General features: G+C 35.6%; 59 protein-coding genes (1 of these 59 running past the window's edge). 44 read left to right on the top strand and 15 right to left on the bottom strand.

The features are described from left to right. Together B5P42_RS20350 and B5P42_RS20355 are read right to left on the bottom strand one after the other, a co-directional pair. Window positions 1-508, bottom strand: a 508-nt coding sequence (locus B5P42_RS20350; RefSeq protein WP_142674055.1) for a collagen-like repeat preface domain-containing protein, incomplete at its 3' end; no start/stop codon positions are given. A gap of 116 nt (window positions 509-624) precedes the next feature. Next, a complete protein-coding gene (locus tag B5P42_RS20355; protein WP_002128613.1) occupies window positions 625-1,587 on the bottom strand; it encodes a tyrosine-type recombinase/integrase in 963 nt (320 codons plus the stop codon). A 113-nt stretch (window positions 1,588-1,700) separates the two neighbouring features. Between B5P42_RS20355 and spoVK the strand changes: the two genes are divergently transcribed. Further along, window positions 1,701-2,657, top strand: a complete 957-nt coding sequence (spoVK, locus tag B5P42_RS20360) for a stage V sporulation protein K (protein ID WP_002014481.1) — start codon at window positions 1,701-1,703, stop codon at window positions 2,655-2,657. A 31-nt stretch (window positions 2,658-2,688) separates the two neighbouring features. On the opposite strand, the gene B5P42_RS32095 is transcribed toward spoVK, so the two are convergent. Further along, window positions 2,689-2,826, bottom strand: a complete 138-nt coding sequence (locus tag B5P42_RS32095; protein WP_181458816.1) for a hypothetical protein — start codon at window positions 2,824-2,826, stop codon at window positions 2,689-2,691. Between the two features lie 99 nt (window positions 2,827-2,925). Continuing rightward, a complete protein-coding gene (locus B5P42_RS20365; RefSeq protein WP_002014478.1) occupies window positions 2,926-3,549 on the bottom strand; it encodes a trimeric intracellular cation channel family protein in 624 nt (207 codons plus the stop codon). A 92-nt stretch (window positions 3,550-3,641) separates the two neighbouring features. On the opposite strand from B5P42_RS20365, the gene hflX reads away from it, so the two are divergent. The 7 genes from hflX to B5P42_RS20400 all read left to right on the top strand — a co-directional run bounded on the left by hflX (window position 3,642) and on the right by B5P42_RS20400 (window position 10,080). Continuing rightward, window positions 3,642-4,913, top strand: a complete 1,272-nt coding sequence (gene hflX / locus B5P42_RS20370; protein ID WP_002069969.1) for a GTPase HflX — start codon at window positions 3,642-3,644, stop codon at window positions 4,911-4,913. Next, window positions 4,906-6,177 carry a methionine gamma-lyase family protein gene (locus B5P42_RS20375; protein WP_113735062.1) on the top strand — a complete coding sequence of 424 codons (1,272 nt, stop codon included), beginning with the start codon at window positions 4,906-4,908 and terminating at the stop codon, window positions 6,175-6,177. Before hflX ends, B5P42_RS20375 begins: the two co-directional genes overlap by 8 nt. 174 nt (window positions 6,178-6,351) lie before the next feature. Further along, window positions 6,352-6,741: a transcriptional repressor GlnR gene (gene glnR / locus B5P42_RS20380; RefSeq protein ID WP_002014475.1), complete on the top strand. Its 390-nt coding sequence runs from the start codon at window positions 6,352-6,354 to the stop codon at window positions 6,739-6,741. A 48-nt stretch (window positions 6,742-6,789) separates the two neighbouring features. After that, window positions 6,790-8,124: a type I glutamate--ammonia ligase gene (glnA, locus tag B5P42_RS20385; protein WP_113735063.1), complete on the top strand. Its 1,335-nt coding sequence runs from the start codon at window positions 6,790-6,792 to the stop codon at window positions 8,122-8,124. Between the two features lie 293 nt (window positions 8,125-8,417). Continuing rightward, window positions 8,418-8,741, top strand: a complete 324-nt coding sequence (locus tag B5P42_RS20390) for a PadR family transcriptional regulator (protein ID WP_002066545.1) — start codon at window positions 8,418-8,420, stop codon at window positions 8,739-8,741. Next, complete coding sequence (locus B5P42_RS20395; RefSeq protein ID WP_002128581.1) at window positions 8,734-9,276, top strand: DUF1700 domain-containing protein; 543 nt, start codon at window positions 8,734-8,736, stop codon at window positions 9,274-9,276. The genes B5P42_RS20390 and B5P42_RS20395 overlap by 8 nt, the downstream gene beginning before the upstream one ends. Beyond that, a complete protein-coding gene (locus B5P42_RS20400; protein WP_002014437.1) occupies window positions 9,277-10,080 on the top strand; it encodes a DUF4097 family beta strand repeat-containing protein in 804 nt (267 codons plus the stop codon). Between the two features lie 103 nt (window positions 10,081-10,183). Here the strand turns inward: B5P42_RS20400 and lexA are convergent, their stop codons facing one another. Beyond that, complete coding sequence (lexA, locus tag B5P42_RS20405) at window positions 10,184-10,798, bottom strand: transcriptional repressor LexA (RefSeq protein WP_002087894.1); 615 nt, start codon at window positions 10,796-10,798, stop codon at window positions 10,184-10,186. A gap of 141 nt (window positions 10,799-10,939) precedes the next feature. Between lexA and B5P42_RS20410 the strand changes: the two genes are divergently transcribed. After that, window positions 10,940-11,596: a YneB family resolvase-like protein gene (locus tag B5P42_RS20410; protein WP_002128580.1), complete on the top strand. Its 657-nt coding sequence runs from the start codon at window positions 10,940-10,942 to the stop codon at window positions 11,594-11,596. Window positions 11,597-11,641: 45 nt separating this feature from the next. Further along, the gene (locus B5P42_RS20415; protein ID WP_002014431.1) at window positions 11,642-11,881 is read left to right on the top strand and encodes a DUF896 domain-containing protein; all 240 of its coding nucleotides are present in this window, start codon (window positions 11,642-11,644) and stop codon (window positions 11,879-11,881) included. 40 nt (window positions 11,882-11,921) lie between these two features. Here B5P42_RS20415 and B5P42_RS20420 read toward each other — a convergent pair whose 3' ends face one another. Then, window positions 11,922-13,505: a bifunctional metallophosphatase/5'-nucleotidase gene (locus tag B5P42_RS20420; protein WP_044443696.1), complete on the bottom strand. Its 1,584-nt coding sequence runs from the start codon at window positions 13,503-13,505 to the stop codon at window positions 11,922-11,924. Window positions 13,506-13,690: 185 nt separating this feature from the next. Here B5P42_RS20420 and B5P42_RS20425 point away from each other — a divergent pair, with 185 nt between their 5' ends. From B5P42_RS20425 to B5P42_RS20495, 15 genes are all read left to right on the top strand, one after another. Continuing rightward, window positions 13,691-14,629 carry a phosphate/phosphite/phosphonate ABC transporter substrate-binding protein gene (locus B5P42_RS20425; RefSeq protein WP_002137777.1) on the top strand — a complete coding sequence of 313 codons (939 nt, stop codon included), beginning with the start codon at window positions 13,691-13,693 and terminating at the stop codon, window positions 14,627-14,629. A gap of 95 nt (window positions 14,630-14,724) precedes the next feature. Continuing rightward, on the top strand, window positions 14,725-15,498 hold the full coding sequence (gene phnC, locus B5P42_RS20430) for a phosphonate ABC transporter ATP-binding protein (RefSeq protein WP_002033479.1): 774 nt from the start codon (window positions 14,725-14,727) through the stop codon (window positions 15,496-15,498). Next, the gene (gene phnE, locus B5P42_RS20435; protein ID WP_113735064.1) at window positions 15,495-16,289 is read left to right on the top strand and encodes a phosphonate ABC transporter, permease protein PhnE; all 795 of its coding nucleotides are present in this window, start codon (window positions 15,495-15,497) and stop codon (window positions 16,287-16,289) included. The genes phnC and phnE (B5P42_RS20435) overlap by 4 nt, the downstream gene beginning before the upstream one ends. Continuing rightward, window positions 16,289-17,092, top strand: coding sequence for a phosphonate ABC transporter, permease protein PhnE (gene phnE / locus B5P42_RS20440; RefSeq protein WP_002014419.1), 804 nt, complete (start codon window positions 16,289-16,291; stop codon window positions 17,090-17,092). The genes phnE (B5P42_RS20435) and phnE (B5P42_RS20440) overlap by 1 nt, the downstream gene beginning before the upstream one ends. Window positions 17,093-17,393: 301 nt before the next feature. Next, window positions 17,394-19,394, top strand: coding sequence for a transketolase (gene tkt, locus B5P42_RS20445; protein ID WP_016092115.1), 2,001 nt, complete (start codon window positions 17,394-17,396; stop codon window positions 19,392-19,394). Between the two features lie 156 nt (window positions 19,395-19,550). After that, entirely contained in the window at window positions 19,551-19,991 is a 441-nt protein-coding gene (gene sirA / locus B5P42_RS20450) for a sporulation inhibitor of replication protein SirA (protein ID WP_002014415.1), read from the top strand. Between the two features lie 78 nt (window positions 19,992-20,069). Beyond that, on the top strand, window positions 20,070-20,291 hold the full coding sequence (locus tag B5P42_RS20455) for a YneF family protein (protein ID WP_001132292.1): 222 nt from the start codon (window positions 20,070-20,072) through the stop codon (window positions 20,289-20,291). A gap of 124 nt (window positions 20,292-20,415) precedes the next feature. After that, window positions 20,416-22,167: an ABC transporter transmembrane domain-containing protein gene (locus B5P42_RS20460; protein ID WP_113735065.1), complete on the top strand. Its 1,752-nt coding sequence runs from the start codon at window positions 20,416-20,418 to the stop codon at window positions 22,165-22,167. Continuing rightward, a complete protein-coding gene (locus B5P42_RS20465; RefSeq protein WP_044443688.1) occupies window positions 22,167-23,930 on the top strand; it encodes an ABC transporter ATP-binding protein in 1,764 nt (587 codons plus the stop codon). Before B5P42_RS20460 ends, B5P42_RS20465 begins: the two co-directional genes overlap by 1 nt. A 139-nt stretch (window positions 23,931-24,069) precedes the next feature. After that, a complete protein-coding gene (locus B5P42_RS20470) occupies window positions 24,070-25,116 on the top strand; it encodes a GH25 family lysozyme (RefSeq protein WP_113735066.1) in 1,047 nt (348 codons plus the stop codon). 139 nt (window positions 25,117-25,255) lie between these two features. After that, window positions 25,256-26,290: a nuclease-related domain-containing protein gene (locus B5P42_RS20475; RefSeq protein WP_113735067.1), complete on the top strand. Its 1,035-nt coding sequence runs from the start codon at window positions 25,256-25,258 to the stop codon at window positions 26,288-26,290. A gap of 53 nt (window positions 26,291-26,343) precedes the next feature. Next, complete coding sequence (locus B5P42_RS20480; protein ID WP_002128566.1) at window positions 26,344-26,913, top strand: hypothetical protein; 570 nt, start codon at window positions 26,344-26,346, stop codon at window positions 26,911-26,913. Window positions 26,914-27,133: 220 nt separating this feature from the next. Next, complete coding sequence (locus B5P42_RS20485) at window positions 27,134-28,861, top strand: S-layer homology domain-containing protein (RefSeq protein ID WP_002128565.1); 1,728 nt, start codon at window positions 27,134-27,136, stop codon at window positions 28,859-28,861. A gap of 166 nt (window positions 28,862-29,027) precedes the next feature. Further along, on the top strand, window positions 29,028-29,174 hold the full coding sequence (locus tag B5P42_RS20490; RefSeq protein WP_002014405.1) for a BC1881 family protein: 147 nt from the start codon (window positions 29,028-29,030) through the stop codon (window positions 29,172-29,174). Between the two features lie 108 nt (window positions 29,175-29,282). Then, complete coding sequence (locus B5P42_RS20495; RefSeq protein ID WP_002128564.1) at window positions 29,283-30,038, top strand: sulfite exporter TauE/SafE family protein; 756 nt, start codon at window positions 29,283-29,285, stop codon at window positions 30,036-30,038. A 320-nt stretch (window positions 30,039-30,358) separates the two neighbouring features. Here the strand turns inward: B5P42_RS20495 and B5P42_RS20500 are convergent, their stop codons facing one another. Beyond that, on the bottom strand, window positions 30,359-30,559 hold the full coding sequence (locus B5P42_RS20500) for a DUF3903 domain-containing protein (protein WP_002128562.1): 201 nt from the start codon (window positions 30,557-30,559) through the stop codon (window positions 30,359-30,361). A 141-nt stretch (window positions 30,560-30,700) separates the two neighbouring features. Between B5P42_RS20500 and B5P42_RS20505 the strand changes: the two genes are divergently transcribed. Then, window positions 30,701-31,114, top strand: coding sequence for an NUDIX hydrolase (locus tag B5P42_RS20505; protein ID WP_002128561.1), 414 nt, complete (start codon window positions 30,701-30,703; stop codon window positions 31,112-31,114). Between the two features lie 12 nt (window positions 31,115-31,126). On the opposite strand, the gene B5P42_RS20510 is transcribed toward B5P42_RS20505, so the two are convergent. Both B5P42_RS20510 and B5P42_RS20515 read right to left on the bottom strand, forming a co-directional pair. Continuing rightward, window positions 31,127-31,804 (bottom strand): LrgB family protein, encoded by a 678-nt coding sequence (locus B5P42_RS20510; RefSeq protein ID WP_002128560.1) that lies wholly within the window; start codon window positions 31,802-31,804, stop codon window positions 31,127-31,129. Continuing rightward, window positions 31,801-32,166: a CidA/LrgA family holin-like protein gene (locus tag B5P42_RS20515; RefSeq protein WP_000872360.1), complete on the bottom strand. Its 366-nt coding sequence runs from the start codon at window positions 32,164-32,166 to the stop codon at window positions 31,801-31,803. The genes B5P42_RS20510 and B5P42_RS20515 overlap by 4 nt, the downstream gene beginning before the upstream one ends. A 151-nt stretch (window positions 32,167-32,317) precedes the next feature. On the opposite strand from B5P42_RS20515, the gene alsR reads away from it, so the two are divergent. The 4 genes from alsR (at window position 32,318) to B5P42_RS20535 (ending at window position 36,002) form a co-directional block, all read left to right on the top strand. Then, window positions 32,318-33,226: an acetoin biosynthesis transcriptional regulator AlsR gene (alsR, locus tag B5P42_RS20520; protein ID WP_002146263.1), complete on the top strand. Its 909-nt coding sequence runs from the start codon at window positions 32,318-32,320 to the stop codon at window positions 33,224-33,226. A gap of 254 nt (window positions 33,227-33,480) precedes the next feature. Then, the gene (locus tag B5P42_RS20525; RefSeq protein ID WP_044443670.1) at window positions 33,481-34,056 is read left to right on the top strand and encodes an FtsX-like permease family protein; all 576 of its coding nucleotides are present in this window, start codon (window positions 33,481-33,483) and stop codon (window positions 34,054-34,056) included. 94 nt (window positions 34,057-34,150) lie between these two features. Continuing rightward, the gene (locus tag B5P42_RS20530) at window positions 34,151-35,062 is read left to right on the top strand and encodes an ABC transporter ATP-binding protein (RefSeq protein ID WP_113735068.1); all 912 of its coding nucleotides are present in this window, start codon (window positions 34,151-34,153) and stop codon (window positions 35,060-35,062) included. Further along, window positions 35,055-36,002 carry an ABC transporter permease gene (locus B5P42_RS20535; RefSeq protein WP_002128553.1) on the top strand — a complete coding sequence of 316 codons (948 nt, stop codon included), beginning with the start codon at window positions 35,055-35,057 and terminating at the stop codon, window positions 36,000-36,002. Before B5P42_RS20530 ends, B5P42_RS20535 begins: the two co-directional genes overlap by 8 nt. Before the next feature lie 21 nt (window positions 36,003-36,023). Here the strand turns inward: B5P42_RS20535 and B5P42_RS20540 are convergent, their stop codons facing one another. Both B5P42_RS20540 and B5P42_RS20545 read right to left on the bottom strand, forming a co-directional pair. Further along, window positions 36,024-37,184 carry a M20 peptidase aminoacylase family protein gene (locus B5P42_RS20540; protein ID WP_044443668.1) on the bottom strand — a complete coding sequence of 387 codons (1,161 nt, stop codon included), beginning with the start codon at window positions 37,182-37,184 and terminating at the stop codon, window positions 36,024-36,026. Between the two features lie 88 nt (window positions 37,185-37,272). Continuing rightward, window positions 37,273-38,181 (bottom strand): EamA family transporter, encoded by a 909-nt coding sequence (locus B5P42_RS20545; RefSeq protein ID WP_002033502.1) that lies wholly within the window; start codon window positions 38,179-38,181, stop codon window positions 37,273-37,275. 487 nt (window positions 38,182-38,668) lie between these two features. Here B5P42_RS20545 and ccdA point away from each other — a divergent pair, with 487 nt between their 5' ends. Together ccdA and B5P42_RS20560 are read left to right on the top strand one after the other, a co-directional pair. Next, window positions 38,669-39,376, top strand: a complete 708-nt coding sequence (gene ccdA / locus B5P42_RS20555) for a cytochrome c-type biogenesis protein CcdA (RefSeq protein ID WP_113735069.1) — start codon at window positions 38,669-38,671, stop codon at window positions 39,374-39,376. A 90-nt stretch (window positions 39,377-39,466) separates the two neighbouring features. After that, window positions 39,467-39,973 (top strand): CcdC family protein, encoded by a 507-nt coding sequence (locus B5P42_RS20560; protein ID WP_002014224.1) that lies wholly within the window; start codon window positions 39,467-39,469, stop codon window positions 39,971-39,973. Between the two features lie 551 nt (window positions 39,974-40,524). Here the strand turns inward: B5P42_RS20560 and B5P42_RS20565 are convergent. Further along, window positions 40,525-40,956 carry a DUF2621 domain-containing protein gene (locus B5P42_RS20565; protein ID WP_002142746.1) on the bottom strand — a complete coding sequence of 144 codons (432 nt, stop codon included), beginning with the start codon at window positions 40,954-40,956 and terminating at the stop codon, window positions 40,525-40,527. Window positions 40,957-41,065: 109 nt separating this feature from the next. Then, the gene (locus B5P42_RS20570; RefSeq protein ID WP_002033506.1) at window positions 41,066-41,362 is read right to left on the bottom strand and encodes a hypothetical protein; all 297 of its coding nucleotides are present in this window, start codon (window positions 41,360-41,362) and stop codon (window positions 41,066-41,068) included. 253 nt (window positions 41,363-41,615) lie between these two features. Here B5P42_RS20570 and B5P42_RS20580 point away from each other — a divergent pair, with 253 nt between their 5' ends. Next, the gene (locus tag B5P42_RS20580) at window positions 41,616-42,194 is read left to right on the top strand and encodes an AAA family ATPase (protein ID WP_002128548.1); all 579 of its coding nucleotides are present in this window, start codon (window positions 41,616-41,618) and stop codon (window positions 42,192-42,194) included. Beyond that, window positions 42,191-42,763, top strand: coding sequence for a DJ-1/PfpI family protein (locus B5P42_RS20585; RefSeq protein ID WP_002167821.1), 573 nt, complete (start codon window positions 42,191-42,193; stop codon window positions 42,761-42,763). The genes B5P42_RS20580 and B5P42_RS20585 overlap by 4 nt, the downstream gene beginning before the upstream one ends. 13 nt (window positions 42,764-42,776) lie before the next feature. Here the strand turns inward: B5P42_RS20585 and B5P42_RS20590 are convergent, their stop codons facing one another. Continuing rightward, complete coding sequence (locus tag B5P42_RS20590) at window positions 42,777-43,745, bottom strand: class I SAM-dependent methyltransferase (RefSeq protein ID WP_181458817.1); 969 nt, start codon at window positions 43,743-43,745, stop codon at window positions 42,777-42,779. A 181-nt stretch (window positions 43,746-43,926) separates the two neighbouring features. Between B5P42_RS20590 and hutP the strand changes: the two genes are divergently transcribed. The 6 genes from hutP to B5P42_RS20620 all read left to right on the top strand — a co-directional run bounded on the left by hutP (window position 43,927) and on the right by B5P42_RS20620 (window position 50,658). After that, window positions 43,927-44,367, top strand: coding sequence for a histidine utilization transcription antiterminator HutP (gene hutP / locus B5P42_RS20595; protein WP_000926519.1), 441 nt, complete (start codon window positions 43,927-43,929; stop codon window positions 44,365-44,367). 102 nt (window positions 44,368-44,469) lie between these two features. After that, window positions 44,470-45,987 (top strand): histidine ammonia-lyase, encoded by a 1,518-nt coding sequence (gene hutH / locus B5P42_RS20600; RefSeq protein WP_002033511.1) that lies wholly within the window; start codon window positions 44,470-44,472, stop codon window positions 45,985-45,987. Window positions 45,988-46,010: 23 nt separating this feature from the next. Further along, window positions 46,011-47,669, top strand: a complete 1,659-nt coding sequence (gene hutU / locus B5P42_RS20605; protein ID WP_002033512.1) for a urocanate hydratase — start codon at window positions 46,011-46,013, stop codon at window positions 47,667-47,669. 12 nt (window positions 47,670-47,681) lie between these two features. Next, window positions 47,682-48,953 (top strand): imidazolonepropionase, encoded by a 1,272-nt coding sequence (gene hutI / locus B5P42_RS20610; RefSeq protein WP_113735071.1) that lies wholly within the window; start codon window positions 47,682-47,684, stop codon window positions 48,951-48,953. Continuing rightward, on the top strand, window positions 48,932-49,903 hold the full coding sequence (gene hutG / locus B5P42_RS20615) for a formimidoylglutamase (protein WP_113735072.1): 972 nt from the start codon (window positions 48,932-48,934) through the stop codon (window positions 49,901-49,903). The genes hutI and hutG overlap by 22 nt, the downstream gene beginning before the upstream one ends. Window positions 49,904-50,196: 293 nt before the next feature. After that, complete coding sequence (locus B5P42_RS20620) at window positions 50,197-50,658, top strand: CarD family transcriptional regulator (protein WP_170935206.1); 462 nt, start codon at window positions 50,197-50,199, stop codon at window positions 50,656-50,658. Between the two features lie 538 nt (window positions 50,659-51,196). Here B5P42_RS20620 and B5P42_RS20625 read toward each other — a convergent pair. Beyond that, window positions 51,197-52,291 carry an NAD(P)-dependent alcohol dehydrogenase gene (locus B5P42_RS20625; protein WP_113735073.1) on the bottom strand — a complete coding sequence of 365 codons (1,095 nt, stop codon included), beginning with the start codon at window positions 52,289-52,291 and terminating at the stop codon, window positions 51,197-51,199. Window positions 52,292-52,723: 432 nt separating this feature from the next. On the opposite strand from B5P42_RS20625, the gene B5P42_RS20630 reads away from it, so the two are divergent. The 4 genes from B5P42_RS20630 to B5P42_RS20645 form a co-directional block, all read left to right on the top strand. Then, window positions 52,724-53,851 (top strand): alkene reductase, encoded by a 1,128-nt coding sequence (locus tag B5P42_RS20630; protein WP_113735074.1) that lies wholly within the window; start codon window positions 52,724-52,726, stop codon window positions 53,849-53,851. Between the two features lie 67 nt (window positions 53,852-53,918). Beyond that, window positions 53,919-55,487 (top strand): FMN-binding glutamate synthase family protein, encoded by a 1,569-nt coding sequence (locus B5P42_RS20635; protein ID WP_107886496.1) that lies wholly within the window; start codon window positions 53,919-53,921, stop codon window positions 55,485-55,487. A gap of 325 nt (window positions 55,488-55,812) precedes the next feature. After that, window positions 55,813-57,291 carry a sodium/proline symporter PutP gene (gene putP, locus B5P42_RS20640; RefSeq protein WP_002142737.1) on the top strand — a complete coding sequence of 493 codons (1,479 nt, stop codon included), beginning with the start codon at window positions 55,813-55,815 and terminating at the stop codon, window positions 57,289-57,291. Window positions 57,292-57,633: 342 nt separating this feature from the next. Beyond that, window positions 57,634-57,671, top strand: the start of a protein-coding gene (locus B5P42_RS20645; protein WP_113735075.1) for a ring-cleaving dioxygenase. 901 nt of this gene lie beyond the right edge of the window; 38 of the gene's 939 nt are visible here — the first part of the coding sequence; it begins with the start codon at window positions 57,634-57,636; the stop codon falls past the right edge of the window.

Below are 57,671 nucleotides of genomic sequence, written 5' to 3' on the forward strand. Positions count from 1 at the left end.
CCGTGTTACCTCTAGGACCAGTAGGTCCAGTAGGTCCTCTGCCGAACGAAGCTGAATTAACTAGAGTAGTTTGTAACTCTGCAATTAATTTAAGGAGTTCTTGGAGTGTACAAGGATCAATTCGGAATAACTTTGTAATGTAAAGTAAATAATTAATTAAAATTTGAAGTTCAACAAATACAGCACTTGCTACGAAGGTTGGATTTTTTAATATAGTTATTAAGTTTTTAATGATGGCTAATCCTTGTGCTTTCAGAGCGGAAGTAGTGTCTAGTGAACAGATGAATTTGCTTAGTAGGTGCAATGTATCTATTAGATCCTCAATGTTTTTGGGAGATGGATTGGCGAAAAGTTTAGGGATTATTTTTATTAAATCGTTAATGATTGCACGGAATGTCCTAATTTGCGCTTTAGTAATTGGAATTGTTGGGGTAGTTGGAATTCGTCCAGCGCTAGTTGGAAAGCAGGGATTGGAGTGTTTATTTTGATTGTCGTTAAAGCGAGACATTAAATCTCTCCTTTCTAATAAGAATGTGAACGAAACTCATCATAGTAGATGCAGGGAATAGCTAAATGGTCATAGTGAAATTGATTGTTTTGAGAAAAAAATAAAAAAACGCCTTATTATAGGGCGTTTTTTTTATTTTCAGCATATTGATAATATCGCTTTAGTGAAATTTTTGATTTGAAGCCAACTAATTTTATGATCTCTGGCTCTGGGGTTTGTTTTTTTATTAGGCGTAAAATAAATGTGTTCCGGAAATGTTGTCCAGAAATGCCTTTACGTAAATTCGCTCTTGCTACTTCAAGTCGGATCATTTTTTGGATAGCGATTTCTGTTAGTGCTTTTGGTGCATCGTTTTCGTATACCCATCTGTATGTTCCGCGGTTAAAATCGAATGCAACAAACAACGGGTCATTACTATGGTATTTAGGACGAACTGGTTCTGGAATACTTTTATAATATGTGTACAGTTGTTTTTTGTCTTCGATTGCTAATGTGATTGTTCTTTCTACTCCTGCGGTTGCTGGAATAGAAAGTGTATTAGTTTCAAAATGAACGTGATGCATAGTTAATGCTGTAAGCTCTTGTAAGGATAGTCCGTAGTCGATTAATATACTTAAAATGGCGATATTACGATCCATTAATAACGGACGAACGGGACGTTGTTTTTCTGAAAGTCCTTCTAATGAAGTGACTATATGCTTTAATCTTTTTTCTTCATCGGATGAAATGAAATCTTCATTACGCAATGCACGGTTTGGTTGAATAGTAATTTCCATATCATTCAATGGATTTGGAATGTTAAGAAAATGATGCATTCTATTTAATACAATAAATACACGATGCATTGTTTTCTCAGAGTAGTGTCGATTCTTTTTTAAGTCTGAAAAGTAATCTTCATAGTCTTTTGTACAAAGTGTTGCCCATATATTACTGGAAGGGAGCTTTTTGTTTTTTTCTAACCAATGTCCAAAATCTTCAATGTCATAAACATAACGTTTAATGGTTGAAGACTTTCGGCCTTTATTCAATAAAAAAATAGAAAAGGCTTGTATTGTATCATGGAATTCCGTTGTTTCCATAGTCCCACCACCTTGATTATTTCTTATATTATAGCAAACTTTTCTGAAAATAGGCATTTGCAAGAGGGACTGGAATAATAATATTTGGTGAGTGGATAAAATGAGGTGATTGTATGGAACAATCGATGCGTAAGAAAAATAACAATCAAATTAATATTGTATTAAACCATCGAAAGAAAATTTCGTTACCGGCATCAGAAAATAAAACGGTAATTTCAAGTGAAACCACTACTAAACATGAGATGTTGCAGAGAATTGAAGAAGAGATGGGAAAGCTTGTTGGGATGGATGAAATAAAAAAGATAATAAAAGAAATTTATGCTTGGATTTATGTAAATAAAAAAAGACAAGAGATGGGGTTGAAATCTGAGAAGCAAGTGCTTCACATGTTATTTAGGGGGAATCCCGGTACTGGGAAGACAACCGTTGCTAGAATGATAGGGAAATTGTTGTTTGAGATGAATATTTTATCGAAGGGGCATTTAGTTGAAGCGGAACGTGCTGATCTTGTGGGGGAGTATATCGGTCATACAGCGCAAAAGACGAGAGATTTAATAAAAAAGGCCATGGGAGGTATTTTGTTTATTGATGAGGCGTATTCTTTAGCGCGGGGGGGAGAGAAGGATTTTGGGAAGGAAGCTATTGATACACTTGTGAAGCATATGGAAGATAAGCAGCACGGTTTTGTATTAATTTTAGCTGGATATTCAAGAGAGATGAATCATTTTCTTTCATTAAATCCAGGGTTACAATCTCGTTTTCCGTTTATTATTGAATTTGCGGATTACTCGGTAAATCAGCTGTTGGAAATTGGAAAGAGAATGTATGAGGAGCGTGAATATCAGTTATCTAAAGAAGCGGAGTGGAAATTTCGAGATCATTTACATGCGGTAAAGTATTCGTCGCAAATTACATCGTTTAGTAATGGGCGATACGTACGGAATATTGTTGAAAAATCGATTCGTACACAAGCTATGCGATTGTTACAAGAGGATACGTATGATAAATATGATTTAATTGGGATATCAAGTATGGATTTAATGCTTGAAGAGGAGACGCACAGTACGTAAACTGTGCGTCTGTTTTTATGCATAAGTTCGTTTACTCTTTTTTTGCTTTTTCTTGGTGAGTTTTATGAAGACTTTCCATTTTAGCGCTCTTTTCGTGCGCTGAATTTGGATCATGTCCAAATTGGTTTACTGAGCTTTTTTGAGCTCCTTTATTAACATGGTTTGTCATTTGCATTCACCTCGCTTTAAAAATTAGTATAAACATTATGTAAAGAAAAACTCGTTAGAAAAGAAAAACCTCTTTACGATATGTAAAGAGGTTAGATTGCTATTTATGCATTGAGCGCTCCTTTGTATCGATGCGTCTATGTGGTAAATGCCATTTGTAATGAATAGAAACCATGCGGAAGCAAACAATTAAAATGAATAAGGTGTATAGAGCCCAATCGCTAACGATGACTTTAGCGCCAATCAAAAAACCGGCTAAAATCGTCCAAAACGCATATACATCAGCTCGAAGGACGAGAGGTTTTCTACGTGCTAAAAGATCACGAATAATACCGCCGCCAATGCCAGTTAAAACAGCAGCTACAATTGTAGCGCTAATTGGTAAATTTAATTTTTGGGCGTATAGAGCTCCTTGTACGGCGAACGCTGATAAGCCGATGGCATCTGTGATGTTTTCCCACTTTTTCCAATGCTTAATTAATTTATTAGGAAAAAGAAAAATGATTGTCATTGATAATAGTGCGATTTGGAATAACATGTCTTGTTGCCAAAACGCGACGATTGGATAACCGATTAATAAATTACGAAGGGCACCTCCCCCAAATGCGGTTGCCATTCCTAAAATATATACCCCGAAAATATCATAATCCTCTTCCATTGCAACAATGGCTCCGCTTAGTGCGAAAGCGATTGTGCCTATGATGCTAAAAATCTCCCATGCCATGAATTTTCTCCCCCGCTAACTAGATGAAATGTGCTTCCTCTGCTATTATATTAGAAGGTTTAAATTTCGAAAAGGATGAGTGAACATATTTGATGGAAGAAAAAGAAAAAATCATATTAGTTGGCTGTCAATTGCCACAAGATGATGATGAAAAATTTATGCATTCCATGAAAGAGCTTGCATCGCTAGCGAAAACTGCGCGAGCGGAAGTGTTAGTATCAACGACGCAAAAGCGCCCGAAGTTTCATCCGGCGACTTATATAGGAAAAGGTAAACTAGAAGAGCTTGCAGCGTTGACGGAAGAATTAGAACCAGCTGTTATTGTTTTTAATAATGAGTTAACACCAAGTCAAATTCGGAATTTATCTTCAGTATTAGATGCGAGAGTGATTGACCGAACGCAGTTAATACTAGATATTTTTGCGCAACGTGCGAAATCGAGAGAGGGTAAGCTTCAAGTAGAATTAGCTCAATTGCAATATACAATGCCGCGCCTTATGGGACAAGGTCTTGCTTTATCACGTCTTGGTGGTGGAATTGGTACAAGGGGACCAGGAGAGACGAAGCTTGAGACAGATCGTCGTCATATTCGATCTCGTATTGATGAAATAAAGAGACAACTTGCGGTTGTTGTGGAGCATCGAAAGAGATATCGTGAGAGAAGAAAAGATAATAAAGTGTTTCAAGTTGCGTTAATTGGGTATACAAATGCAGGAAAATCTACGTTGTTTAATAGATTAACGGAAGCTGATACGTTTGAAGAAAACTTATTGTTTGCAACGCTAGATCCGACGACAAGAAAGATGCCGTTACCTTCTGGTTATACAGTGCTTTTGACTGATACGGTTGGTTTTATACAAGATTTACCTACGTCACTAATTGCTGCTTTTCGATCTACGTTAGAAGAAGCTGGGGAAGCGGATGTTATTTTACATGTTGTTGATTCTGCAGATCCTAATTATGTAGGGCATGAGCAGACAGTAAAACAATTATTGTCGGACCTTGAAATTAATCGTATTCCTATTATTACGTTATATAATAAAAAAGATAAATTGCATCAAAACTTCATTCCATTTCCGAAAAGTGATTTCTTAATGACTAGTGCTTTTGAAGAAAGTGATTTATTGCGTATAAAAGAAGCGCTAGAAACGAAGATGAAGGAAGAAATGGATGATTATCAAGTGGAAATCCCTCCGAGTGAAGGTAGGTTATTAACGCTTTTAAAGACAGAAACAATATTAACTAAAATGGAGTTTCTAGAAGATAAATTTGTATATGATTGTACAGGGTATATATTTGCTCATTCATCGCTTAAGGGGCAATTAAAGAGATTTTTAGTGGAAGAAGGAGAAAATAATGTTTGATCGTTTGAAAAATGGAGAAAAAATTGCTCCAATCGTAAAAGAAGTAGAAAGTCAAATTACAGAAGTACATAAACGTGTGGATGAGGTGATTGAGAGTAACCAATTTCGTGTATTAGAAAGTTTTCGTAAACACAAAATTAGCGATTCGCATTTTATTCCGACGACAGGTTATGGTTATGATGATATTGGTCGTGACACGTTAGAAAAAGTATATGCTGATGTATTTGGGGCAGAAGCGGGTCTTGTTCGTCCGCAAATTATTTCAGGTACTCACGCAATTTCGACAGCTCTATTCGGTATTTTACGTCCAGGAGATGAACTGCTATACATAACAGGAAAACCATATGATACGTTAGAAGAAATCGTTGGTGTACGCGGAAAAGGTGTAGGCTCATTTAAAGAATATAATATTGGTTATAACGCAGTTCCGTTAACTGAAGAGGGATTTGTGGACTTTGAAGCTGTTGCAGCTGCGATCCATAGTAATACGAAGATGATTGGTATTCAGCGTTCAAAAGGATATGCTACTCGTCCATCGTTTACTGTTTCACAAATTAAAGAGATGATTGTGTTTGTGAAAGAGATTAAACCTGATGTTGTTGTATTTGTAGATAACTGCTATGGCGAATTTATTGAAGAAGAAGAGCCATGTCATGTTGGTGCGGACTTAATGGCAGGCTCTCTTATTAAGAATCCTGGCGGTGGAATTGTTAAAACTGGTGGTTACATTGTTGGTAAAGAGCAGTATGTTGAAGCGTGTGCATATCGTCTAACATCTCCAGGAATCGGTGCGGAAGCAGGGGCATCTTTATACAGTTTGCAAGAAATGTATCAAGGTTTCTTCTTAGCGCCGCATGTAGCGGGACAAGCGCTAAAAGGTGCGATTTTTACAGCTGCATTTTTAGAAAAGTTAGGGATGAATACATCACCAGCTTGGAATGCACCAAGAACAGATTTAATTCAGTCTGTTCAATTTGATGATAAAGATCGTATGATTGCGTTCTGTCAAGCGATTCAATATGCATCTCCAATTAATTCTCATTTCACTCCATATGCAAACTATATGCCGGGTTATGAAGATGATGTAATTATGGCTGCGGGGACGTTTATTCAAGGTGCAAGTATTGAGCTGTCGGCTGATGGTCCGATTCGTCCGCCTTATGTTGCTTACGTGCAAGGTGGGTTAACTTATTCGCATGTAAAGATTGCGATTTGTTCTGCGATTGATGCGTTAATTGAAAAAAAACTATTAACAATTTCTTAAAGGAAAGCTGTCGATTTCGGCAGCTTTTTTCGTGTTAAAGTAATGATTTGTACCATTAGAAAAAAAACGAAAAAATTTACAAAAAAATCATGTAAGAAAAGCTAACATCTATTGACACTAAACATAACATGGTATAAAATGAGAAACAGTTAAGGCGAAGGAGGAACTGAAACAATGAAAGAAGATAGACGTTCTGCTCCGCTGTTTCCAATTGGTATTGTAATGGATTTAACACAATTATCTGCACGTCAAATTCGCTACTATGAAGAGCATAATCTTATTTTTCCAACCCGTACAAAAGGGAATCGTAGATTATTTTCATTTAACGATGTAGATAAATTGTTGGAAATTAAAGATTTGTTAGATCAAGGCTTAAATATGGCCGGAATTAAACAAGTATTGCAAATGAAAGAAAATCAAACAGAAGCAGTGAAAGTAAAAGAAGAAACGAAAGAAATTTCAAAATCCGAGCTTCGCAAAATTCTTCGAGATGAACTACAACATACAGGTAGATTTAATCGGACCTCATTGCGACAAGGTGACATTTCAAGGTTTTTTCACTAAAGATAACTGATTCTGAAGGTGTTTAGAGGGACTAAGGAGGAATTTATAATGGCTAGGTACACAAAAGAAGATATTTTCCGTTTGGCGAAAGAAGAGAATGTAAAGTATATCCGTCTGCAATTTACGGACCTTTTAGGGGTAATTAAAAACGTAGAAATTCCAGTGAGCCAATTAACAAAAGCTCTTGATAACAAAATGATGTTTGATGGATCTTCTATTGAAGGTTTCGTACGTATTGAAGAATCTGATATGTATTTATATCCGGATTTAGATACTTGGGTAATTTTCCCTTGGACAGCTGAAAAAGGTAAAGTAGCTCGTTTAATCTGTGATATTTACAATGCTGATGGTACTCCATTTGATGGCGACCCACGTAACAACTTAAAGCGTGTGTTAAAAGAAATGGAAGCATTAGGATTCTCAGATTTCAATCTTGGACCAGAGCCAGAATTCTTCCTATTTAAAGTTGATGAAAAAGGAAATCCAACACTGGAATTGAACGATAACGGTGGATACTTCGACCTTGCGCCGATGGATCTAGGGGAAAACTGTCGTCGTGATATCGTTCTTGAACTTGAAGAAATGGGCTTTGAAATTGAAGCATCTCACCATGAGGTTGCGCCAGGTCAACATGAAATTGACTTTAAATATGCAAATGCAATTCGCTCATGTGATGACATTCAAACATTCAAGCTTGTTGTAAGAACGATTGCTCGTAAACATGGTTTACACGCAACATTTATGCCGAAACCATTATACGGTGTGAACGGTTCAGGTATGCACTGTAACTTATCACTATTTAAAAATGGTGCGAACGTATTCTTCGATCAAAACGGTGATTTACAATTAAGTGATGATGCTCGTCACTTCATCGCAGGTATTTTAAAACATGCGCCAGCATTTACAGCGGTAGCAAACCCAACTGTAAACTCTTACAAGCGTTTAGTACCTGGATATGAAGCTCCATGTTACGTAGCATGGTCTGCACAAAACCGTAGTCCATTAGTGCGTATCCCTGCATCTCGTGGTATTAGCACACGCGTAGAAGTACGTAGTGTTGACCCAGCTGCAAACCCGTATTTAGTAATGGCTACATTATTAGCAGCAGGTCTTGATGGAATTAAAAATAAATTAACTCCACCAGCTGCAGTAGACCGTAACATCTACGTAATGACAAAAGAAGAGCGTGAAGAAGCAGGTATCGTTGACTTACCAGCAACATTAGCGCAAGCGTTAGTTACTTTACAATCTAATGAAATCGTATGTGGCGCATTAGGTGATCATTTACTTGAGCACTTCATTGAAGCAAAAGAAATTGAGTGGGATATTTTCCGCACGCAAGTTCATCAATGGGAACGCGATCAATATATGTCTCTATACTAAGAGAGAAAAAAGCCTTGATACTACGGTATCAGGGCTTTTTTTATTTATGGGCAAATATAAAGGCTTGTGAAATGAATTGGATGGGTGCCCGCAAAAAGTCATGTGGATTATTTAAAATGCGTGCTAGCTATGAATGAAAATGTGGAAGTTGAAATATGGTGTGGATGTATTTAATTCGAAAATTAAGTATTGAAAAATATAGTACCTTGCAATAAACAGTACTGAGTGGTATATTATGGATAAAATAGCTACCGTTTATTGAACAGTACTAAAATGAGAAAGGGGGATTGTCCTTGAACGTTCAGTTTAAAAAAGGAGTGTTAGAACTGTGTGTATTGGCACTTGTAAAACGTAAGGATTGTTATGGATATGAACTTGTTCAGCAAATCTCTAATAAATTTTTAATATCGGAAGGTTCTGTATATCCGTTATTACGTCGTTTAACGAAAGAGGGATATTTTCAAACGTATTTAAAAGAATCCACGGAAGGACCGCCCCGTAAATATTATCAACTAACAGAGCAAGGAGAGATGCAACTTACTTTATTAGTAACAGAGTGGCGTGATTTTGCTAAAGGTGTTCAAGAAATTATTGAAGGGGTGGAATGGGATGAGTAAAGAGCAGTTTCTTAAAGAATTATCAAGTCATCTTAGAAAGTTACCAGAAGAAGAGCGGCAAGATATTTTATTTGATTATGAAGAGCACTTTCAGTTTGGGATGGAAGAGGGGAAAACTGAATCAGAAATAATAAAGGGACTTGGCTCTCCGAAAGTAATTGCGAAAGACTTACTTGCGATGTATCGATTTGATGAAATGAAAAAAGATCCGTCGACTTCAAATGTGACAAGAGCTGTCATGGCAGCGGTTGGACTTAGTTTGTTTAATTTTATTATTGTGTTAGGCCCTTTAGTTGCAATTATAGCTTTTATATTTTCCTTTTGGGTCGGTGGGATTGCTAGTGTAGTGACACCATTTTTCGTTATTGTAAAAGTATTTATGGGCACTTTTATATGGTTGGACCTTTTCGTTAGTATAACGTTTGTCGGAGTAGGTTTGTTGTTATGTATTGTAGCTTATTATAGTACGAAGTGGTTTAAAAGATTATGTGTACGCTATGTAGTCTGGAACTTCAAAATGATAAAAGGGGAGTAGATGATGAAAAAGATATTATTAGTAGCTATCGCTTGTATCATTATTGGAGTAATAGGGATTTCACAAACATATGAAAAAGCAGTACAAACTGCAGAAAAAGGAGATAAAGAGGACGTAATTAAAAACGAAACGCTAAAAAATGTAGAAGTTAAGTTAGATGCAGGAGATATTGTTGTCCAAAAATCTCCTGATTCCTCTTTTTATGTAAAGCAAAAAGGAGACGTAAGTAAACAGGAGATTCGTATTGCTGAAGATGGTGATACATTAAAAATCATAGGGGAAATAGAAAAAGGTGTTTCATTTGATTTTTCATTTTACAATTTCGGATTTCAAACGCCTACATTGACTATATTAGTACCTGAACGTTCTTATCAAGAGATAAAAGTAAATTCATCCGCTGGACAAATAGAAATAAGTAATGTGAAAAGTGACCGCGTAAGTGTTGAAACACTCGCCGGAGAAGTGGATTTGAAACATGTAACAGCAAAGAGTGTGGAGGGGTCTACAAAAGCTGGTGAGGTGAATTTTAAAAAAGTAATAGGGAAAGTAACAGCAAAAACGGCTAGTGGGGATATAGATATTATTGATCATGATTCTAAATATGATTTAGAGGTAAGTTCAACTGCTGGAGATGTAGATATTACTTTATTGGAAAAACCACAAGATGCAGTTATAACTGGGCAAACTGCTGCTGGAGACGTGACAATTTTTAATGAAGACAATAAAAATATAACGATTGGTAATGGTAGTAAAAAGATTAGCGGTAAAACCGCTGCTGGAGATGTTACTATTGAAACGCGTTAATAATTAATGAAACGCATTCTTTTGAATGAACGGAAATCTATCAAAATATAAAAAGAAGATAATTCCCTATATAAATAAGGGAATTATCTTCTTTTTATTATTTTTAATGTAAATCACGATATACGCCAATTACTTTTCCAATAACTGACACTTGTTTTAAAATAATAGGTTCTAGTGAAGAGTTTTCCGGTTGTAGACGGAAATGATCTTTTTCTTTATAGAAACGTTTAACAGTTGCTTCGTTATCTTCTGTTAAAGCAACTACAATTTCACCGTTGTATGCAGACTGTTGTTGGCGAACAACAACTAAATCACCATCAAAGATACCGGCTTCAATCATGCTATCTCCAGAAATGCGTAACATAAACACTTGATCTGCTCCAGCAACGATACTAGCTGGAAGTGGGAAGTGATCTTCTACACTTTCGACTGCTGTAATCGGTAAACCGGCAGTAACTTTTCCGATGATTGGAACTTGAATAACAGATTGTGTTTCCGTTCGGTTGTCACCTAAAATTTCAATTGCGCGTGGTTTTGTTGGATCGCGTCGAATATATCCCTTTTCTTCTAGTCGTGATAAATGTCCGTGCACTGTAGAACTAGAAGCAAGGCCGACTGCTTGACCGATTTCACGTACGGAAGGTGGATATCCTTTTTCTTGTACTTTTAGCTTAATAAAGTCGAGAATGTCTTGCTGGCGTTTCGTTAACTTTTCCATGTTTTCTAACACCTCGTTTTCTTTCATTTTTCTTATTATTAAGTATAACATGCGAAAAAACATTCTACAAACATAAGTTCGAACGAAAGGCAAATTTATGATACACTATAAGGAAAATATAGTGAGAAAGAAGGGTTCAAAATGAATGCAATTATTTATGCACGTGTGAGCACAACAAAAGAAGAACAGGAAACATCATTATTGCGTCAAAAAGATGAATTATTGCATTTAGCTGAGCGCTATCAAATGGATGTTACAAAGGTAATTGAGGAGCAGGCTAGCGGTTATACAATTGAACGTGATGGCATATTAGAAGTGCTAGATACAATTCGAGATGAACAAGTTGATGTACTACTTATACAAGATGAAACGCGTCTTGGTAGAGGAAATGCAAAGATTGCATTAATGCATTGTTTACATAAAGAGGGGATAAAAGTTTATACGCACACGCATAGTGGTGAATTACAGCTTTCAGATTCTGATTCGATGGTGCTAAATATAATTGGGATCGTTGAAGAGTATCAAAGAAAGATCCACAATTTAAAAATTAAACGTGGCATGCAAAGAGCAGTGGAGAAAGGATTTCGTCCAGAAAATAATTTAAAAAATCGTCATTTAAGCGTAGGACGTGAGAAAAAAGAAGTGCCAATTGAGGAAATTGTACGTTTGCGCCGGAATGAATTAACTTTTGAAGAAATTGCAGCAACACTTCGTGGTTTTGGTCATGATGTTTCAAAAGCAACTGTACATCGAAGGTATGTAGAATATACAAAGCAATTGCTTGATAAAGAGGACTAACTATTGTATGATAATAATCAGTTTTGAGTAGAAGGGGGATTCGAGATGCCAAGTCAAGAACTCATTGAACGCATTAACTTCTTAGCGAAAAAAGCAAAAGCTGAAGGCTTAACTGAAGAAGAACAACGTGAGCGCCAATCGCTTCGTGAACAATATTTAAAAGGATTTCGTCAAAATATGTTAAACGAATTAAAAGGAATTAAAGTCGTTAACGAAGAAGGCACGGACGTTACACCGGCGAAATTAAAAGCTTTAAAAAAGCAGGATAATGCAAAATTAAATTAAAAGATGGGCATAGCCCATCTTTTTTTATTTGTTAAAATTGTTATTTAATAACTTTCCAGTTTTCATTTTTTGTTGCTTCTATCCTTTTATGCTTCAATATATAGTTAGCGATAAGTTCAGACATATCTGTTGGTATGTCTTTTACTACTGGTTTATTTTGAAACATAAAGAAGTTCCCGCCACCGCTTGCACGATAATTATTCATAACAACGTCATATTCTTCATTCATATTAAGAGGAGCGCCTTTATACTGCAAAGACTCTACTCTCTCTCCAATTGGTTTTGAAATGTTTAATACATACGAAATCCCTTCCCACATATCGTAATTATAGTGTTGTGGTTTTGGTTCTATATAGGTAGGGTTTACGATGATGGTTCCATCTGCTTTTAATGTGAAATAAGAAGCAGAGAGTTCGAGAGCATCTTTTATATCCGCTCCGGTTATTCTAATTACTTTTAATGTATTTGGATAAATATAATTAGAAACGATGTCACGCATTGTTACATGTTTCGGGAAACCTGGAGATGTATTATGAAACAAACTTGTACAAGAAATTGAAACATTAGCTATATCCATCTGTATTTTATTTATGAATTCAATAAAAGGATGGTCTTGCAAACGTGTTTGCATAGCATCGGAAATTTGCATATCCCCATAAATTATTCCAATAGGTTTATCAAGCCAATTTTGTGTTTTTTCTTCATAATTGGCAACCAAGGAAAGAACATCTTGGTCTGCCACAATTCCTTGTACAGGCAATAACTCTGAATAACTCTCTTTTTTCACCCATTTTTGTTCTGCTTTTTCGAATGTTACTGTTACTTTTCCAACTGAGTGTCCATTGCATCCGGTCTGTAAAATTGTTACACCATTAATCACGGTGTGAGCGATTTCTCGGTGTTGGTGGCCTGTTAGTAAAATATCTATGCCTTCAATTTCATGGCACATTGCATATCCTTGGTTTTCACCTGTTAAAACTTCAGTCGGTACTCCGGTTTGTAAATCACGTTCAAATCCCCCGTGATAGGCTACGACTAGTAAATCTGGTTTTTCATGTTTACGGATGTAAGAAACCCATTTTTTTGTTGTTTCAAATGCATCTTCAAATTGTAAATCTTTAATATGATGTGCTTGTTCCCAATGGGGGATGTAATGCGTTGTCACCCCTAAAATAGCAATTTTTATATTTGATTCAATATGTTTTATTATATATGGTTTCCCGAAATAAGGTTCTTTTCTGTTTTTATCTAAAATGTTTGCTGATAGATAAGGGGAATTTGCAGTAGTCACAGCATTATTTAATATATCCATTCCGTAATTAAATTCATGATTTCCGATAATTGCAATGTCATACTCTAAGTAGTTGGCTAATAAGGACATTGGGTTTTCCATATCTTTTTCGTATGTAGCGTAATGATAAGTAAATGGTGTTCCTTGAATGAAGTCCCCGTTATCAATCAGAAGAACGTTTGCATTTTGAGAACGTTCTTTTTTTATGAGAGTAGAAATTTTAGCTAAACCAATTTCTGCTTTGGAGTTATCTTGGTAGTGAATTGGATACACAGTACCATGTACATCGCTTGTTAATAAAATATTTAAAGTTACAATTTGATTTTGATTCAACGCCATTCACCTTTTCTATTGTTATCTTTCAATTAATCATATCAAATATATGAAAAGAATTTTAATGTGAATGTATAGAATGTATAAAGATTCTGTAAATAAGAAATTATTTGTAAAAATATGTGATATATTTCTTCATGTTTATGGAAGGTTATTTTATAACAACGAAAAATGGAGGCATTAACATGTTGAAAAAAGTTTTTGCAATGAGCACAACAGTTGTACTAGCAGCGGGATTATTAAGTGGATGTGGAACGAAGGAATCAAGTGCAAGTAAAAATGAAGATACGAAAAAAGGTTATGTACCGAAGACGCTAAATGTTCAATTTGTTCCTTCTCAAAATGCAGATACGTTAGAGGCGAAGGCAAAACCATTGGAAAAGCTATTAAGTGATAAATTAAACATTCCGGTAAAAGTTAGTATTTCAACGAATTACAATACAATTGTAGAAGCGATGGCATCTAAGCAAGTAGATGTAGGTTTTTTACCTCCAACAGCGTATGTGTTAGCGCATGAGAAAAAGGCTGCAAACGTAATTTTACAGGCGCAACGTTTTGGGGTAGATGATGAAACTGGAGCTCCCACAAAGGATTTAGTAGATGTTTATAAATCAGAGTTTGTTGTTAAGAAAGATTCTAATATTAATAGTGTAAAAGATTTAAAAGGTAAAAAAATTGGCTATCAAGATGTAACATCATCAGCGGGTTATGTATGGCCTGCGGCTGTATTGTTAAAAGAGGGAATCGATCCGCTAAAGGATGTGAAACCTGTTACATTAAAAGGTCATGATCAGTCACTTATTGCTCTTTTAAATGGTGATGTAGATGCAGCTGTTGTATTCCAAGATGCTCGCAATATTGTAAAAAAAGATTATCCGAATATATTCGATCAAACGAAAATAGTAAAATTTACGGAGAAAATTCCAAACGATACGATTTCTGTACGTTCTGATTTAGATGCAGAGTGGAGCAAGAAATTACAGGATGCTTTCATTGAAATAGGAAAGAATGAGGAAGGGCACAAAATCATTAAAGAAGTATACTCACATGAAGGATACGTTAAATCTGATGATAGTAAATTTGATATCGTTCGTGAATATGGAAAGAAAGTGAAAACGCAATAATACATATGGAAATGGCGACTAACTGGAAAGTGTGTGATTTCAGTTAGTTTGCCGTTTTTCAGTTATTGATAATACATAGAAGGTAGGTAAGATGTGTGATAGAGTTTCGAAATGTTTCCAAAGTGTATCCGAATGGTACAAAAGGATTGAATAATATAAACTTGAAAATTCAAAAAGGTGAGTTTGTTGTAATGGTCGGGCTATCCGGGGCTGGAAAATCTACACTTCTCAGATCGGTAAATCGCCTTCATGAGATCACAGAAGGAGAAATCATTATTGAAGGGGAGTCTATTACTGCTGCAAAAGGAAAAGGATTACGACGCATGCGCCGAGATATTGGTATGATTTTTCAAAGCTTTAACCTTGTGAAGCGATCAACGGTACTGAAGAATGTATTAGCTGGGCGGGTTGGATATCATTCTACATTGCGTACAACGTTAGGTCTGTTTCCGAAAGAGGATGTGGAGCTTGCATTCCAGGCGCTGAATAGAGTGAATATCTCAGAAAAAGCATATGCACGAGCTGATGAATTATCAGGGGGACAACAGCAACGTGTATCAATTGCTAGAGCATTGGCACAAGAAGCGAAAATCATATTGGCAGATGAGCCTGTTGCTTCGTTAGATCCTCTGACAACAAAGCAAGTAATGGATGATTTGAAGAAAATTAATGAAGATTTTGGAATTACGACAATTGTAAACTTACATTCTATTGATTTAGCGAGGCAATATGCTACTCGTATTATTGGATTACATGCTGGTGAAATTGTTTTTGATGGATTAGTAGAAGAGGCAACGGATGAAAAATTCGCTGAAATTTATGGGGACGTAGCTCAGAAAAGCGCATTATTAGAGGTGGCAGCTAAATGAATGAAGTGAAGATATATTCGAAATCGATACCGAAGCCGCCGAGTAAATTGAAACATATGTTAACGGTTATTTTAGTTATTTTACTGTTGTGGGGTAGTAGTGTACAGGTCGACGCATCATTTTCAAAACTAGTAGTTGGTTTTCCGAATATGATGGATTTATTGAAGGAAATGGTGCCACCAGATTGGAGTTATTTTCAAATTATTACAACAGCAATGTTAGATACAATACGTATGGCGATTATTGGAACGACTTTAGGGGCGATTTTAGCCATTCCACTTGCACTATTTGCGGCAAGTAATGTATTTACTAGTGTATTTTTGTACAGTCCAGCTCGATTGATTTTAAATTTTATACGAACAATACCAGATTTATTATTAGCGGCTATTTTTGTAGCGATTTTTGGAATAGGACCACTTCCAGGTATTTTGGCTCTTACTTGTTTCTCCGTTGGACTCGTAGCGAAATTATTGTATGAGTCAATTGAATCAATTGATCCAGGTCCATTAGAAGCAATGACAGCTGTAGGAGCGAATAAGGTGCAATGGATAGTTTATGGGGTCATTCCGCAAGTGAAAGCGCACTTCGTCTCCTATGTACTTTATACATTTGAGGTGAATGTACGTGCAGCAGCTGTTCTAGGTTTAGTAGGAGCAGGTGGGATTGGATTATATTATGATCGTACACTTGGATTTTTACAATATCAACAAACTGCTTCTATTATTATTTATACCCTTGTTGTTGTATTGCTAATTGATTATATAAGTACATTGTTGCGGGAGAAATTATAATGAGTAAAACGATGATAATCATACCAAAACCGAAGAAACTGAGTGTAAATCGCTGGATTATTTTTATAGCACTTACAGTTGTATATGTATGGGCCTTTTCAGGAGTCCCGTTAGAGGGAATAAAGAATACGGCGGGAGAAATTACAAAAGCCATTATGACAGGCGTATTGAACCCAGATTGGTCGTATGTATCTTTGCCAGATGGTGAAGATTTATTACACGGTTTAATTGATACGTTGGCAATTGCGATATTAGGTACATTTATTTCTGCTTTTTTATCTGTTCCATTTGCTTTTTGGGCGGCAACGAATATGAGTAGTGGAAAATTAACTTCAGGAACTGGGAAATTTGTACTTAGTTTTGTTCGTACATTTCCTGAATTAGTTATGGCTCTTTTATTTATAAAAGCTGTTGGTCCAGGCTCTTTTGCCGGAGTTCTAGCTTTAGGGTTACACTCTATCGGAATGTTAGGGAAACTATATTCGGAAGGAATTGAAAATATAGATAAGGGACCGACGGAAGCGTTAATAGCAACGGGTGCAAATCGGTTTCAAATACTTTGGTATGCCGTATTACCACAAGTGTTACCGGATTTTCTATCGTATACGTTATACAGGTTTGAAATTAATGTACGATCCGCTGCGATTTTAGGTGTTATTGGAGCAGGTGGTATTGGTACGCCATTAATTTTTGCACTTAGTTCACGTAATTGGTCTCGTGTGGGAATTATTTTATTAGGTATCATTTTAATGGTAATTATAATTGATTTTATTTCAAGTTCTATTCGTAAGCGGATTATTTAATTTGTTTTAAAAGCATCTAATTCAGATGCTTTTTTGTATTTTTAAAGGTTATCAAAAAAGAGATATATCAGAAATTAGTATATGTGTATAAATATACAGATAATTATCTTTATTTTTAAAATAAAAACAATTAAAAAGTATGTCATATTGAATGCCCATACATTCCCTGAATCACTGTATTTTTTATGAAAAATCAAAAAAACATCAACATATTTGTCGATACATGTTGTATAATCTTGCGTGGGAAGCTATCATATAAATGTATAAAACGTTTACTAACATACGCGAAGGGAAGAATAGCATGTCACATTCAATCGAACAACTTTCTATCAACACGATTCGCACATTATCCATTGATGCGATTGAAAAAGCAAACTCTGGTCACCCAGGAATGCCAATGGGTGCAGCACCAATGGCTTATACATTATGGACTCAATTTATGAAACACAATCCAAATAACCCAACGTGGTTTAACCGCGATCGTTTCGTATTATCTGCAGGTCATGGTTCAATGTTACTATACAGCCTACTTCATCTATCTGGTTATGACTTAACAATGGATGATTTAAAGAACTTCCGTCAATGGGGAAGCAAAACTCCAGGACATCCTGAGTACGGTCACACAGCAGGTGTAGACGCAACAACTGGTCCACTTGGACAAGGTATTGCAACTGCTGTTGGTATGGCGATGGCTGAAAGACATTTAGCGGCTAAATACAACCGTGATGCGTATAATGTAGTAGATCATCATACATACGCTATTTGTGGTGATGGAGATTTAATGGAAGGCGTTTCTGCTGAAGCATCTTCATTAGCTGCTCATTTACAATTAGGTCGTCTTGTAGTACTTTACGATTCAAACGATATTTCATTAGATGGCGATTTAAATCGTTCATTCTCTGAAAGTGTAGAAGATCGTTACAAAGCATACGGGTGGCAAGTAATCCGTGTTGAGGATGGAAACGATATTGAAGCAATCGCAAAAGCAATTGAAGAAGCGAAAGCTGACGAAAAACGCCCAACGCTAATTGAAGTAAGAACGACAATTGGTTTCGGTTCTCCAAACAAATCAGGAAAATCAGCTTCACATGGTTCTCCACTTGGTGTAGACGAAACAAAATTAACGAAAGAAGCATACGCTTGGACTGCTGAACAAGACTTCCATGTAGCAGAAGAAGTATATGACAACTTCCGTAAAACAGTACAAGATGTTGGTGAAACGACGCAAGCTGCGTGGAACACGATGCTCGGTGAATATGCACAAGCATATCCAGAATTAGCAAACGAACTGCAAGCAGCAATGAACGGTCTTCTTCCAGAAGGTTGGGAACAAAGCTTACCAACTTATGAATTAGGATCAAAAGCAGCAACACGTAATTCTTCAGGTGCTGTAATTAATGCAATTGCAGAGTCTGTACCATCATTCTTTGGTGGATCAGCTGACCTTGCTGGTTCTAACAAAACATATATGAATAACGAAAAAGACTTCACAAGAGCTGATTACAGCGGTAAAAACATTTGGTACGGTGTTCGTGAGTTTGCGATGGGTGCAGCAATGAACGGTATTGCACTACATGGCGGTTTAAAAACTTACGGTGGTACGTTCTTCGTATTCTCTGACTACTTACGTCCAGCAATTCGCCTTGCAGCATTAATGCAATTGCCTGTAACGTATGTATTCACACATGATAGTATCGCTGTTGGTGAAGATGGTCCAACACATGAGCCGGTTGAACAATTAGCAGCACTTCGTGCAATGCCAAACGTTTCTGTTATTCGTCCAGCAGACGGTAACGAATCAGTTGCAGCTTGGAGACTAGCTCTAGAATCAACAAAAACACCAACTGCATTAGTGTTAACTCGTCAAGATCTTCCAACATTAGAAGGTGCAAAAGACGATACTTATGAAAAAGTAGCAAAAGGTGCATATGTAGTTTCTGCAAGCAAGAAAGAAACTGCTGATGTAATCTTAATTGCAACTGGATCTGAAGTAAGCTTAGCAATCGAAGCGCAAAAAGCTCTAGCAGCAGACGGCGTTGATGCAGCTGTTGTTAGCATGCCATCTATGGATCGCTTTGAAGCTCAAACTGCTGAGTACAAAGAATCTGTACTACCAAAAGCAGTAACGAAACGTTTCGCAATTGAAATGGGTGCTACAATGGGATGGCACCGTTATGTAGGTCTTGATGGAGATGTACTAGGTATTGACACATTCGGTGCTTCTGCTCCTGGTGAGAAGATTATGGAAGAGTATGGATTTACTGTAGAGAACGTTGTTCGTAAAGTAAAAGAAATGCTTTAATGATTTTAGAAAAATCTCTCCAGCATGGGGAGATTTTTCTATGTAATTGAGTTTTTTCGACAGGAAAAGTTTTTTCTCTCTCCGTAGTCAGACAATCATTGCAAATCTTCTCTTATATAATGTAGGGAAAAGGTTGTCCAGATCGGGAGGGGAAAAATGAAAACGTATGAATTGTATTTAATTCAAGAGGATATTGCGAAAGCTTACTTTGGTCGTGAATATTTGTTTTTTGATTTATTTGCTCGATTTTCAGAATCTGGGTTCCTTTCGGAGAAGAAAGTATTATATAAACAAATGACGTATATTACGATGCCGTTACAAGTAATGAAAATTCATCATAAATTAGAACAAGCTTTGCGTGTTCTTGGTAAATATGAAAGAACAAATCATACTCATACGCTTTATACAGGAGCCGAATACGGAGAAATAATGGTGAAACCACAATATATTCGAATAAATACTTCTGGAAATGTATCCATGGAAACAACTTTCTTTGAGGTGCTTAGAAAGTGTGAGTTAACATTTTTAGCGATGGATTATGAAAATAAAAAGTACGGTTGGTTAAATCCTCTCAAACAAGTACGAACATATGTGTAAAAAATGTCGAATAGTATCTTGTCTTATTGAAAAGGTTTTAGTACACTGTAAGGTAGACAACATGAAGGAGGAAAAGATATGCCAATGTGGTTAGGTATTCTAGTGGGCGTAGTAGCACTAGTAGCAGGCGTGGCGTTAGGATTTTTCATTGCCCGCAAATACATGATGAATTACTTACAAAAAAATCCACCAATTAACGAACAAATGTTAAAAATGATGATGATGCAAATGGGACAAAAACCTTCCCAAAAGAAAATCAATCAAATGATGAGCGCGATGAACAAGCAACAAACGAAATAAGCGCCAAAGGGCACTCTTACCGAGTGCCCTTTTCTTTTGGTTATAAAACATATTTAAAACTTTCAAATATTCTGTATTTTTGTTACACTGAAAACATCGCTCATTTTAAGGGAGGAGGATAAATATGAAAGTGTTTTTTAATTTAGCTTGGTTTTTTAAGCAAGAAAAACGAGCGTACATAATCGGAATTATTATGTTATTTGGTGTCGCACTTCTTGAACTTGTAGCGCCAAGAGTACTAGGGATTGTAGTAGATGAAATTAATAGTGGAACATTAACGTCTGAAAAATTGTTGAACGGGGTTATTCTATTAGTAGTTGTAGGAATTATGATGTATATATTACGTTACTTATGGCGTATTATGATTTTTGGATCTTCTTTAAAACTAGCTCGTCAACTGCGAAAGAATCTATATGAACATTTTACTAAGATGAGCCCATCTTTTTATCAATCACGTCGCACAGGCGATTTGATGGCACATGCGACAAATGATATTCAGGCAATTCAGCAAACTGCGGGGGCAGGTGTTTTAACACTCGTTGATTCATTAGCTGTTGGAGGATGTGTACTCGTAGCGATGGGATTTACAATTAGTTGGAAGTTAACGTTATTAAGTTTAATTCCGATGCCAATTGTAGCTATTTCTACAAATTATTATGGAACTTTATTGCATAGAAGATTTCATAAGGCACAGCAATCGTTTTCTGAAATCAATGATAAAGTACAAGAAAGTATGAGTGGGATGAAGGTAATTCGCTCACTTGGACAAGAGAAAGAGGATTTACAAGCGTTTCGGAAGAAATCTGAAGATGTCGTACATAAAAATATGCTAGTTGCACGTATTGACTCGTTATTCGATCCAACGATTTCCCTAATTGTCGGATTTTCATTTTTGATCGCAATTTGTTACGGATCATTATTAGTTGTACGAGGTGAATTAACTGTAGGGGAATTAGTAACATTTACAACGTACTTAGGGACACTTGTATGGCCAATGTTAGCGTTTGGATGGCTATTTAATATTATGGAGCGTGGACGTGCTTCGTATGATCGTGTGGAGAAAATACTTTCACAAACTTCAGATGTAGTGAATAGGGACAATGCTATAAATACTATAGCAAGTGGTGATGTTTCGTTTGCTGTTGATTCGTTTTCTTATAAAAAGAATGAACTATTAAACTTAAAAGATATTTACTTTAACTTAAGAAAAGGTGAAACATTAGGAGTTGTAGGGCGTACCGGTGCAGGGAAGACGACGTTATTAAAATGTTTAATTCGAGAGTATGATCATTTTAATGGTGAATTAAAAGTTGGGGAGCGGGATATTCGAGATTTAACACTTCACGGTGTGCGTTCTGCAATTTCATATGTACCGCAAGATCACTTTTTATTTTCAGCGAGTATTGGGGAGAACATTGCTTTTGGAAAGGCCGATGCTACATATAAAGAAATTAGCCGAGCTGCTGATATTGCTTGTATTCATAATGATATATTTCAATTTCCAGAAGGGTATGACACTGTAGTAGGTGAAAGGGGCGTTTCACTATCAGGAGGTCAAAAACAGAGAATCTCTATTGCGCGTGCATTATTAACAAATGCTGAAATTTTAATATTAGATGATTGTTTATCAGCCGTAGATGCAAAAACAGAAGAAACTATTTTAACTGCATTGAAACGAGAAAGGGCAGAGAAAACGACGATTATTACTGCCCATCGTTTAAGTGCTATTCAGCATGCAAATCTTATTCTTGTTATTGATGAAGGTAGGGTTATGCAGCGAGGGACACATGAGCAATTAATGAAAGAAAATGGTTGGTATAAAGAAATGTACGAAAGCCAGCAGTTAGAGGCATTAGTAGAGAAAGGAGGCGTATGATGGCTGAGAAAAAACGGAGTGATTTAAGAAGGTTGCTTTCTTATATGAGGCCCTATAAAGGGTTATTGGCGTTAGCATTTTTATTTCTAGTTGGTGCAACTGTAACTGAAATGATGGGTCCTTTTTTAATTAAACAATTTCTTGATGAACACTTAGTGCCAGGTAACTTTGAACAATCAGCACTTGTAACCCTATTTGTAGTGTATATTATTGCTCATTTATTAAAAGTATTATTTACTTATTTAGACTTATTGTACTTTCAAAATATCGCTTTTAAGATTGTCCAAGATATGCGAGTTGAAGTGTATGAACATGTTCAAAAATTGTCATTAAGCTTCTTTGATCGTACGCCGATTGGTACGCTCGTATCTCGCATAACGAATGATACAGAAGCGATTAAGGATTTTTATGTTAGTGTACTATCAACATTCGTGAAAAATGTAGTCTTTTTAGTAGGGATTTTAGTAGCGATGTTTTTATTAGATGTAAAATTAGCGCTATTTTCGCTCATATTAATTCCGGTAATGTTTGCAATTATGGTGTTGTATCAACGGAAAAGTGCAGCTTTTTATTTAGAGGTACGTAATCAGCTGAGTATATTAAATGCAAAGTTAAATGAGTCCATTCAAGGTATGAATATTGTTCAGGTGTTCCGGCAAGAAAAGCGGATGAGAAAAGAATTTGAAGAAGTGAACAATAAACATTTTAGTGCTGGACGTCGTACATTGAAATTAGATGCATTACTTTTACGTCCAGCAACAGATCTTGTTCATATTGTAGCAATTGCGTTAGTACTTGGTTTATTCGGAATCGATGCCTTAAAGAGTCCTGTTGAAGTAGGGGTTTTATATGCTTTCGTTAACTATATTCATCGTTTCTTCCAGCCGGTAAATGAGATGATGATGAAACTATCTTTCTTCCAGCAAGCGCTTGTTTCATCATCGCGTGTATTTCATTTAATGGATGATAAAGATTTAGCTCCTGTTCAAATGGGGAGTGAACAGCCACGAGTAGCTAACGGGGAAATTCAGTTTAAAGATGTTACTTTTTCATATGATGGAAAGCGTGATGTTTTAAAAAATGTATCTTTTCACGTAAAGCCAGGGCAAACGGTTGCTTTCGTAGGGCATACTGGTAGCGGAAAGAGTACGATTATGAATTTATTAATGAGATTTTACAATATTAAATCAGGAAATATTGTAATAGACGGAGTAGATTTAGAGCAGTTTGAAGAACAAGAAATTCGAAAGAAAATTGGTCTTGTGCTGCAAGATGCATTTTTATTTGCTGGAAATGTAAAGCAAAATATTCGTATGTATAATGAAGAGATTACGGATGAAGAGATAGAGGAAGCGGCAAAGTTTGTGCAAGCGAATACGTTTATTGAAAAATTACCAGAGCAGTATGATACAGAAGTTGTCGAAAGAGGAGCTGCATTTTCTAGTGGTCAAAGGCAATTAATTGCTTTTGCTAGAACGATAGCAACCAATCCGAAAGTATTAGTGTTAGATGAAGCGACGGCAAATATTGATACAGAAACAGAGGAGGCTATCCAAACGGCATTGCAGCAAATGCGAAAAGGTAGAACAACGATAGCGATTGCGCATAGATTGTCTACAATCCAAGATGCGGATCAAATATTTGTTATGCATGAAGGGGAAATTGTAGAAAGCGGAACACATCAAGAGTTACTTAGTAAACAAGGACTTTACTACAATATGTACTTGCTACAAAATAAAGGGAGTTTGCAACAGGCCTTGTAGAATTACAAGGTCTTTTTTCTATTCTCTCAGATATTAAAATGTAATAAAATTTTCGAAATATGTGAGAGGTTTGTCGTGTCCTTTAACTAGAGTTGTACATATTGTATATAGAATAACAAAATTTGATAGGAGCTTTTATATGCAAAATAGATCCAGTTCAAATATTACGTTTATTGATGTGTCTCATTGGGAAGGAAACATTAATTGGAATGCTGTGAAGTCATCTGGCATTCCAGCGGCGTACGCAAAAGCGACGGAAGGTGTGAACTATATTGACCCGACTTTCGTTCAAAATGTACAAGCTGCGAGAAATGCGAATGTATTAATTGGTGCATATCATTTTGCTCATCCAGAACAAAATGATGCAATTTCAGAAGCGAAATATTTTGTGAATATATTACAGAGTAATCAGACGGACTTAATCCCTGTTTTAGATTTAGAATCGCCAGCGGATACTAGCAATAGTAGTTTAACGGGTGCGACTATATCGAATTGGGCAAGAAGTTTCGTAAATTATGTGAAACAAGCTACTGGGAAAAATGTAATGTTATATACAGGAGTTTGGTATATTAATGAATTTGGAATTAGCGGGTTAAGTGACATTCCACTATGGATTTCCAGATATTCTAGTATACCGCCTGCTGATGCTGGTGGATGGACAGAGTGGACAGCATGGCAGTACACAGATTCTGGTCAAATTTCAGGTGTAGGAAATTGTGACGTATCAGCAGCTGTTTCATTAGAAGCTTTACAAGGAAATGGAGCAAGTGGTGGAGGTAATGTTTCCACGCCTAATAATGCGACTCCAGTATACGGAGTTGCTGTAATTAATGGAGATAATGTGAATTTACGAAGTGGACCATCTTTACAGTCTAGTGTAATTCGCCAATTGAATCGTGGCGAATCATATGAAGTTTGGGGAGAACAAAATGGATGGCTCTGCTTAGGGACAAATCAGTGGGTATATAATGATCCAAGTTATATTCAGTATAAACATTATGTAGCAACTATTACTGGCGATAATGTGAATCTGCGAGATGCTCCATCATTAAACGGGAATGTTATAAGACAGTTACATCATGGTGAATCATATCGAGTATGGAGTAAGCAAGATGGATGGCTTTGCTTAGGGACAAATCAATGGGTATACTATGATTCAAGTTATATTCAGTATGGTGTACAATAAAGTGAACTTAAAAGGTATCTCGACTGAGGTGCCTTTTATTAAAAATATATAATTTTTACAAAGTATATATTGATAGCATAGTATAATGTAATTGATATATGTTTAAAAATAATCGGAAATGAAATAAAGGAGTAATAATATGGAGTATGTGCTAATAGGTGGGATTTTAATATTATTAGCTGTAGTGTTTGTACTGTTTTATAAAAATAAACAGTTAGAATCAGAGAGTCAGCAAGTAGAGTTTGAAAAGAAACAAGCGATTGAAACGTATGAAAATGAGATTGCAGCTACGATTACAGGGCATAAAGAACAACAGGATACTTTAAAGAATATGGAACAGAAAAAATATAATGATTTACAAGTGAATACAGCTAGAGAACTTGAAAATATGCGTATGATGAAAAATCAATTGGCTGTTCAACATAGTAAAGAACGTAGTGAAATGCAAGATAAGCATAGTAGTGAAATACATATGTTTCAAAATTTAATTGCGGATTTACGAGAATATACCAAAAATGGTGCTGAAGTGAATGCGCATGAAACATTACATTATATGAAGCGAGGTTTCGTTGAGCAAGGAATAATACTAGAAGAAGAGTTTCATATTATACCGAACGTTTTTATGATACGCAATAAATATAGAGATAAACGTGACATAAATGATAATCGAATTCATCACCTTATCTTATGTAAAGCTGGTATTTATCTACTTGAGACGAAAGAATGGACAGGGAAATTAATCCATGGCTTAACGAGAGAAAATGCGGGTATATATTCATTTATGATTGAGGAAATTGGTAAGTATCAACATGAAATTGAAAAAGAAGAGACATTTGAATTTATTACGGATGGAACTTCATTAACTTTGCAAGTAAGAAATGAAGGGAATCCAGCGTATAAAGCGAAAATGCTATCTCAAACTTTATATAATTGTTTGGAAGAAATGCAAGTAGATATTGTAAAGGAAAAAGTAAAACCAATTGTATATTTTGAAAATGAGAGTGGAAAAGAAGTTATTGATCTTTCTAATGAAGAATTGCCGAGATTTAAAGATAGAGAGCAAATTGTAACGTTTTTCAGAAATGAAGTTTTAACAAGTAAAGTAATATATACAGCACAAGAACTAAGAAAGATTAGAGATATGATTGGTCAGATGAATTATGTTTCGAAATGAAACTTTAATTAGCAGAGCAAGGCTTGAAGTGTGTAAATAGCGAGGTGCGTTAGGTGGAGAAAGGTAAAAGCTCTATATTGTGGGGAATATTGTACATTTATTTTTGTTTGTATATATTAATGTATCTTGTGTTTATCTTTGTTATAGATATGGTTCATGTGCCATTGAGTGTAATGAGTATTTTGGTGGTAGTAATGCCTTTTATTTTATTAGTTATTATTCAAAAGTCTATCTTACATGTTTCGGCAAGACGTGATAAAGGTAAGAAACAACTGTTCACTATAATGATGGTGGGTTTCATTCCATTGCTAGTATGCACCGTACAATTAAGTATAAATAAATACACTTCAAATTTTAATCAGGATCGGTGGTTAAATTATGAAGAAAAACGAGTACATATGGTAGATGACCTATTACAGGAGCATAAATTGATAGGGAAATCAAACGAGGAAATTACAAAATTGTTAGGGACCCCTATGAAAACGAGAAGTTGGGCAGAGGGAATTACTACTTTGTACTATCTTGGGAATGAACGTGGTTTCATTCCTATAGATAGTGAATGTCTTGTTTTGCAATTTGATAAAGATGGTAGAGTTATAGAGTATAAGGTACAACGAGATTGAAATAGTGAGAGGAGAAGCTATATCTTTTATAGCTTCTTTTCTATATTCCAATATAGAAAAAGTAGGCAAATAGTAGTCATTCCTATCTATACGAATGAGATAGAGTTTGTTATATTGTAAAGGGTTATTTAGTTTAGAAGTCTGCTAGATAGCCTTAAATATTTTAGATTAGGGAGGGAAGTTAACACGAATTAAGATATAAACGTGTTAAATAATTAGTATGAAAAAAGAATTTTATAATGTTTTAGCTGCATCAATTGTATTTAGTATGGTAACGATTCCAAGTTTTTCCTATGCCGACACAGTAGAAAAGACCGTAACGATTTCAACAGACGAGCAAGCATTAAAAAGTATTGAAAGCCATATGAAAGATGAAGATGGACGTGGAGAGAGCAAAGGAATAACAAATGAAGTACAAGGAGATTTTTTTGTACATATAATAGGTTCAGCATCTTTATTTGATTCTGCTGAGTTACAAAAAGCGACAGGTGTTCAGCTTTCTAATCAAGTAGTGAAAGCCGAAAAACAAAAAGGAAACGCTTACTATATACAAACAGAATCTGGAGCTGGGTGGATACAAAGTAGTGAAGGAAATGTAGAGGTTAAGGAAGTTTATCACTTGGCAAACGAAAAATTAGTAATTAATGAAGAGACAGCTACATATTCCGCACCATTTAATTCATATAAAGACGAGAAAGTGTTACAACCGCAAACAATTATTGCAATTGGACAAGTTGGAGAGTGGTTCCAAGTCCAAATAGATAATGAGGTGAAATGGATTTATGCACCTTCAGCAAAATTTGAGGGTACAAAAGCATCTCTTATCCAAAGTACAACTCCAACTCGTACGAAACGTGCAGCGGTTATGTATACTGCACCAATAGAAGAGAAAACAACGGATATTTACGGTGTACCATTAAAGGAAATGATTGTACCAACAGGTAATGAAAATATTCGTCCAGGTTATGCGATGAAACCAAAATACATTACAATTCATGAGACAGATAATTATAGTGTTGGAGCAAATGCTAGAAACCATGCACAATATTTATACAGCCAAGCAACAGGAACGACTGATCGTTCAGCATCTTGGCATTTTACAGTAGATGATAAAGAAATTTATCAACATCTACCATTAAATGAAAATGCTTGGCATGCTGGAGATGGAGCAGAAGGAACTGGTAACAGAGAATCAATTGCAATTGAAATTGCTGTCAATCAAGATGGTGATTATAATAAAGCTGTGGAAAATGCTCGCAAACTAGCAGCCTATTTAATGGGGGAGTTAAATATTCCTTTAGAAAATGTGAAAAAACATCAATTTTGGAGCGGAAAGAATTGTCCGGCCATTATGATAAGGAATAATGCGTGGGAGCCATTTTTACAGGGAACGAAAGCTTATTATGATACGAATCATAAAGATGATATAACTGGCGGTTGGTATGAAGCAGATATTCGTGAATTAGATAAAAGAGGTATTATGGTTGGAGACGGGAAGGGTTCTTACTGGCCAGAACGTCTTGTAACACGTGGTGAATTTGCGAATTTAGTTTCAAGATCATTGCAATTACCAGAGGGGAAATCGAATTTCAAAGATTTAAGCACAGCCCATCCATCGTTAGTAGATGGTATTAATCGTGCAGCTAGTGCTGGGATTATAAGTGGACGAGGAAATGATATATTTGCTCCGAATGATACGATTAAACGTGATGAAGCTGTTATTATGATTGATCGTGCATTGCAATACAAAAATATAAAAGGTAATTTAGTTTCATTACCATTTACGGATCAAAATTTAGCGTATGATAAACAGGCGGTTCAACGTGTTTATGGGTTAGGTATTGTAAAAGGGAATGAGAATAATGAGTTTATGCCAAAAGGTTCTGCAACACGTGGGGAATCGGCAGCATTTATTAATAGAATGTTAAAAGTAATAGAGAGTAAATAATGGAAAGGCATTCGCTTTGGCGAGTGCTTTTTTATTTTTCAATATGTTATAGAAAGGGGATGTGAATTTTGACTGGAATAAGGAATGAAAGCGGAGGTGATGCATATATTTAGATGCATTGGGTAGTTTTTTGTAATTTTGTATAAAATGAAAAGGAGGTAGGACGGTGAAATCAATACCGACTGAAGTCCTGAGTAAGGAATTGATGGAAAGAGAAGGGGTTATATCTATTACAGTGATGGAATTTGAAAAGATAGAAGTGGCCGGAGTAGTTGTTTCTGGTCCAGCTGTTATTTTAATTAATCAAGATTAAATACATATTATCAATAAAGAAAAGTAGTCAGAGCATCCGCTTAGGGTGCTTTTTGTTTGTATAGAAGTGTGTATATGATAGATAATTGGGATATTGGAGGGGAATTATGTGGCAATTATTATAACAATGTTATTAATGGGAGTTTTATTAGGATTTGTCGGAGCAGGGGGAGCAGGATTTATCATCGCGATACTCACTCTAGTATTCCATATCCCTATTCATGTTGCTCTTGCAACATCTTTAACTGCGATGGCATTTACGACATTATCTGGAGTAGTAAGTCATTACCGAGAAGGGAATGTTGTGCTTGTAATAGGCGGAGTTGTTGGGGGATTTGGCGCGTTTGGATCCTATATTGGTTCAAAGTTTGGTTCGTTAATACCAGCACATCTGTTGCATTGGTTTACAGCTGGTATGTTATTTTTATCGGCAATTTTTATGTTTATTCGGTTGATTATGTTTCAAAAAAGATCACAGTCGTCTTTAAAAGGGCATAAAGAACTTTCGAAAGATAACGTGATTAAATGTATATTCCTCGGATTGGTGACTGGAATTTTAGCAGGTGCATTTGGTATTGGCTCAGCACCTTTTATCCAACTCGGATTAATGGTTCTATTAGGTTTAACAATCCGTCAATCTGTAGGGACGACAATGCTCGTTATATTACCAATCGCAATTGGAGGTGGGTTTGGATATAGTTCGGAAGGGTATTTAGATTATGTATTATTAGTACAAGTTTTAATCGGGACAATGTTAGGAGCATATATAGGAGCTAAGTTTACAAATTATGCACCTCGCATGCTTCTAAGGTTTTCGATGATTATGACACCAATATTAGCTGGATGTATGTTGTTAGTAGATTAAAGAGAATATATAGAAATCTATTAATATATTTTACGAATGAATTATGTAAGTAATTCATATTTCTCATATAAAAGGATTTGCTTTAATATAATGAGTATAAAGTTCGAGTATTCGAAGTATTACTTGAATTATATCCCTATCCCTTTTCTAAAAATGCGAACAAGTTTTGCCCTATTCTATTCAATAGTTTATTGTATAGAAATATATTGTTCGATGACCATTATGGAACGCACATAATGGGTAAATCCCGATCCTTAAAGAGGATGCCCCTAATCTTCATGTGAAAATATGATCGGATAAGAAAGCTGGCCAATTTATGGTCAGCTTTCTTTTTGTTCAATGAGTAAGCCTTCTTTAATTTCTGTTTGCAATAATAAAGTTTTTCCGAAGCGACGTTTACATTCAGCTCGTACTTTTTGAATGGCTAGTAGCTGAGAAGTAGCAGGCACTGTGACAACGGCTTGCCGAGGTTTTCGGTTTTCTTCACAAAAAACACATTCCACAACATATTTAGAAATCATAATTTCATCCTTCCGGTTTGAATTTCTAAGAAGGGACTGCTCATGAAGTTGATGTAAACTTTCGGCATCTTTTTACTTATTTCCTCTTTTTTCAAAGGGGAAATAAAAAAGAAGACGAATTTTAGTAGGGGAGGGATGTATATGGAGAGATGGATAGGTACGGCAGCTATTTGTATGAATGAAAGAAATGAAATTTTAATGGTATTGCAAGGAAAAGAAGGGGAAGAAAAAAGATGGTCTGTCCCAAGTGGAGGACTTGAAAAGGGAGAAACACTAGAAGAATGTTGTATCAGAGAAGTTTGGGAGGAAACAGGTTACAATGTGGAGGTTGTAAATAAAATATACGAAAAAGAAGGTATTACATATGGGATTCCGGTGTATGTTCATTATTACTTTGTTAAAAAAATAGGCGGTAATATGAAAATCCAAGATCCGGATGAGTTAATACATGAGATTGATTGGAAAGGGATACATGAAGTTGGAAAATTATCGTTAGCTTTTCCGGAGGATTATGAGCTAATATGCCGATATATAAATAAAAAAGCAAGTGTGTAGATACTTGCTTTTTTAGTGTATCCACGATAAGAAAAGTGGAACGATAACTAAACTAGCTCCAGCTGTTAAAAGCATTGATAAACTTGCAATTGTACCTTCTACAGGGCCGATTTCAAATGCTTTTGATGTTCCGGTTCCATTCGCGCTAGTACCTAGCATTATACCTTTTGCGAGCGCTGTTTTAATACGGCATATGCGTATGAGTGTAGGACCGAGTAATGCTCCAGTTAAGGCAGTTAATACAACGAAAACTGCTGTTAATTGTGACATGCCGCCAATCATTTCTGAAATAGCCATTGCAATAGGTGTTGTTACAATGTGCGGTGCTAAACTTTGTTCTATTGTAGAGTCAATTTGAAAAAAATTAGCTAATAGTGCGGAAGTAATAACAGATAGAAAAGAACCGACAATGACATTAATTAAAATAGCAGTTCCATGTTTTTTTAATAGATCAAAATATTTATAGATTGGCCATGCGAAAGCAACTGTTGCAGGTTTTAATAATTCTGTTAGCCAATGACTACCAGATTCGTAGGTTTCGTACGGTGTATCTAATCCGAGTAATAAAGCAATTAAAATGATTGGACATACAAGAAGGGGAGAAAGTAAGCTCCAATTCCAGCGTTGATACATTTTTTTAGATACCCAATATGTGAATAGTGTTAATAGTAAACAAAGAAAGCCGATCATTGTGTTGATCCTTTCCGCTTTAATAGCAATTCTGTTAAAAGCCCTGTTACTAGAGTGACACAAAGTGTACTAATCACGATAATTAAAATGAGATCGATTCCATATTGTGATAATGTATCTTTGTAACGAATGACAGCGACTGCAGAAGGGATGAAAAATAAAATAAGTTCTTTTAATAAAAAGTCTGCACCGTCTTGTATCCATTCTTTTTTCACTATGTTAAATTTTAATGAGATTAATAATAAAAAAATACCGATTATACTTCCTGGAACTGGGAGGTGTGCCTGTTTTGCAATCCATTCACCTGTCCAAGCGAAACAAAATAATAATAAAATTTGTCCGCTTAACTTCCACCATTTCATACAGTAACCACCTCTTTGTTTTTTACATAAAAATTGTAAAAAATAATTAACAATTTCTACTATACGTTCATTCGAAATATTTGTCTAATATATAAATTATATGTTATTAATATATTAGATGTATTAATCGAAAGTGAAAAGGGTGTCCAAAATGGAATTACGGCATTTGCAATATTTTGTTGTAGTGGCAGAGGAATTGCACTTTGGACGAGCGGCTGCTCGTCTACAAATGACACAACCCCCGCTTAGTCAACAAATTCAGCAATTAGAAAAAGAAATGGAAGTTATGTTATTTTCAAGAACGAAGAGAAAGGTTGAATTAACAGAAGCTGGAGAAATGTTTTTAAAAGAAGTGAAAAAAGCGTTTGAACAAATTGAAAAAGCAGTAGAAGTCGCACAAAGTGCTCAAAGGGGAGAAGTAGGATCACTTTCAATCGGTTTTGTAGGTGCAGCGATATATGATATTTTACCGTCAATCGTCAGGGAGTATAGAAAGAAATTTCCAAGGGTGTCTGTCGCATTACATGAATTGTCAACACCAGATCAGGTGCATGCACTTCATGATAATCGAATTGATATTGGATTTTTACGTCCGCCAATTCCGACGCAATTACTTGAGTTAGAACCAATTCAAAAACTTTCGTGTACCTTATGTTTACCGAAGGCACATCCTCTTGCTGAAAAGGACGAAATACATATCGAAGATTTAAGGGATGAACCGTTCGTATTTATTACGAGACCAGTATGGCCAGCGTTATATGATACAATTTTATCGCTTTGCCGTGATGTAGGTTTTAGTCCGCACATTGTACAAGAAGCAACGGAGTATCAAACTGTTATGGGGCTTGTAGCGGCAGGTATTGGAATTACGGTAATACCTGTATCCGCAAATAAATTGTATAAAACAGAAGTTGTATATAAAGAGTTATGTGATTCTAATTTTGTTGCAGAAATGTCAGTGGCTTATAAAAAAATGAATAACAATCCAGAGTTGTTAGAGTTTTTGAAAATTGCAAGAGAGAAAAAAAGGATTGAAGTGGAAGATGCGAAGGCTGAATAGTTGATGAAGTTACAAGGTAGTCATGATAATTAAGTTATATAAAGATTCACCTCGTTAAACAAAAAACGGAAATGTAACTAAAGTGCATTTCCGTTTTTTGTTTTTTTGTTCAATGCTAAAGAGGTAAATATGCTTGGTTTCTAGGACTAAAGGCTTAGTAAAGATTCCGATTGAAGTGCGATGTTTAAAATGTCATATTCTTATACACTAGTAGTATAGAATGCGTATGTTATGAAGTAAGGTAGGGGGGAATTATGTCTTTATTTCGGTTAGCGAGAAAAAATATACAAATATTTGCTACCAAAAGGTTAAAACAATTTATGTGGATTGCTATGAATACAATGATTTGTTTTTTTATGATATCATTCCGATTCAATGAAGCTATAATAAGTAAAGCGGAATATACACCTATATTTGTAAAGTGGTTTTATGCTATGTTTCTATTTATAGTTTTTGTGTGTATTTTCGTTACATATAAAATGACAACCTCTCTTTTACAGGTAAGAAGAGAGGAGTTTAAATCGTATGAAGTAGTGAAGATGACAAGAAAAGAAATGTTATGTTTATTATGTCAGGAGCAATTATTAACTTATGGAGGAGCTTTTGTTTTCGGATTAATTCATGGTATGTTATTTTTGAAATTATTTATTATTATTTTTATGAAAGCAGTAGGAATCCAAGGGATAACCAATGCACCGATTACGATGTATGCGGTAGTGATAACAGCAGTTGTTATGATAACTGTCATTATAATATCAATGTGGCAATGTTGTAGGTTTACACAAAGGTTAAAGGGTGAAAAGTCATATGAAACGAGGAGAAAGGCATGAGAAATCATGGCTTTTTCTTCATTTTACACATGTTATTAATCATGATACAGTGGGAAGAACTGAAAAAAAGAGTTAAGAAGAAAGGTTGTATGGAATGATAAATGAGCAAGCGATCGTAAAAGTTGATCGATTAACAAAGCGAATTGGTTCAAAGACGTTAGTAGAAAATATTAGTTTTGAAGTGAAAAAAGGTGAAGTAGTTGGCTTATTAGGACCAAATGGTGCTGGAAAAACGACATTAATGCGAATGATGGTCGGAATGATTCGTATGACAGAAGGAGAAGTATGGATTGATGGTCAATCTGTAAAACAGCAATTTGAAAAAACTGCTGCGAAAATTGGTGCTGTAATTGAGACACCAGAATTTTATCCTTTCTTAAGCGGCTATGAAAATTTAACATATTTCGGACGAATGAATGGGAATGTGACTGAAGAGCGTATCGATGAAGTAGTGCAATTGTTAGGAATGGGACAAGTAATTGACCGTAAAGTAAAAGCATATTCACTCGGTATGAGACAGCGTTTAGGAATTGCTCAGGCACTTATACATAATCCAGATGTATTAATACTAGACGAACCGACGAACGGATTAGATCCTAGTGGTATACATGAAATGCGGATGTACATAAAGAAAATTGCGCATGAACAAGGAAAAGCTGTTCTTGTTTCTAGTCACTTACTCTCAGAAGTTGAATTAATGTGTGACAGGGTTATTATTATTCAGCATGGAGAATATGTCGCAACACAAAATATTCAAAGTGATAAAAAGGAAGAAGCAGAAGAAATACATATACGTGTAGATGATGCGAATAAAGCGGCAGAGGTTTTAGAATACGATGTTTTAGTAAAAGAAAACGAATTAATTATAAACGTGAAAGATGAAGAAGTTCCAAATATTCTTCGTACATTGATGGAGAAAAACATTCAAGTTTATCGTGTATATGAAGAAAGAAAAACGCTAGAAGAGCAGTTTTTAGAATTAACAGGAGGAAAAGATATTGTTTAATTTAGTTTATAACGAGCTGTATAAAATATTTAAGCGAAAGCGAACGATTATTCCTTTTGCAGTTATTGCGGTATTAATTATTGGATTAGGATGGGTTACGGTAAAATATTTAGAGCCAGAAACAAAAGGGTGGAAAGCGGATTATACAGAACGCACTGTAGAAATTGAGAAAAAGCTCGGCATGAAAAAAGAGGATATTTTAACAGAAAAGTCAGGAGACGAGCTTGTAAAGGAATACCAGCTTAAAATGAAGCATTTAGATACGAATACAGCGCCAGCAAGTAGTTCTCCGCTTTCATTTATGAGAGATACAGGTTTTATCGTATTTCCAATTTTACTTCCGTTTATTCTCGTATATGCGAGTACGATTTTTGCGAATGAATATAGCTGGGGAACATATAAATTTTTAACAATTCGTCCAGCGAGCCGATTTAAAATTTTAACATCTAAGTTTTTGGCAATCGTTATATTTGCGGCATTATTATTTATATTTAATATGATTTTTTCCGTATTATGCGGGTTGATTATTTATAAATTCCAACAACCAGCTTGGGCTGAATTTGTCGTTCAAAATGGAAATATAATAAAACAAAATATTTTCGTAGAAGCAAGTAAATATTATATTTTATCTTGGTTACCAACTCTTGTGTATGCTGCATTTGCCTTTATGATTTCCGTTTTAACGAGATCGAGCGGAGGTGCAATCGGGATTTCTTTATTTCTTGCATTATCAGGGGGAATAGCGCTAATTCCGGCAGCAAGATATGAATGGGCGAAATATTTATTACCAGCGAATACAGATTTATATGGGCTTTTAAAGGGTGGAAGCTTTATTGATGGAGTAACATTCCCATTTGCTTCTTGTATGCTTCTTCTATACTTAGCTGTATTTTTAGGGGTTTCCTATACTGTATTTATAAAACGAGATTTAACAGCATAAGCAAAAGCCGTTAAGGGTAACTTAACGGCTTTTTGTTTGTAATAATTGATGAATAGCTTCTTCGGCTAATAGGGCGAAATACTCTGCGCTAATAGGCAATGCTTTTTCATCTACTGTAAAAGTTGGATGATGCCATTCATGTGTACCACTTGTTCCCATAAAGACGAATGAACCTGGTATTTCTTGTTGGTAAAAAGAAAAGTCTTCTCCAGCCATTGATGGTGTAGGAGAGATAACGTTTAGATTCATTTTCTCTGCAATATGAATAGAAAAATCAGTGAGTACTTTATCGTTTTGAACAGCAGGAGGACCTGGGTAAAATCGAAATTCTGTTTTTACACCTAGTGCATCAGAAACGCCTTTAATGATACGTTTCATTAATGCCGGAATCTTTTCACGTGTTTCAGCTTGGAATGTACGGACAGTTCCTTCTAATATTGCTTTTTCGGGAATAACGTTCCACGTATTCCCTGAATGAATGTTTGTTACACTTACGACAGCGTTATGAGAAGAACTAATATTTCGGCTTACAATCGTTTGAAGTGCCATAACGATTTGAGATGATGCAACGATAGGATCGACGCCGGCATCAGGCACAGCTGCATGTGTACCAACACCATGGATTTCAATTTCAAATCGATCAACTCCGGCCATTAGTGGCCCATCTTTAATACCGATTGTACCTACTGGTAAATCAGGTTTATTATGCATACCGAAAATAGCTTGCACGCCACGTAAATGCCCAGCTTCAATAACTTTGCAAGCGCCATTACTACTTTCTTCAGCTGGCTGGAATATAAGGCGGACAGTTCCGTTAAGAGAAGATTCTTTTTCCTTTAATAAATAGGCTGCACCAATAATAGCAGCTGTATGAAAATCATGCCCACAAGCATGCATTTTACCTTGTATTTTTGAAGTGTATGGAAGGTCTGTTTCTTCCTGGATAGGAAGGGCATCGATATCAGCACGAAGCGCTACAACCGGTCCGTTTTTATTACCAGAAATTTCAGCGATAACTCCTGTTTCTAAATTGGAATCAATAATAGTGATATTGGCCTCGTCTAACCAATTTTTTATCGCTTTTGTCGTTTCAAATTCTTCGTATGATAGTTCTGGATTTTCATGTAAATGCCGACGAATGGAAATAAGTTTTTCTGTTAATTGATCAGGAATAGATGCCACTTATTATGCCCTCTTTCTTAAGTGAAGTATTTGTATTAATTATACAATAATAAAAGAGAGGATTCTCAAATGAAAATCCTCTCTCGTTTTATGCGGCAACTTTTTTATGAGTATGCTGTTTTTTATAACGTCCACGCATTGCGTATGCAATTTGCGGAATTGCGATACCGATTAAAATAAGTGATACACCGATCCATTGTGAAGATAGCACAGCTTCTTTTAAAACGAATACAGACATAATTGTTGTAACTGGCAGTTCTGCTGCACCAAGAATAGTTGCTAATCCAGAACCGATTTTTGGAATGCCAATTGTAAAGGCAATGGACGGAATAACGATACTAAATATTCCTAATCCTAAGCCGTATTTCCAAAGGCCTTGAGAGATCGCCCCGTTAAAAATAAATGTTGGCGGGAATACGATCATGACTAAAGTTAAAGCGCCAGCCATTAAAAGGACACCGCGTGTTAATGAAGGTACTTCAACGGCAACTTTCCCACTTACAAAAATGTATGTTGCAAATGTAACAGCAGATAATAAGCCTAAAATGATTCCAGTCGTATCGAAATCACCAGCTGATGTTTCTAATAACCCACTTGATAAAAATGTACCTGCAAGTAAGAAGATTACTGAAATAACTTTTTCTCTGGAAGGTAATGTTTTTGTTGCGACTGCTTCAATGATAATCCCAACCCAAACGAACTGGAATAAAAGTATAATTGCAATAGAAGCTGGTACAGTTTTTAAAGAAGCGTAATAAAAAATTCCAGTAAAACTTGCAGACGTTCCTGCAACGAATAAAATTAACATTTGTTTTAGTGGAACACGATGTCTAGAAAATAGAAGTGTAATAGCAAGTAAAATAATCCAACCGAACAAATACTGGCTACCAATTACCTCTCCAAGTGAAAACCCTTCTGCATATGCAAGTTTAACAAAAATAGCTAAAACCCCATAACTACACGCTCCTAATAAAACTAAAAGAGAATAACGAAGCATGAAAAATTCCTCCCATCTATATGAAATTGTTCCGTAACGGACATATATAACTAGAGGGAAGTATACAAAATTAAAAATGAAGGGTCAAATGAAAGAAAAGTGCAAAATTTTATAGAATAATAATAAAAGTATGATATTTATGCATAATCTTGAAATTAATAATAATTAAAGTATTGTAAAATCAGCTTTATGTTGTATAAAGACAGCATTTGAAAAAAAATTTTAAGGCCAATAGGTGTGAAGTCAATTGTAATGTGCTAATCATTTGAGAAACTGTGGAACCTTTGTTATGTTAGTAACAATTAGAAAGAGTTTCATAATTCAATTGAGATCTTTCTATATAATAGAAGGGAATGAAAACGTTTTATTAGAAAGTGTGTGAAAGGGTAGTTTTTCTTATTGTCATGTTGGAAAAGTGAATTCATGAAATGTCCATAGTATTTTCAATTGTTTTTGCTACAATATTGAAGAGGAGAGGAGTGGAATAATGCAAGATATTAGTATTTTTTTAGCGTTTGGAGCTGGGTTCTTATCATTTATATCCCCATGTTGCTTACCGCTTTATCCGGCATTTTTATCATACATAACAGGTATGTCGGTTTCTGAATTGAAAGAAGAAAATGCAATGCTTCGCAAAAGAAGTATGATACATACAGCGTTTTTCTTACTTGGTTTTTCAATTATTTTTATTGCAATTGGATTTGGTACAAGTTTTATTGGAGGCATCTTTACAAATTATAAAGATTTAATTAGACAGTTAGGTGGTATATTTATCATCGTGTTCGGTCTTATTATTGTCGGTGTGTTTAAACCGAAGTTTTTAATGCAAGACCGTAAATTTACGTTTAAAAATCGTCCGAGTGGCTATTTTGGATCCGTTCTAATTGGGTTGGCCTTTGCTGCAGGGTGGACGCCTTGTACTGGACCTATTTTAGTGTCTGTCATTGGATTAGCAGCAACAAATCCAGAATCAGCAATGATTTATATGATAGCATACATACTTGGGTTTGCTATCCCGTTTTTCGTACTTTCATTCTTTATTACGAAAATGTCTTGGATTAAAAGAAATAGTATGAAATTCATGAAGATTGGAGGATACGTTATGATTGTCATGGGTATCTTCCTATATTTTAACTGGATGACGAAAATTATCGTATATTTCTCAAGTTTATTTGGTGGTTTTAGCGGTTTTTAGTATTATTCTGTGAAAATGTTGGAAATACTAACGGAAAAGCATATAATAAAATTATATTTTGCATATAGCCACAAAAAAGGATGAGAAAATATGAACATAGTTCTGTTATCAAGTATCGTTGCTGTTTGTATGGCTGTCGGTGCGATGTTTATTCGTTTAAAAGCAGCTAAGAAACCTGCAACATTGAAAAAAATTATACTTCCCCCATTTTTTATGAGCACGGGAGCGTTGATGTTTGTTTTTCCTGAATTTCGATTAACTCCAGCAGAAATGTTAGAAGCAATTGGCGTCGGTTTGTTTTTCTCTATTTTTCTTATTAAAACATCTAAATTTGAAATTAGAGGACAAGAGATTTATTTGAAGCGTTCAAAAGCATTTGTTTTTATACTAATTGGATTACTTGTCGTGCGTATCGTGTTTAAAACATACTTAAGTCAATCTCTTGATTTAGGACAACTTAGCGGTATGTTCTTCTTACTTGCGTTTGCAATGATTGTTTCATGGAGAATTGCAATGTACCGTTCCTTTACGAAATTACAGAAGGAAATGGAAAAAGAAGATGGTTTTTATAATGAAAAAGATATGAAGTTAACGTAAAGAGTGTTATATGTATAAAGAAACAACGTCTGATTAGACGTTGTTTTTTGTTAATCACTGAAAGGTAACTTCCTCAATTCTAGTTGTGATGTATAAATTGTCGACCATCGAAGAAGCAATTTAAGTTTGACGTTACGAATGGACCGATATAAGGAATACTATTTGGTTTGAAGTTTTATCACCGGTAATTGGTGGCTAAGTTAGATTAGGTTGGATCGTATAGGAGACGTTCCTTCATTAACAATTACTCCACTTGATGGTACTGATACAACATGAAAGTGGAATGTTAATGACGAAATTTCGCTTAGCTTAAGTGTCTTGAGCCGAATCTAATATTGCAAATATAAATGCAACAGGATGAATTGCTGCGAATACAACATATACCTCTGTAAATATTACAGGTACTGGTGATACGATTTATACGAGTGCTGTAGGGTTACAGATAGATTTAGCGAAAGCGAGATTAATTGCTACAAAATCAGTAACTGTAAGTTGAGCTTATAAAAAAGATTGCTATAAAATAGCAATCTTTTTTATAAGGAATAATGGGCTTACTTTGCAAGTAAAGTTTTATAGTTAGAATAATCAATCTCTTTTTCTTGTAGTTTCTTAATTAAAAATTTATGATCGCGCTTCGGTGTGGCAACGATATATCCTTGTATGATTAAATCTTGTGTAATTTTTGGAGCGTTTTCCTTTATTGCAAGTTCCCCAATTTTACCGGCAATTTTTGATTTGGCAACATCGCGAAATAATTCCGGAACGGGACTTACTAGTTCTTCTAACAATTGTTTTTGTTCGTCAGCCCATAAGTGTCTTGTTTTATTAATATAGTGATCTTCCCAATCCAAAATGGACATACCGTCTTCTTTTGGTAACCGTTTTAGGAATTTTCTGAACATGAAATATCCACCAATGGACATAAGCCCTAATAATACAACAGTCCAAACGACTATAAACCAACTAAACCATCCTTCAAGCAATTGTATGCCCTCCTTTAACGAAAGCAATATTTTGTATTTTATTTATATTATAAGCAATGAGATTCATAGAAAGCAAGAACGCTTGATCATTTTGACCAAGCGTTGTGATTTAAACGAAGTATAGTTGTTCAACACATAAAATATCATTGTCATTTTCTACATATTCAATGATGAGTGTGCCAACTTTACGATCTTTATCTTCAGTTGTGAAAATAGAGTAAGAAGTAAAACGTGTTGTTGATAGGCCGCTTATATGTGTAGGTAAAGGAATGTAGTCGTTATCGCGGAAGAATTCCATCAGTTCAATATCTTCAAATTCTTTTCGGTCAACTTGTTTGTTTGTATAGCGGCGTTGAAGTTGTTTTAAAGATGCATTCCAAGAAATTGCTTTTGTGTCGTATACCATTGTTCTATCTCCTTACTGTATGTAATTATTAAGAACATACGTTCTAATCTAGTATACTCTTTTTATAAGAAAAGGGAAAGCAAAAAATAATGTAAGCTTGGATTTCCAAGCTTACATTATTTTGCGTCCGTCATAATCTCTATTTTTTATTATAAGTTAGATAAGAATAAGAAACAAGATGATATATATCTTGTTGATAGTTTTCAAAATTCTGTTTATTATTTATGTAATACAGTACAAGGGAATGAGAGGGATGACATACGTAATTTCACTCCAAGGACCGATGGCAAGTGGGAAAACAACATTGGCAAAAAGGTTAGAGCAATATGAGCTTTCAATTATATACGAAAATCCATATCCAATTGTAGAAAAAAGAAAAGAATTACATTTAGATATGAACTCAAAAGAGGGGTTTATTACAAATCAAAAAATGTTTATTGAAGCAAAAATAAAAGAGTTTCAAAATGTGAAAAGCTCAGTCGTGATTTTTGATCGTGGACCAGAAGATATTGAATTTTATACACTCTTTTATCCGAAGATGATAGGGAAAGAGTGGGGTATAGAAACAGAATTAAAAGATGAATTGTATAAATTAAGAGAATGCCGTTCGGATGCAATTTTTTATTTAGATGTTTCGAAAGAGAGTTTGTATGATAGGAGAAATAATGATAGGACAAGAAATCGAAGTACATTTGAGGAACAATTTAAATTAGTAGAAGTTGAAAAAGAATGGTATAAACAATTTCCCGTAACTTATGTGGACACTAATATATTATCAGTGGACGAATTAGAGGCATATTTTATAGGGTGGCTAAGGGAGAAAAGGCTATGAAAAAAATATTATTATTCGTATACCCGACATTTGCAGAGTTTGAAATAACGGTAGCAACAGCATTGCTGAAAAAGAAATATGAAATCATTACAGCGGGTTTAACAAAAGAAATGATTATAAGTGAAACAGGCTTACAAGTACAGCCGCATATAGAATTAAGTGAAGTGCGTGTAGAAGAATATGAGGGGATTATCATTCCGGGCGGAGATGAAATACATATGAAAGAGGCGAAACTGCTTTTTTCAGTTATTCGTCAATTTTCTGAGCAAGGAAAATTAGTGGCAGCGATTTGTGCTGGACCGTATGCGTTAGCAAGGGCAGGTTTACTAAAAGAAATCTCTTATACAGTGACCATAGATTATCAAAAATTAGATTGTTTTCCAGTAGAAAATTTTGTGTATACAGAAGTTGTACAGCACGCAAATATTATTACAGCACAAGGACATGCATTTGTGCCATTTGGACTAGCGATTGCCTCCTATTTTGGAGTAGTGAATGAACATAATACAAATTTTTATAGTGGAAAGGGCAATATAATGATGGAGAATCTTTTACCGGAAAACGTGTAAAAGCTAGCGAATGCTAGCTCTTTTCTTTTTTACATCGATAAATCACTAACGTTTTCGGATCGCGCCATATACCGTTATGAAATGATAAATCATTTTCTATTTCTTCTTTTAGCCATTCCTTCATTTCGGTGTGAAGGGACATATTATCAGGTATATTCAGCGACGGGAACATGCTAGAAATATAGTTAACGATTGGAGTGGCATGATGAAAAACAAGTGCATTATGAATAATTGTTTCTTCAACAGTTGAAAAAACAGAGTGTAATAGATCTTTACCATTTTCTAAACAAAATGGAGCTACTGACGGTGATGTTTTTGGTAAATCAAATGTGACTAACATTTTGTTACACATTTCATCTATACGAGGTAATGAAACTTTAGAATTTGTTGTAGCTAAAAGGGCGCCGCCAGGACGAATTATCTTATGGAATCCTTGAATAGTTTTTTCGACATCTTTCATGTGGTATAACATATGCCTTGCGATTAGCAGGTCATAACAATTAGCTTCGAAAGGAAGTTTACTAGCGTCACCGAGTTTCCATTCAATCATATTATTCGTTATAGCAGCTTCAGAAAGCATAGTTTCGGATTGATCAAAACCAGTTAGATGTCCTTTATGACCATTAGTTTGCAAAAGGGAAAGAAATTTTCCGTTAGCACACCCGACCTCTAATATTTTTTCTTCACCTTGGAGTTGTAAATGTTCAATGACGACTTCATCTACATTCACTTGTTTTTCTTCGTAATGTTTATGCGTATCGATACGTGTTTGTAAATGGTTACTTACGTTGTATTGGCGTTTTACATCATTCATTTTTTCACATTCCACCTTTATGCAAAATTGCTGAATCGCATGTGTTAATGCATCTGTTTTATTTAAACCTTCGTAATGGAGTGCGTCTTCAAACCTTGTAAGTAATTTTTCTTCAATTCGAAAATGAATATCTTTTCGCTTCGCCACTGAAATTTCGCCCCTTTGCATCTGTTAGTGAGACTATAGCACGTCTGAAAAAAATCTGTAAATAAATTGTGTACACAAGTACAAGTATGAGAGGGATAAAAAATTGCTTGAATAATATTTTAAACTATTGACGATTTAACCGTTTTCATATATTCTTAAATTAAGTAATATTCAAATAATTCAAAAGAAATGAGAGAGTCACATGCTTCTTCAAGGAACACATCGAATTGGTCGTATGGCCATGCTGTTGGCACTTGCGGATGAGAATGAAAGTCCCGTATTATCTATTCCGAAAGGTTGGAAATATTGTACTGGGAAAGTTGGTTCTATGAATTCGCAAAAAGTAGTAGCAGCAATGGAAACAGCGGCTAAGAGCAACCGAGTTATTGAAACAGATGTTTACAGAGAAACACATGCACTTTATCATGCAATTATGGAAGCTTTGTACGGAGTGACGAGAGGTCAAATTCAGTTAGCAGACGTTCTTCGTACAGTAGGACTTCGCTTTGCGATTGTGCGCGGTACACCATACGACGGAAAAAAAGAAGGCGAATGGGTTGCTGTTGCACTTTATGGAACGATTGGTGCACCTGTAAAAGGATCTGAGCATGAGGCGATTGGTTTAGGAATTAATCACATATGATTTGCCCATAGTCTATTAGTTAGAAGGGGGCCTTATTTTTTAGGACAGAAGTCTGTCTTAAAAAGATAAGGTCCCCTTTTGCCTTTATAAGGAGGAAAAAGAATGATTACGTTAACAGGACACACATTGACAGTTGAAGAAATGAAGAGGTTGTTACTTGAAGGTGAAGGTGTAACAGCTTGCCCAACTAGTATGCAAAAAGTGGCAGAGTGCCGCGAAGTTGTCGAGAAAATTGTAGAGGACGGAAAAGTCGTTTACGGTATTACAACTGGATTTGGAAAGTTTAGTGATGTACTTATTCAAAAAGATGATGTAAAAGCACTTCAACACAACTTAATTCAGTCACATGCGTGCGGAATAGGCGATCCATTCCCTGAAGAAGTATCACGCGGTATGTTGATTCTACGAGCTAATACGATGTTAAAAGGAGTATCGGGTGTTAGACCGCTTGTTGTAAACATGCTTCTTGAGTTTGTAAATCGTAAAATTCATCCAGTCGTTCCGCAACAAGGATCACTAGGAGCGAGCGGTGATTTAGCACCTTTATCTCATCTTGCTCTCGTTTTGTTAGGTGAAGGTGAAGTGTTCTACAAAGGAAAACGAGTTCATGCGATGGTTGCTCTTACAGAAGAAGGACTTGAACCTATTGAACTTGAAGCAAAAGAAGGTCTTGCGTTAATCAATGGTACGCAGGCAATGACAGCGCAAGGGGTTCTTTCTTATATAGAAGCTGAAGCAAGTGCTTATCAATCAGAATTAATTGCATCGATGACAATGGAAGGATTACGCGGCATTATTGATGCATTCGATGAAAATGTTCATAAAGCGCGTGGTTATAAAGAGCAAGTCGAAGTGGCAAGCAGAATTCGTGATATTCTTCATGATAGTAAACTTGTGACAAAACAAGGAGAACTTCGTGTACAAGATGCATATTCACTTCGTTGTATCCCGCAAGTTCACGGTGCTTCTTGGCAAGTTTTAAATTATGTGAAAGAAAAATTAGAAATTGAAATGAATGCAGCAACAGATAATCCACTTATTTTTGATGGCGGTGAAAAAGTAATCTCTGGTGGTAATTTCCACGGACAACCAATTGCATTTGCAATGGACTTCTTAAAAGTAGGGATGGCGGAGCTTGCAAATATTTCAGAGCGCCGTATTGAACGCCTAGTAAATCCGCAATTAAATGACTTACCACCATTTTTAAGTCCAGAACCAGGACTTCAATCAGGTGCCATGATTATGCAATATGCAGCGGCTTCACTCGTTTCAGAAAATAAAACGTTAGCTCATCCAGCGAGTGTAGATTCAATTCCGTCTTCAGCTAACCAAGAAGATCACGTAAGTATGGGAACAATCGCTTCACGTCATGCGCATCAAATTATTCAAAATGCAAGACGCGTTCTTGCAATTGAGATGATCTGTGCGATGCAAGCAGCAGAATATCGCGGAATTGAAAACATGAGTACAGTTACAAAAACGTTCTATCATCAAGGTCGTCAGCAAGTGCCTTCTATTACAAATGACCGTATATTCTCAACGGATATTGAAAATATCGCGCATTGGTTAAAAACGAATTATTCAATAAAGGAAAGATTGGATGTAAATGCAGCACTATAAAACGAGAAAAGGGAGAGATTGAAATGGAAAAAGTACAACAAACAATTCGTGCGGCAAGAGGTACTGAGTTACAAACGAAAGGATGGGTTCAAGAAGCTGCACTTCGAATGTTAATGAACAATTTAGATCCTGAAGTAGCTGAAAAACCAGAAGAATTAGTTGTGTATGGCGGAATTGGCCGTGCAGCTCGTAATTGGGAAAGCTACCATGCAATTGTTGATTCATTAAAAACGTTAGAAAACGATGAAACGTTACTTGTTCAATCAGGAAAACCGGTAGCAATTTTTAAATCACATGAAGATGCGCCTCGCGTTCTTTTAGCGAACTCAAACTTAGTACCGAAGTGGGCGAACTGGGATCACTTCCGTGAACTAGAGAAAAAAGGTCTTATGATGTACGGACAAATGACAGCGGGTAGCTGGATTTACATTGGGACACAAGGGATTTTACAAGGAACATATGAAACATTTGGTGAAGCGGCACGTCAACATTTCGATGGTTCATTAAAAGGTACTGTAACGATTACTGCTGGTTTAGGTGGCATGGGTGGCGCACAACCGCTTGCTGTAACGATGAACGGCGGTGTTGTAATTGCTATTGATGTAGATAAGCGTAGTATCGATCGTCGTATTGAAAAGAGATATTGTGATAAGTATACAGAATCATTAGAAGAAGCATTGGCTATTGCAAACGAATATAAAGAGAAGAAAGAGCCTATTTCAATTGGATTATTAGGTAATGCAGCAGAAATTTTACCTGAGTTAGTAAACCGTAATATTATCCCTGACTTAGTTACGGATCAAACTTCTGCCCATGATCCATTAAACGGTTATATTCCAGTAGGTTACACAGTAGAAGAAGCAGCGAAGCTTCGTGAAGAAGATCCAGAACGTTACGTACAATTATCAAAAGAAAGTATGAAAAAACATGTAGAAGCAATGCTTGCAATGCAAGAAAAAGGCGCGATTACATTTGATTACGGAAATAACATTCGCCAAGTTGCTTTCGATGAAGGATTAAAAAATGCTTTCGATTTCCCGGGATTCGTTCCAGCATTTATCCGTCCATTATTCTGTGAAGGAAAAGGACCATTCCGCTGGGTAGCACTTTCTGGTGATCCAGAAGATATTTATAAAACAGACGAAGTTATTTTACGCGAGTTCGCGGATAATGAGCATTTATGTAATTGGATTCGTATGGCACGCCAGCAAGTTGAGTTCCAAGGTCTTCCATCACGTATTTGTTGGCTTGGTTATGGCGAGCGTGCAAAATTTGGCCGCATTATTAATGAAATGGTGGCTAATGGGGAATTATCAGCACCGATCGTTATCGGCCGTGACCATTTAGATTGCGGATCAGTAGCATCTCCAAACCGTGAAACAGAATCTATGAAAGACGGTAGTGATGCAGTAGCAGACTGGCCAATTTTAAATGCATTAATTAACAGTGTAAACGGTGCAAGCTGGGTATCTGTTCACCACGGTGGTGGCGTTGGTATGGGGTATTCACTTCACGCTGGAATGGTTATCGTTGCAGATGGAACAGAAGCAGCGGCAAAACGTATTGAACGCGTATTAACTTCTGACCCTGGTATGGGTGTTGTTCGTCACGTTGATGCTGGCTATGACTTAGCGGTTCAAACTGCGAAAGAAAAAGGCGTTAACATCCCAATGATGAAATAAGGAGGAAGAAACATGCTGGACACTTTACTAATTAATATCGGTCAATTACTAACAATGGATCAAGAAGATGGCTTGTTAAGACGGGAAGCGATGAATACGCTTCCTGTTATTAAAAACGGTGCGGTTGGAATTGAAAATGGTGTAATTACTTTCGTTGGAACAGCGGAAGAAGCTAAAGGATTACAAGCGAAAGAGGTTATTGATTGCGACGGGAGAATGGTTTCTCCTGGTCTTGTTGATCCGCATACTCATCTTGTATTTGGTGGATCTCGTGAAAATGAAATCGCGCTAAAACTACAAGGAGTTCCGTACTTGGAAATTTTAGAACAAGGTGGAGGTATTCTTTCAACTGTAAATGCAACGAAACAAGCGTCGAAAGAAGAACTTGTTCAAAAAGCTAAATTCCATTTAGACCGTATGCTATCTTTCGGAGTTACAACTGTAGAAGCGAAGAGTGGTTACGGATTGGATGATGAGACAGAATGGAAACAATTAGAGGCAACTGCACAATTACAAAAAGAGCATTCAATTGATTTAGTTTCAACATTTTTAGGTGCTCATGCAGTTCCGAAAGAGTATAAAGGAAGATCGAAAGAATTTTTACAATGGATGCTAGATTTATTACCGGAAATGAAAGAGAAGCAATTAGCTGAGTTCGTTGATATTTTCTGCGAAACAGGTGTGTTCTCTGTAGAAGAATCAAAAGAATTTTTATTAAAAGCGAAAGAGCTTGGCTTTGATGTGAAAATTCATGCAGATGAAATCGACCCTCTTGGTGGTGCGGAAGCAGCGGCTGAAATTGGTGCAGCATCAGCGGACCATTTAGTTGGCGCTTCTGATAAAGGAATTGAAATGCTTGCGAATTCTAATACAGTAGCAACTTTATTACCAGGAACAACTTTCTATTTAAATAAAGAAAGCTTCGCACGCGGCCGCAAAATGATTGATGAAGGTGTTGCAGTTGCTTTAGCTACAGACTTTAACCCAGGTAGCTGTCCAACTGAAAACATTCAGCTTATTATGAGCATTGCGATGCTGAAACTGAAAATGACACCAGAAGAAGTTTGGAATGCGGTAACAGTGAACTCATCTTATGCCATTAATCGAGGCGATGTAGCTGGTAAAATTAGAGTTGGTCGTAAGGCGGATTTAGTTTTATGGGATGCTTATAATTACGCTTACGTACCGTACCATTACGGCGTAAGTCATGTAAATACAGTATGGAAGAATGGGAATATCGCATATACAAGAGGTGAACAATCGTGGAGCACGGCCACTATTTAAAGAAAAATGCAAAGTTTATCGATCGGGAAGTGACGAAATGGAGCGAAATGATTGAAAATTGGGAGGAAGGTGTGGAAATATTCGGTGCTGCCTTAATTGGAGCGCCCCTTTCTAAACCATCTATTAGTCATTCAGGAGCATGTTTTGCGCCAAAAACAATTCGTGCGATGTTAGATGCATATAGCACGTACGCAATCACAGAAGAACACGATATGAAAGAAAGTGTTCTTCATGATTGCGGTGATATTACGATGCATGTGACAGATATAAAAGAGAGTCATAACCGAATTGCGAAAACAGTTGGTCACTTGACGAAAGTAAATCCGAAAATGATACCAATCGTTCTTGGTGGTGACCACTCGATTAGTTTTCCGAGTATAACTGGTTTTGCAAATAGTAAAGGGAAGGTCGGTATTATTCAATTTGATGCTCATCATGATTTACGTAATTTAGATGATGGTGGTCCATCAAATGGTACACCGTTCCGTAGTTTGCTAGAAAATGATGTGATTACAGGAAAACAACTCGTTCAAATTGGGATTCGTAATTTTTCAAATGCACGAGCGTACCATGAATATGCAAAAGAGCATGGCGTGACAGTGTATACAATGAAAGATGTAAGAGAGCGAAAAATAAAAGGTCTTATTTCAGAAAGTATTGAAGTATTAAGAAAACAAGATGTGACTTCTATTTATATTTCTCTTGATATGGACGTACTAGACCAAGCGTTTGCGCCAGGCTGTCCAGCAATTGGCCCTGGTGGGATGGATAGTACAACTTTACTTGATGCAATTGAATTCCTTGGTAAAGAGCCACTCGTTCAAGGGATGGATGTAGTAGAAATTGATCCAACTCTTGATTTTAGGGATATGACGAGTAGAGTAGCTGCGCAAGTGATTATGAGTTTTCTTTTAGCGCGAGAAACGATTAGTAAACAGGTTAGTATATAAGCGAAGGATCGTGTGTGAAGTTTTGAAGCAACCGTTTTTGTCATTATATAAAAATACATCGCTACTTATATGTAGTGATGTGTTTTTTTTTGTTTTATAAGGTATATAAAATTGGAGGAAATGGGTGTAGAAATGTAACAAAATCGCGGGTTTTTTAGTGTTTCTGTACAGCTTGAATTTTTATGTGTAAATAAATTGACATAGAAAATAATTTTGTGATATTATAAAAATTTTGCTAAAAAAATAAATGTGTGTTAAGATTGAGAAGGTTACCATATATGGAGGTGGATTATTTGTTTCAAATTGGCGATAACATCGTTTATCCAATGCACGGAGCAGGTATAATTAAAGCCATAGAAGAAAAGGAAATCTCAGGAGAAAAAAGACAGTATTATGTTATAAAAATGTCGGCTAGTAATATGGAAGTAATGATTCCTATGGGGAAAATATTGAGTTCAAATATACGACCAGTTACAGATATAAAGGCATTAACAAACATAATAGATATTTTTCAGCATGGGGAATCAGATAGATTACTTACGTGGAAACAAAGGTATAAATTAAACACTGATAAAATAAAAACGGGTAAAATACAAGAAGGTGCTGAAGTTGTACGTGATTTATTACGTATGCAGAAAGAAAAAGCACTTAATGCAAGCGAAAAGAAAATGTTAGATAACGCACATGAATTTTTGATTAGTGAGCTGGGATTAATTGAAGGTATCACAGAAAATCAAATAAAAAGCTTTTGTTAAGATTCATTGTAGATAATGTATTACATCCCAAAAAAGATCTTGAATTTTTTGGGAATATAATTATAGAAAATCAATCATTTCAAAGACATTCAACTCTTTCAAACCACTTTTAGAGCATTAACCTCTTTTGTTATTACTACAATTTAATCCATTTTTATTTTTAAATTTCTTTTACGAATGTTCGAAGTTTAATTAAATAACTCGATAAAATAGTTACTTGATTTTTGCAATCCTGATTCACACTGGCACGGACGAGGAGCCGTAAGGATGAAAGAGAGGTAGGGCTTTCATTGTTTTAGGTATATAAGTTATTATTTTTAGAAGAATACTGAACCACTCCCACTTCTATTGTTAAGAGATTTTCCATATGTGAGGAGATAATAATTGTTTATTTTCTTTATTTAAAAGAGATAAACGAATTGTTAGCCTTATATGGTCAACTAAAAAAGGTTTCCTACTTAGGAAACCTTTTTAATTTTATTTATTCCATTTCAGGATATTTTTGTTTTGTTAGTTATCGGGAAAAAGTAAACAAATGTTACTCCATTACGATAATAGGTTTAATCGTTTTTCCTGTTTTAGAATCTTCAAATGCTTGAGAAATTTCTTCAAAAGAATAGAATTGTACAAACTTATCGAATGGGAATAGTCCTTTTTGATAGAAATTAATTAATTTTGGAATGAATAGTTGCGGTACTGCATCACCTTCAACTACCCCTTTAATTGTAATAGCTTTTACGACAATTTCATTTGTTACGTTTAAAGTTAAATCCTTTTTACCAACAGCAACAGTTGCCATTGTACTTTTTACTCGTAAGCATTGAATGGATTGCAGTGTAACAGTATTTACGCCAGTTGTTTCAAATGAGTAATTAGCTCCACCGTTTGTAATTTCTTTAATTTTGGCAACTGGATCTTCGTTTAAGCTATTAATCGTGTGTGTAGCCCCTAATTCCTTCGCTAATTCTAAACGACTATCATGAATATCAATGGCAATGATTGTAGTACATCCAGCAATTTTAGCTGCCATTAAGCCACTGAGGCCAACAGCACCGGTTCCAAATACAACTAGGCTACTACCTGGTTTTGGCTGTAATGAATTTAGGATCGTACCGCTACCAGTCATAATTCCACAACCAAGTGGTCCTAACAAACGTATATCAACATCTTTTGGTACTTTTACAGTATTATTCTCATCAACCACGGCATGGTATGCGAATGAAGATTGGCCGAAGAATTGAGAAATGTCATTATTGTTAAGATCGTGTATAGGTGTTACATGGCGTTTGTTTTTTCCAGAGAAGTTTAATTCAATCATATTTTCGCAAGCAGCAGCATTACCATCTAAGCAATTTTCACAATGACCACAGTAAGAAAATCCAAGTACAACATGGTCACCAGGTTTAACCGATGTTACATTACTTCCCACTTTTTCTACAATACCAGAACCTTCATGTCCTAAAACAACTGGTTTGGGTGTTGGCATTGTACCGTCTAAAACTGTTGCATCTGTATGACATATACCCGAAGCGATAATTTTTACTAATACTTCATCGTCTTTAATCTCGTCTAAGTATACTTCTTGCATATTAAAATCTTGTTCAGGTGTAGAAACGAAAGCTTTTGTTTTCATTGTTATCCTTCTTTCTAAAAATTAAATAAGAAAAAATACTTTCAACTATCTAGGAGTCTTTTATTAGTTCCTAAAATTTCGTTGGTATAATTAAAAAACAAATGAATTATTGAAACCTCGTTAGTGTAAGTTTGAACATAGTACATTGGAAACAGGTTCTATTTGGTTAGTAAATAGTTAAATAATTAATTACCAATATATTCTATAGTAATAAAACTAGAAAAAAAGAAAACATCCACTTAATAAGTATTTTCCTCATCCACTTACTGGACATTAGAATAAACAGTAGATTCCTGAATTTCAGAACCCTTAAAGTTAAAAACGGTTAGTTTTATTATACGAATATTCCTACGTAAGAGCGTATAAATTGACGTTACTATCTAAAAGTAAGTATGATGCGATTATAGTTAGATTTTTTTAGGGGGAAGAAAAATGACAAGTTCAAATAATAAAGCGGCAAGTATTTATGAAGGAACAAATATAAACGCTTGGGGGTCTTTTGAAAATATTGAAGAAACGAAGTTATTTCATCCGATTCAAATTGGATCTTGGTCTCTTCGTAATCGCATAGCGATGGCACCGATGACGAGATGTTTTGCAAATAATGAGACTGGGGTAGTTGGTACTGATGTAGTAGAGTATTATCAAAAACGTGCTGCTGATGGGATTGGATTAATTATTACAGAAGGAATTGTCATTAGCCCGAGAGCAAAAGGGAATCCGGGAGTACCAGGTATTTATACACAAGCGCAAATTGATTCTTGGAAACCTGTTATAGAGGCAGTACATAAAGAAGGCGGAACGATTATTGCTCAAATATGGCATGTTGGACGTATGAGTCATCACGAAATAATTGGTGGTCAAATGCCGCAAGCACCGTCTGCTATTGCTGCGGAGGGTAATGTTCCGCGTTTTCGTAAACCGTTTGATACACCAGTAGCAATGACAATAGAAGAAATAAAAGAAGTTGTCGATCAATATGCACAGGCTGCAAAAAACGCAATCGAAGCTGGATTTGATGGTGTAGAAATTCACGGTGCACACGGATATTTAATTGACCAATTTACTTATGAATTTGCGAATAAACGTACTGATAAATACGGCGGTGACTTAAAACAAAGGTTAACGTTTATGAAAGAAGTTGTTCAGGCTGTAATTGAAGCAGTTGGAGCTGATAAAACGCTTCTTCGCTTCTCTGCCTTTAAAGGTGATAATCCTACTTATATGTGGGAACATCCTGAACTTGCAATTGAAACGTTTGTAAATATGTTTAAAGAAGTTGGATTAACGATGATTCACCCTTCAACGATGAATTATACGCAAGTTATTGCTGACGGTAAGAATTTTCATCAATTAGTAAGAAAGTATTGGGATAGTACTATCGTAGGAGTAGGTAATTTGAATCCGAAAGAGGCAGAAGAAGCACTGCAAGAAGGTACAATTGATGTAGCGGCGTTCGGAAGACCATTAATCGCTAATCCAGATTTTGTTCAGCGAATTAAAAATGCTGAAAGTTTGGTTGAATATGACGCGAAAGAGCATCTTGCTACATTAATTTGAATAAAGATAAAAGGAGAACACATCAGGTGTTCTCCTTTTATTATGGATTTTCATAGGAGGAAGCGGGATGAGTGAAACGCTACTCGTTATTATTAGTATATTGCTCTTATTGATGTTACTATTAATCATTTTTTTTATTATTACATTTTTTATTAAAAAACGGACGCATCATTCTATATTAAAGTTACATCCATACTTAGGAAGGATGCGTTATTTACTTGAAAAGATAGGACCGGAATTTAGGCAATATTGGTTTGATCATGATACGGATGGAAAGCCCTTTTCACGTTATGATTTTCAAAGTGTAATGTTTCTAGCAAAATACCGTTCAGAAATACTCGGTTTTGGATCAAAACGAGATTTTGATGCATCTGGATATTATATCGCTAATACATTATTTCCGAAATTAACAGATGAATTAAGTGTGAATGTAACGCAAGAACGTGAAGGGAAAAAGTATGTGATTCATAAAGAAGGGTTATTTTCACGAAGAGAAAAATTGACAGCGGATACAACGAATCTTTGGTTATATGAAGAAGACGATGCAATTATCGTCGGTGAAAACCGCAAATATCCGTGGAAACTGTATGGCATGTTTGGCGCATCAGCAACTTCTTACGGTGCGATTGGCGAAAATTATATTTTGGCAAGTGGATTTGGCGCGAAGATGGCTGGCGGTTCGTGGATTAATACGGGGGAAGGTGGTGTAATACCGGAACATTTACATACCGGTGCAAATATCGTTGCGCAAATTGGTCCAGGATTATTTGGATATCGTGATGAGGATGGTAAGTTTTCAATGAAGAAATTTATGGAGAAAGCGAAAGAAAGTAATATTAAAGCATTCGAATTGAAATTTGGGCAAGGTGCGAAAATACGTGGTGGTCATCTAGAGGGACAAAAAGTAAATGAGAAAATTGCTTCTGTTCGGAATGTGCGAGAAGGAGAAACGATTAATTCACCGAATCGATTTCCATTTTTAAAGAATGCAGTAGATACACTTTATTTTATTCAACGTTTGCAAGAAAACGGTGGTAAACCAGTTGGGATGAAGATTGTAATTGGACAGCAGGAACCGTTGGAAGATTTATTCAAAACGATGAAAGAGTTAAACATTTATCCAGATTTCATTACAATTGATGGTTCAGAAGGTGGATCAGGTGCTACGTATAAATCAATGGCAGATAGTATGGGAATACCGCTTATTCCAGCATTACTGACATGTATTGATACAGCGAATCATTACGGTGTTCGGGAAAAATTCAAAGTGTTTGCCTCAGGGAAATTAATTACACCAGATAAAGTGGCAATTGCTTTAGCCATTGGTGCAGATGCTGTAAATTCAGCACGCGGATTTATGATGGCAAGTGGCTGTATAATGGCACTTCAATGTAATTCCGGACAATGTCCATCTGGAGTTGCCACGACGAATCCGCACTATCAAAAAGCGCTAGATCCGTATGAGAAGAAATGGCGAGTAATGAATTATGTTGTTAGTATGAGATATAGTTTGTTCTCACTTGCGGCAGCAGCGGGAGTAAAGAGCCCGCGCCATTTAACGAGAGAGCATATTGTGTTTAAAGATGAGGTGGGGCGGATAGTTCCTCTTTCAGAATTGTTTCCTACTAGTAAATAGAAGATATGCTATGTTTAATACATTAAAAGTCATACATTCGTATGGCTTTTTTCTTTTAAAATTCAACTAATAAACGAATGAAAATAAGGTGTGAAAAAACGCTATTTTATTTTCTGAATATTTTTACTTTAATTCCTTTTAAAAACGGGGTAATCCACTGGGATAAAGGCGTTTATAAAGGTTTTCACATGTAGTGAAAAGGGCTTGTTCACTTGAAAGAACAAAAAATGTTTGTTAAGGTAGGGAACCATAAGCGAAAACAAGAAAATAGAAAAAGTCATTTTTCGAAATTTTGAATGGCTTATGTAACTAAGGGAGAGATTTGGTGAAGATTGAGATTATGGTTTCGCTTGCTATTTATATGGCAGGTATGTTGTATATCGGCTATTGGTCTTATAAGAAGACATCCGATTTATCAGATTATATGTTAGGCGGAAGGGGACTCGGTCCAGCAGTTACAGCTTTATCAGCTGGTGCTTCTGACATGAGTGGTTGGATGCTAATGGGATTACCTGGTGCGATGTATGCAACAGGATTATCAAGTGTATGGATTGCGATAGGTTTATTAATAGGTGCTTATGCAAACTATTTAATTCTTGCCCCGCGTTTGCGAACGTATACAGAAATGGCAAATGATTCAATTACGATTCCAGATTTTTTAGAAAATCGGTTTAAAGATCGTACGAAAATACTTCGTTTTGTCTCCGCTATCGTCATTTTAGTGTTTTTCACATTTTATGCGTCAGCTGGTTTAGTTTCAGGTGGACGTTTGTTTGAGAATTCTTTCAATCTTGATTATAAAATTGGTTTATTTGTAACTGTCGGTGTCGTTGTTGCTTATACATTATTCGGTGGCTTTTTAGCAGTAAGTTGGACCGACTTTGTGCAAGGTTGTATTATGTTTATTGCTCTTGTGTTAGTGCCAATTGTAGCTTTTACAGATGTCGGTGGTGTAACAGAAACATTCAATACGATTAAGCAAGTTGATGCATCGCATTTAGATATGTTTAAAGGTACTACAATTCTTGGTATTATTTCATTTTTAGCATGGGGTCTTGGGTATTTTGGTCAACCGCATATTATTGTTCGCTTTATGGCAATTACCTCTGTTAAAGATTTAAAAACTTCTCGTAGAATCGGTATCGGTTGGATGACGATTTCAATTATAGGTGCAATGCTTACTGGTCTAATTGGTATTGCTTATTACGCTAAAAATAATGAGAAATTACAAGACCCAGAAATGGTCTTTGTAACATTCTCAAACATTTTATTCCATCCGTATATTACTGGATTTTTATTGTCAGCTATTTTGGCTTCGATTATGAGTAGTATTTCCTCGCAATTACTCGTTATTTCAAGTGCTGTAACGGAAGATTTCTATAAAACATTTTTCCGTCGTAACGCAAGTGATAAAGAACTTGTATTTATCGGTAGACTGTCAGTATTAGTAGTAGCTATGATCGCAGTTGTTTTAGCGTATCATCCAAGTGATACAATTTTAACACTTGTCGGTTATGCTTGGGCAGGATTTGGTTCAGCATTCGGACCCGCCATTTTATTAAGTTTATATTGGAAGAGAACGAACAAATGGGGCGTTCTTGCTGGTATGATTGTAGGTGCAGTAGTTGTTATTACTTGGGTACAAATTCCAAGTTTAAAAGCGACTATGTATGAAATGGTACCTGGATTCTTCTGTAGTTTATTAGCTGTTATAGTTGTAAGTTTATTAACGAAAGAACCAGTGAAAGCAATTCATCGTGAATTTAACGAGATGGAAGCAGTGTTGGAAGAGGAAACGAAATAATTAGCGAAGAGAGTAAATGCTAACTAGCATTTACTCTCTTTTGATTTAAAATGAAAATAAGTGCTTGTTGACAACTAAAAGTAAGCAACTTATAATAAATATTGAGTTCAAGATAATTTATTTCCGAATAAAGATTTTAGATGGAGTAAATATTTTTTTTTGGAATTATCTCGAATTCGAGATGAATTCAGTGATATAGAAGATAATGCGTAATTTCACAGCTTATATCTCGAATTAAAGATAAAATCATAACGATGGATTTTACTTTGCAGTATGGACAAAATGAATAATGAATTTTAATGTATAAAAGTTTTTAAAATGAAATAAAAAGGGGCGGAGAAAATGGAAAAGAAAACAATGGGAATTCATCACATTACAGC

Origin of the sequence: Bacillus sp. SRB_331 (assembly GCF_003264175.1) — a bacterium.
Taxonomy (GTDB): Bacteria; Bacillota; Bacilli; order Bacillales; family Bacillaceae_G; genus Bacillus_A; species Bacillus_A mycoides.

What these genes read in the sequence shown, in the direction of transcription:
- B5P42_RS20355 (WP_002128613.1), bottom strand. Translation starts at nt 1,587, where the DNA reads ATGGAAACAACGGAATTCCATGATACAATACAAGCCTTTTCTATTTTT.
- spoVK (WP_002014481.1), top strand. Translation starts at nt 1,701, where the DNA reads ATGGAACAATCGATGCGTAAGAAAAATAACAATCAAATTAATATTGTA.
- B5P42_RS32095 (WP_181458816.1), bottom strand. Translation starts at nt 2,826, where the DNA reads ATGACAAACCATGTTAATAAAGGAGCTCAAAAAAGCTCAGTAAACCAA.
- B5P42_RS20365 (WP_002014478.1), bottom strand. Translation starts at nt 3,549, where the DNA reads ATGGCATGGGAGATTTTTAGCATCATAGGCACAATCGCTTTCGCACTA.
- hflX (WP_002069969.1), top strand. Translation starts at nt 3,642, where the DNA reads ATGGAAGAAAAAGAAAAAATCATATTAGTTGGCTGTCAATTGCCACAA.
- B5P42_RS20375 (WP_113735062.1), top strand. Translation starts at nt 4,906, where the DNA reads ATGTTTGATCGTTTGAAAAATGGAGAAAAAATTGCTCCAATCGTAAAA.
- glnR (WP_002014475.1), top strand. Translation starts at nt 6,352, where the DNA reads ATGAAAGAAGATAGACGTTCTGCTCCGCTGTTTCCAATTGGTATTGTA.
- glnA (WP_113735063.1), top strand. Translation starts at nt 6,790, where the DNA reads ATGGCTAGGTACACAAAAGAAGATATTTTCCGTTTGGCGAAAGAAGAG.
- B5P42_RS20395 (WP_002128581.1), top strand. Translation starts at nt 8,734, where the DNA reads ATGAGTAAAGAGCAGTTTCTTAAAGAATTATCAAGTCATCTTAGAAAG.
- B5P42_RS20400 (WP_002014437.1), top strand. Translation starts at nt 9,277, where the DNA reads ATGATGAAAAAGATATTATTAGTAGCTATCGCTTGTATCATTATTGGA.
- lexA (WP_002087894.1), bottom strand. Translation starts at nt 10,798, where the DNA reads ATGGAAAAGTTAACGAAACGCCAGCAAGACATTCTCGACTTTATTAAG.
- B5P42_RS20410 (WP_002128580.1), top strand. Translation starts at nt 10,940, where the DNA reads ATGAATGCAATTATTTATGCACGTGTGAGCACAACAAAAGAAGAACAG.
- B5P42_RS20415 (WP_002014431.1), top strand. Translation starts at nt 11,642, where the DNA reads ATGCCAAGTCAAGAACTCATTGAACGCATTAACTTCTTAGCGAAAAAA.
- B5P42_RS20425 (WP_002137777.1), top strand. Translation starts at nt 13,691, where the DNA reads ATGTTGAAAAAAGTTTTTGCAATGAGCACAACAGTTGTACTAGCAGCG.
- phnE (WP_113735064.1), top strand. Translation starts at nt 15,495, where the DNA reads ATGAATGAAGTGAAGATATATTCGAAATCGATACCGAAGCCGCCGAGT.
- phnE (WP_002014419.1), top strand. Translation starts at nt 16,289, where the DNA reads ATGAGTAAAACGATGATAATCATACCAAAACCGAAGAAACTGAGTGTA.
- tkt (WP_016092115.1), top strand. Translation starts at nt 17,394, where the DNA reads ATGTCACATTCAATCGAACAACTTTCTATCAACACGATTCGCACATTA.
- sirA (WP_002014415.1), top strand. Translation starts at nt 19,551, where the DNA reads ATGAAAACGTATGAATTGTATTTAATTCAAGAGGATATTGCGAAAGCT.
- B5P42_RS20455 (WP_001132292.1), top strand. Translation starts at nt 20,070, where the DNA reads ATGCCAATGTGGTTAGGTATTCTAGTGGGCGTAGTAGCACTAGTAGCA.
- B5P42_RS20460 (WP_113735065.1), top strand. Translation starts at nt 20,416, where the DNA reads ATGAAAGTGTTTTTTAATTTAGCTTGGTTTTTTAAGCAAGAAAAACGA.
- B5P42_RS20465 (WP_044443688.1), top strand. Translation starts at nt 22,167, where the DNA reads ATGGCTGAGAAAAAACGGAGTGATTTAAGAAGGTTGCTTTCTTATATG.
- B5P42_RS20470 (WP_113735066.1), top strand. Translation starts at nt 24,070, where the DNA reads ATGCAAAATAGATCCAGTTCAAATATTACGTTTATTGATGTGTCTCAT.
- B5P42_RS20475 (WP_113735067.1), top strand. Translation starts at nt 25,256, where the DNA reads ATGGAGTATGTGCTAATAGGTGGGATTTTAATATTATTAGCTGTAGTG.
- B5P42_RS20485 (WP_002128565.1), top strand. Translation starts at nt 27,134, where the DNA reads ATGAAAAAAGAATTTTATAATGTTTTAGCTGCATCAATTGTATTTAGT.
- B5P42_RS20500 (WP_002128562.1), bottom strand. Translation starts at nt 30,559, where the DNA reads ATGATTTCTAAATATGTTGTGGAATGTGTTTTTTGTGAAGAAAACCGA.
- B5P42_RS20505 (WP_002128561.1), top strand. Translation starts at nt 30,701, where the DNA reads ATGGAGAGATGGATAGGTACGGCAGCTATTTGTATGAATGAAAGAAAT.
- B5P42_RS20510 (WP_002128560.1), bottom strand. Translation starts at nt 31,804, where the DNA reads ATGATCGGCTTTCTTTGTTTACTATTAACACTATTCACATATTGGGTA.
- B5P42_RS20515 (WP_000872360.1), bottom strand. Translation starts at nt 32,166, where the DNA reads ATGAAATGGTGGAAGTTAAGCGGACAAATTTTATTATTATTTTGTTTC.
- alsR (WP_002146263.1), top strand. Translation starts at nt 32,318, where the DNA reads ATGGAATTACGGCATTTGCAATATTTTGTTGTAGTGGCAGAGGAATTG.
- B5P42_RS20525 (WP_044443670.1), top strand. Translation starts at nt 33,481, where the DNA reads ATGTCTTTATTTCGGTTAGCGAGAAAAAATATACAAATATTTGCTACC.
- B5P42_RS20530 (WP_113735068.1), top strand. Translation starts at nt 34,151, where the DNA reads ATGATAAATGAGCAAGCGATCGTAAAAGTTGATCGATTAACAAAGCGA.
- B5P42_RS20545 (WP_002033502.1), bottom strand. Translation starts at nt 38,181, where the DNA reads ATGCTTCGTTATTCTCTTTTAGTTTTATTAGGAGCGTGTAGTTATGGG.
- ccdA (WP_113735069.1), top strand. Translation starts at nt 38,669, where the DNA reads ATGCAAGATATTAGTATTTTTTTAGCGTTTGGAGCTGGGTTCTTATCA.
- B5P42_RS20560 (WP_002014224.1), top strand. Translation starts at nt 39,467, where the DNA reads ATGAACATAGTTCTGTTATCAAGTATCGTTGCTGTTTGTATGGCTGTC.
- B5P42_RS20570 (WP_002033506.1), bottom strand. Translation starts at nt 41,362, where the DNA reads ATGGTATACGACACAAAAGCAATTTCTTGGAATGCATCTTTAAAACAA.
- B5P42_RS20580 (WP_002128548.1), top strand. Translation starts at nt 41,616, where the DNA reads ATGACATACGTAATTTCACTCCAAGGACCGATGGCAAGTGGGAAAACA.
- B5P42_RS20585 (WP_002167821.1), top strand. Translation starts at nt 42,191, where the DNA reads ATGAAAAAAATATTATTATTCGTATACCCGACATTTGCAGAGTTTGAA.
- B5P42_RS20590 (WP_181458817.1), bottom strand. Translation starts at nt 43,745, where the DNA reads ATGCAAAGGGGCGAAATTTCAGTGGCGAAGCGAAAAGATATTCATTTT.
- hutP (WP_000926519.1), top strand. Translation starts at nt 43,927, where the DNA reads ATGCTTCTTCAAGGAACACATCGAATTGGTCGTATGGCCATGCTGTTG.
- hutH (WP_002033511.1), top strand. Translation starts at nt 44,470, where the DNA reads ATGATTACGTTAACAGGACACACATTGACAGTTGAAGAAATGAAGAGG.
- hutU (WP_002033512.1), top strand. Translation starts at nt 46,011, where the DNA reads ATGGAAAAAGTACAACAAACAATTCGTGCGGCAAGAGGTACTGAGTTA.
- hutI (WP_113735071.1), top strand. Translation starts at nt 47,682, where the DNA reads ATGCTGGACACTTTACTAATTAATATCGGTCAATTACTAACAATGGAT.
- B5P42_RS20625 (WP_113735073.1), bottom strand. Translation starts at nt 52,291, where the DNA reads ATGAAAACAAAAGCTTTCGTTTCTACACCTGAACAAGATTTTAATATG.
- B5P42_RS20630 (WP_113735074.1), top strand. Translation starts at nt 52,724, where the DNA reads ATGACAAGTTCAAATAATAAAGCGGCAAGTATTTATGAAGGAACAAAT.
- B5P42_RS20635 (WP_107886496.1), top strand. Translation starts at nt 53,919, where the DNA reads ATGAGTGAAACGCTACTCGTTATTATTAGTATATTGCTCTTATTGATG.